General features: G+C 72.3%; 51 protein-coding genes and 1 pseudogene (1 of these 52 only partly in view). 18 read left to right on the top strand and 34 right to left on the bottom strand.

The window, feature by feature from the left end:
• Positions 1–43 precede the first annotated feature (43 nt).
• From ABZ924_RS06895 to dusB, 4 genes are all read right to left on the bottom strand, one after another.
• Positions 44–556 carry a group III truncated hemoglobin gene (locus ABZ924_RS06895; RefSeq protein ID WP_361905195.1) on the bottom strand — a complete coding sequence of 171 codons (513 nt, stop codon included), beginning with the start codon at positions 554–556 and terminating at the stop codon, positions 44–46.
• Positions 557–747: 191 nt separating this feature from the next.
• Positions 748–1,803: a helix-turn-helix domain-containing protein gene (locus ABZ924_RS06900; protein ID WP_361905198.1), complete on the bottom strand. Its 1,056-nt coding sequence runs from the start codon at positions 1,801–1,803 to the stop codon at positions 748–750.
• A 379-nt stretch (positions 1,804–2,182) separates the two neighbouring features.
• Positions 2,183–4,903, bottom strand: a complete 2,721-nt coding sequence (gene ppdK / locus ABZ924_RS06905) for a pyruvate, phosphate dikinase (RefSeq protein WP_361905200.1) — start codon at positions 4,901–4,903, stop codon at positions 2,183–2,185.
• Between the two features lie 376 nt (positions 4,904–5,279).
• Entirely contained in the window at positions 5,280–6,422 is a 1,143-nt protein-coding gene (gene dusB, locus ABZ924_RS06910) for a tRNA dihydrouridine synthase DusB (protein WP_361905202.1), read from the bottom strand.
• 64 nt (positions 6,423–6,486) lie between these two features.
• Here dusB and ABZ924_RS06915 point away from each other — a divergent pair, with 64 nt between their 5' ends.
• From ABZ924_RS06915 to ABZ924_RS06930, 4 genes are all read left to right on the top strand, one after another.
• A complete protein-coding gene (locus ABZ924_RS06915; protein ID WP_361905204.1) occupies positions 6,487–7,941 on the top strand; it encodes an MFS transporter in 1,455 nt (484 codons plus the stop codon).
• 97 nt (positions 7,942–8,038) lie between these two features.
• Positions 8,039–9,085: an aldo/keto reductase gene (locus ABZ924_RS06920; RefSeq protein ID WP_361905207.1), complete on the top strand. Its 1,047-nt coding sequence runs from the start codon at positions 8,039–8,041 to the stop codon at positions 9,083–9,085.
• 21 nt (positions 9,086–9,106) lie between these two features.
• Entirely contained in the window at positions 9,107–9,700 is a 594-nt protein-coding gene (locus ABZ924_RS06925) for a TetR family transcriptional regulator (RefSeq protein ID WP_361905209.1), read from the top strand.
• 210 nt (positions 9,701–9,910) lie between these two features.
• Positions 9,911–10,564, top strand: coding sequence for a VC0807 family protein (locus tag ABZ924_RS06930; RefSeq protein WP_361905212.1), 654 nt, complete (start codon positions 9,911–9,913; stop codon positions 10,562–10,564).
• Between the two features lie 79 nt (positions 10,565–10,643).
• Here the strand turns inward: ABZ924_RS06930 and ABZ924_RS06935 are convergent, their stop codons facing one another.
• Positions 10,644–12,026 carry a glycine--tRNA ligase gene (locus tag ABZ924_RS06935; protein WP_361905215.1) on the bottom strand — a complete coding sequence of 461 codons (1,383 nt, stop codon included), beginning with the start codon at positions 12,024–12,026 and terminating at the stop codon, positions 10,644–10,646.
• 156 nt (positions 12,027–12,182) lie between these two features.
• On the opposite strand from ABZ924_RS06935, the gene ABZ924_RS06940 reads away from it, so the two are divergent.
• The 4 genes from ABZ924_RS06940 to ABZ924_RS06955 are packed head-to-tail and all read left to right on the top strand — an operon-like array spanning position 12,183 to position 15,340.
• The gene (locus ABZ924_RS06940; RefSeq protein ID WP_361905218.1) at positions 12,183–13,175 is read left to right on the top strand and encodes a metal ABC transporter substrate-binding protein; all 993 of its coding nucleotides are present in this window, start codon (positions 12,183–12,185) and stop codon (positions 13,173–13,175) included.
• 23 nt (positions 13,176–13,198) lie between these two features.
• Entirely contained in the window at positions 13,199–13,990 is a 792-nt protein-coding gene (locus tag ABZ924_RS06945) for a metal ABC transporter ATP-binding protein (RefSeq protein WP_361905221.1), read from the top strand.
• Positions 13,990–14,859, top strand: coding sequence for a metal ABC transporter permease (locus tag ABZ924_RS06950; RefSeq protein WP_361905224.1), 870 nt, complete (start codon positions 13,990–13,992; stop codon positions 14,857–14,859). Before ABZ924_RS06945 ends, ABZ924_RS06950 begins: the two co-directional genes overlap by 1 nt.
• A gap of 49 nt (positions 14,860–14,908) precedes the next feature.
• A complete protein-coding gene (locus tag ABZ924_RS06955) occupies positions 14,909–15,340 on the top strand; it encodes a transcriptional repressor (protein ID WP_361905227.1) in 432 nt (143 codons plus the stop codon).
• Here ABZ924_RS06955 and ABZ924_RS06960 read toward each other — a convergent pair.
• The 6 genes from ABZ924_RS06960 to ABZ924_RS06985 all read right to left on the bottom strand — a co-directional run bounded on the left by ABZ924_RS06960 (position 15,337) and on the right by ABZ924_RS06985 (position 21,115).
• The gene (locus ABZ924_RS06960) at positions 15,337–15,651 is read right to left on the bottom strand and encodes a YcxB family protein (RefSeq protein ID WP_361905230.1); all 315 of its coding nucleotides are present in this window, start codon (positions 15,649–15,651) and stop codon (positions 15,337–15,339) included. The genes ABZ924_RS06955 and ABZ924_RS06960 overlap by 4 nt on opposite strands.
• 214 nt (positions 15,652–15,865) lie before the next feature.
• Entirely contained in the window at positions 15,866–16,423 is a 558-nt protein-coding gene (locus tag ABZ924_RS06965; RefSeq protein WP_361905231.1) for a hypothetical protein, read from the bottom strand.
• A gap of 199 nt (positions 16,424–16,622) precedes the next feature.
• Positions 16,623–17,450: an isoprenyl transferase gene (locus ABZ924_RS06970; RefSeq protein ID WP_361905233.1), complete on the bottom strand. Its 828-nt coding sequence runs from the start codon at positions 17,448–17,450 to the stop codon at positions 16,623–16,625.
• Between the two features lie 23 nt (positions 17,451–17,473).
• Positions 17,474–18,220 (bottom strand): DNA repair protein RecO, encoded by a 747-nt coding sequence (recO, locus tag ABZ924_RS06975; protein WP_361905235.1) that lies wholly within the window; start codon positions 18,218–18,220, stop codon positions 17,474–17,476.
• Positions 18,221–18,303: 83 nt separating this feature from the next.
• Positions 18,304–19,911 (bottom strand): nucleobase:cation symporter-2 family protein, encoded by a 1,608-nt coding sequence (locus tag ABZ924_RS06980; RefSeq protein ID WP_361905239.1) that lies wholly within the window; start codon positions 19,909–19,911, stop codon positions 18,304–18,306.
• Positions 19,912–20,419: 508 nt separating this feature from the next.
• On the bottom strand, positions 20,420–21,115 hold the full coding sequence (locus ABZ924_RS06985; RefSeq protein WP_361905242.1) for a TerB family tellurite resistance protein: 696 nt from the start codon (positions 21,113–21,115) through the stop codon (positions 20,420–20,422).
• A gap of 203 nt (positions 21,116–21,318) precedes the next feature.
• Between ABZ924_RS06985 and ABZ924_RS06990 the strand changes: the two genes are divergently transcribed.
• Positions 21,319–22,077 carry an SDR family NAD(P)-dependent oxidoreductase gene (locus ABZ924_RS06990; protein ID WP_361905245.1) on the top strand — a complete coding sequence of 253 codons (759 nt, stop codon included), beginning with the start codon at positions 21,319–21,321 and terminating at the stop codon, positions 22,075–22,077.
• A 94-nt stretch (positions 22,078–22,171) separates the two neighbouring features.
• Here the strand turns inward: ABZ924_RS06990 and leuA are convergent, their stop codons facing one another.
• Positions 22,172–23,935: a 2-isopropylmalate synthase gene (gene leuA / locus ABZ924_RS06995; protein WP_361905248.1), complete on the bottom strand. Its 1,764-nt coding sequence runs from the start codon at positions 23,933–23,935 to the stop codon at positions 22,172–22,174.
• A gap of 366 nt (positions 23,936–24,301) precedes the next feature.
• Here leuA and ABZ924_RS07000 point away from each other — a divergent pair, with 366 nt between their 5' ends.
• From ABZ924_RS07000 to ABZ924_RS07015, 4 genes are all read left to right on the top strand, one after another.
• A complete protein-coding gene (locus ABZ924_RS07000) occupies positions 24,302–25,396 on the top strand; it encodes a M4 family metallopeptidase (protein ID WP_361905251.1) in 1,095 nt (364 codons plus the stop codon).
• A 40-nt stretch (positions 25,397–25,436) separates the two neighbouring features.
• A complete protein-coding gene (locus tag ABZ924_RS07005) occupies positions 25,437–25,706 on the top strand; it encodes a protealysin inhibitor emfourin (RefSeq protein ID WP_361905254.1) in 270 nt (89 codons plus the stop codon).
• Between the two features lie 27 nt (positions 25,707–25,733).
• The gene (locus ABZ924_RS07010; protein WP_361905257.1) at positions 25,734–26,561 is read left to right on the top strand and encodes a GNAT family N-acetyltransferase; all 828 of its coding nucleotides are present in this window, start codon (positions 25,734–25,736) and stop codon (positions 26,559–26,561) included.
• Between the two features lie 118 nt (positions 26,562–26,679).
• Complete coding sequence (locus ABZ924_RS07015) at positions 26,680–27,390, top strand: class I SAM-dependent methyltransferase (RefSeq protein ID WP_361905260.1); 711 nt, start codon at positions 26,680–26,682, stop codon at positions 27,388–27,390.
• A gap of 29 nt (positions 27,391–27,419) precedes the next feature.
• Here ABZ924_RS07015 and era read toward each other — a convergent pair whose 3' ends face one another.
• The 3 genes from era to ABZ924_RS07030 all read right to left on the bottom strand — a co-directional run bounded on the left by era (position 27,420) and on the right by ABZ924_RS07030 (position 30,884).
• Positions 27,420–28,361: a GTPase Era gene (era, locus tag ABZ924_RS07020; RefSeq protein ID WP_361905263.1), complete on the bottom strand. Its 942-nt coding sequence runs from the start codon at positions 28,359–28,361 to the stop codon at positions 27,420–27,422.
• 44 nt (positions 28,362–28,405) lie between these two features.
• Positions 28,406–29,779: a beta-xylosidase gene (locus tag ABZ924_RS07025; protein ID WP_361905266.1), complete on the bottom strand. Its 1,374-nt coding sequence runs from the start codon at positions 29,777–29,779 to the stop codon at positions 28,406–28,408.
• Between the two features lie 100 nt (positions 29,780–29,879).
• Positions 29,880–30,884 carry a helix-turn-helix domain-containing protein gene (locus tag ABZ924_RS07030; protein WP_361905269.1) on the bottom strand — a complete coding sequence of 335 codons (1,005 nt, stop codon included), beginning with the start codon at positions 30,882–30,884 and terminating at the stop codon, positions 29,880–29,882.
• A 71-nt stretch (positions 30,885–30,955) separates the two neighbouring features.
• Here ABZ924_RS07030 and ABZ924_RS07035 point away from each other — a divergent pair, with 71 nt between their 5' ends.
• On the top strand, positions 30,956–32,311 hold the full coding sequence (locus ABZ924_RS07035; RefSeq protein ID WP_361905272.1) for an MFS transporter: 1,356 nt from the start codon (positions 30,956–30,958) through the stop codon (positions 32,309–32,311).
• A gap of 36 nt (positions 32,312–32,347) precedes the next feature.
• On the opposite strand, the gene ABZ924_RS07040 is transcribed toward ABZ924_RS07035, so the two are convergent.
• From ABZ924_RS07040 to hrcA, 12 genes are all read right to left on the bottom strand, one after another.
• On the bottom strand, positions 32,348–32,701 hold the full coding sequence (locus ABZ924_RS07040) for a cytidine deaminase (RefSeq protein ID WP_361905275.1): 354 nt from the start codon (positions 32,699–32,701) through the stop codon (positions 32,348–32,350).
• Between the two features lie 198 nt (positions 32,702–32,899).
• Complete coding sequence (locus ABZ924_RS07045) at positions 32,900–33,262, bottom strand: MmcQ/YjbR family DNA-binding protein (protein WP_361905278.1); 363 nt, start codon at positions 33,260–33,262, stop codon at positions 32,900–32,902.
• Entirely contained in the window at positions 33,259–34,563 is a 1,305-nt protein-coding gene (locus ABZ924_RS07050) for a hemolysin family protein (protein ID WP_361905281.1), read from the bottom strand. The genes ABZ924_RS07045 and ABZ924_RS07050 overlap by 4 nt, the downstream gene beginning before the upstream one ends.
• A complete protein-coding gene (gene ybeY / locus ABZ924_RS07055) occupies positions 34,560–35,057 on the bottom strand; it encodes an rRNA maturation RNase YbeY (protein ID WP_361905283.1) in 498 nt (165 codons plus the stop codon). The genes ABZ924_RS07050 and ybeY overlap by 4 nt, the downstream gene beginning before the upstream one ends.
• 13 nt (positions 35,058–35,070) lie before the next feature.
• Positions 35,071–36,126 (bottom strand): PhoH family protein, encoded by a 1,056-nt coding sequence (locus tag ABZ924_RS07060; RefSeq protein ID WP_361905286.1) that lies wholly within the window; start codon positions 36,124–36,126, stop codon positions 35,071–35,073.
• Between the two features lie 195 nt (positions 36,127–36,321).
• Positions 36,322–37,422, bottom strand: coding sequence for a PfkB family carbohydrate kinase (locus ABZ924_RS07065; protein WP_361905289.1), 1,101 nt, complete (start codon positions 37,420–37,422; stop codon positions 36,322–36,324).
• A gap of 208 nt (positions 37,423–37,630) precedes the next feature.
• The gene (locus ABZ924_RS07070) at positions 37,631–38,536 is read right to left on the bottom strand and encodes a ribonuclease Z (RefSeq protein ID WP_361905292.1); all 906 of its coding nucleotides are present in this window, start codon (positions 38,534–38,536) and stop codon (positions 37,631–37,633) included.
• Positions 38,537–38,538: 2 nt separating this feature from the next.
• Positions 38,539–38,898: a histidine triad nucleotide-binding protein gene (locus ABZ924_RS07075; protein ID WP_361905295.1), complete on the bottom strand. Its 360-nt coding sequence runs from the start codon at positions 38,896–38,898 to the stop codon at positions 38,539–38,541.
• Between the two features lie 119 nt (positions 38,899–39,017).
• Positions 39,018–39,761 (bottom strand): 16S rRNA (uracil(1498)-N(3))-methyltransferase, encoded by a 744-nt coding sequence (locus ABZ924_RS07080; protein WP_361905298.1) that lies wholly within the window; start codon positions 39,759–39,761, stop codon positions 39,018–39,020.
• Positions 39,758–40,849, bottom strand: a complete 1,092-nt coding sequence (locus ABZ924_RS07085) for a nitronate monooxygenase (RefSeq protein ID WP_361905301.1) — start codon at positions 40,847–40,849, stop codon at positions 39,758–39,760. The genes ABZ924_RS07080 and ABZ924_RS07085 overlap by 4 nt, the downstream gene beginning before the upstream one ends.
• Positions 40,850–40,996: 147 nt before the next feature.
• Positions 40,997–42,133 carry a molecular chaperone DnaJ gene (dnaJ, locus tag ABZ924_RS07090; RefSeq protein ID WP_361905304.1) on the bottom strand — a complete coding sequence of 379 codons (1,137 nt, stop codon included), beginning with the start codon at positions 42,131–42,133 and terminating at the stop codon, positions 40,997–40,999.
• Positions 42,134–43,150 (bottom strand): heat-inducible transcriptional repressor HrcA, encoded by a 1,017-nt coding sequence (gene hrcA / locus ABZ924_RS07095; protein ID WP_361905402.1) that lies wholly within the window; start codon positions 43,148–43,150, stop codon positions 42,134–42,136. It abuts the gene before it with no gap.
• A gap of 164 nt (positions 43,151–43,314) precedes the next feature.
• On the opposite strand from hrcA, the gene ABZ924_RS07100 reads away from it, so the two are divergent.
• Both ABZ924_RS07100 and ABZ924_RS07105 read left to right on the top strand, forming a co-directional pair.
• Positions 43,315–44,040, top strand: coding sequence for an MBL fold metallo-hydrolase (locus tag ABZ924_RS07100; protein WP_361905307.1), 726 nt, complete (start codon positions 43,315–43,317; stop codon positions 44,038–44,040).
• Between the two features lie 28 nt (positions 44,041–44,068).
• Entirely contained in the window at positions 44,069–44,872 is an 804-nt protein-coding gene (locus tag ABZ924_RS07105; protein ID WP_361905310.1) for a DUF3097 domain-containing protein, read from the top strand.
• 549 nt (positions 44,873–45,421) lie between these two features.
• Here ABZ924_RS07105 and hemW read toward each other — a convergent pair.
• From hemW to lepA, 3 genes are all read right to left on the bottom strand, one after another.
• Positions 45,422–46,654, bottom strand: coding sequence for a radical SAM family heme chaperone HemW (gene hemW / locus ABZ924_RS07110; protein ID WP_361905313.1), 1,233 nt, complete (start codon positions 46,652–46,654; stop codon positions 45,422–45,424).
• A 135-nt stretch (positions 46,655–46,789) separates the two neighbouring features.
• Positions 46,790–48,679 (bottom strand): AMP-dependent synthetase/ligase, encoded by a 1,890-nt coding sequence (locus ABZ924_RS07115; protein ID WP_361905316.1) that lies wholly within the window; start codon positions 48,677–48,679, stop codon positions 46,790–46,792.
• A gap of 254 nt (positions 48,680–48,933) precedes the next feature.
• Complete coding sequence (gene lepA, locus ABZ924_RS07120) at positions 48,934–50,799, bottom strand: translation elongation factor 4 (protein ID WP_361905319.1); 1,866 nt, start codon at positions 50,797–50,799, stop codon at positions 48,934–48,936.
• 223 nt (positions 50,800–51,022) lie between these two features.
• Here lepA and rpsT point away from each other — a divergent pair, with 223 nt between their 5' ends.
• On the top strand, positions 51,023–51,283 hold the full coding sequence (gene rpsT, locus ABZ924_RS07125; RefSeq protein WP_361905322.1) for a 30S ribosomal protein S20: 261 nt from the start codon (positions 51,023–51,025) through the stop codon (positions 51,281–51,283).
• Between the two features lie 696 nt (positions 51,284–51,979).
• Here the strand turns inward: rpsT and holA are convergent.
• Entirely contained in the window at positions 51,980–52,978 is a 999-nt protein-coding gene (gene holA, locus ABZ924_RS07130) for a DNA polymerase III subunit delta (RefSeq protein WP_361905325.1), read from the bottom strand.
• A gap of 61 nt (positions 52,979–53,039) precedes the next feature.
• On the opposite strand from holA, the gene ABZ924_RS07135 reads away from it, so the two are divergent.
• On the top strand, positions 53,040–53,282 hold the full coding sequence (locus ABZ924_RS07135) for a hypothetical protein (protein ID WP_361905328.1): 243 nt from the start codon (positions 53,040–53,042) through the stop codon (positions 53,280–53,282).
• 17 nt (positions 53,283–53,299) lie between these two features.
• Here the strand turns inward: ABZ924_RS07135 and ABZ924_RS07140 are convergent, their stop codons facing one another.
• From ABZ924_RS07140 to ABZ924_RS07150, 3 genes and pseudogenes are all read right to left on the bottom strand, one after another.
• Positions 53,300–54,181 (bottom strand): YceI family protein, encoded by an 882-nt coding sequence (locus tag ABZ924_RS07140; RefSeq protein ID WP_361905331.1) that lies wholly within the window; start codon positions 54,179–54,181, stop codon positions 53,300–53,302.
• Between the two features lie 136 nt (positions 54,182–54,317).
• Positions 54,318–56,684 (bottom strand): annotated as a pseudogene (locus ABZ924_RS07145) (ComEC/Rec2 family competence protein); the annotation flags it as partial.
• Positions 56,681–56,798 carry the end of a ComEA family DNA-binding protein gene (locus ABZ924_RS07150; RefSeq protein WP_361905333.1) on the bottom strand. It continues 509 nt past the right edge of the window, so only the last 118 of its 627 coding nucleotides appear in the window; its start codon lies beyond the right edge, outside the window; the stop codon is at positions 56,681–56,683. The pseudogene ABZ924_RS07145 and the gene ABZ924_RS07150, both read right to left, overlap by 4 nt.

A 56,798-nucleotide genomic window follows, 5' to 3' on the forward strand; every position in this document is an offset into this window, starting at 1 on the left:
CGGATTTCTTCGAGATTTTTTCGCCCGGCGACGGAGCCACAGGTCAGGCCGGCGTACGGAGCTCCAGCGCAGCCAGCGGGACGAAGCCCGTGCGGCCTGCGTGCGCGGCCTCGGCGAGGGCGTCCGGCCCCGCCAGCCGCCGCAGCAGCGCCAGGGCGATCTGCTCGCCCTGGGCCTTGGCCCGCTCGGTGGCGGGCCCGCGGTGCAGGCCGTCCAGGGCGGCGTGCCACAGCTGCACCCAGCGCCCGAAGTCCTCGGCGGTCATCGCCCGGGCCGAGTGGAGCGCGGCGTGCGGGGCGAAGGCGTCGCCGCCGTAGTCGGCGCTGCGGAAGAGGGCCCGCTCCCAGAAGTCCGCGATCCGGGGCAGGTGCGCCTCCAGGTCCGTGCCGGCGACCTCGGTGAAGAACGGGCCGATCCGCCGGTCGGCGAAGGCGGCCGCGTAGAAGCGGCGCAGCACGGTCTCGAGGTCGCCGCGGCCGCGGATGTCGCGGTCGCCGGCGGGCCGGTCGCCGGCGGACCGGTCGGCAGCGGAGTCGTCGGCAGCGAAGTGGTTCATCGGTACACCATTGTGGACCGCCCGCGGCCCGACCGGGGCGGAAAGTCCCGCGGTCCGTCACGTCGCGTGTCCGGGCGGCGGTCGGGCGCCTGCCGGGGGCCGGCCGCGAAGGGCTGCACCACTATCCGAACATTGGCCGAAAACACGCGGTCCCGGCCCCGGAAAACCGGGTGCCGGGACCACCGCTTCTGCTACGAGGCGACCGCGCCGCCCTTCAGGAGCGCGGCCCCGAGCGGCGTCACCGTGTGCAGCACGGCATTGCCGCGGCGCAGCGTGGTCACCAGGCCCGCCTCGCGCATTACGCAGGCGTGCTGGCTCGCCGAGGCAAGCGAGACCCCGGCCCTGCGGGCGAGCTCGCTGGTGGTGGCCCCGTCGCCGATGGCCCGCAGCACCACCGAGCGGGTGTGCCCGACGAGTTTTCCGAGGGTGCGCTGGCGCTGCTCTTCCAAGGGGCGAATCGATTCGCCGGCGGCCGCCGCCGAGGCCAGCTCCGCGGCGGCCGGATAGACCAGCACCGGGGGCAGCTCCGGGTCGTGCAGCGTCACGGCCGTGCGCCGGCAGAAGAACGAGGGCTGGAGCAGCAGCCCGCGCCCCCGCAGCCGTACGTCGCGATCCACGGGGTAGTCGCACTCCAGCACCGGGGCCCGCCAGCGCAGCATCGGCGGCAGCGAGGCCAGCAGTTCGTCCGCACCGCCGTCCAGCAGGGCGCGGCCGCGTGCGGCCCGCTCGGCCTCGATCTGGGCCTGGATGTGGGTCCAGTACGGGGCCACGGCCGCCCGGTGGTAGCCGTGCAGCTCGCCGATGAGCTTCGGCAGGTACGAGGTGCCGCCGTCCATGAACTCCCGCAGCCGCCTCGGGATCCCGCTGTCGCCGCCGCCGGTCCCGGCGCCCGCGGGCATGCCGAAGGCGGCTCCCACCCGCGCGCCCGCCCCCATCAGGGCCAGCTCGCGCCGGATCCGCTCGGCGTGCAGGCCGCGCAGCGCGTCGAGGCCCACGTCCCACCCGTACTGCCCCTCCACAGGGGTCAGGAAATCGGGGAAATAGCCGCGACTCGGTATGAGCGCTCCGAGCAAGCGTGTTTCACTATTCAACCTGCTCCGGGTTTCCGTACGCCATTCACCGAAGAGCCGGGCATCACGCCGGTCTCTTAAGCGGTGAAAACTCAGAACCGTTTCCCACAACGCATCGGGACGCCCTGCCATCCGTACGCGTGCCAGGTCCACTCCAGTGAAATGGATACGCAGCACCGAACCCCCACCTGTGCAACCGCAATCCCCCCGCCCCATGAGTATGCACGCCGTCACACGACGTCACCACGCCCTTTCGGCCACAGTTGAAACCCCTTTCGGCGGGGGCGTGACAACCGAAATGCTGTACTCCGCCAGGGACACTCCAGTGCGACCGAAACGCTCCGTGAAGGCCGTGGGGGGCTTTGCGGGGCCTGGCGGTCGGTCGCACCGGGAAGCGCCGACGTGCCTGGCAGATTGACAGCAGGCGGTGGACGGGTGGGGATCCGTCCACCGCCTGCTGGCGTAAAGAGTTGTTGAACAACAAAGAATTGCCCGCCTGCCCTCGGGGGTCAGGGAACCCGGGGGCAGGCGGACGTATCGAGGGGCCCGGGGCGGGTCAGCGGCTGTCGCTGCCCGTCGCCTCGGCGGCCGCACGGCCGGCCTCCAGGCGCGCCACCGGAATCCGGAACGGCGAGCAGGAGACGTAGTCGAGGCCGACCTCGTGGAAGAAGTGGACGGACTCGGGGTCGCCACCGTGCTCGCCGCAGACGCCGAGCTTGAGGTCGGGGCGGGTGGCCCGGCCCTGCTTGACCGCGTGGCGGACGAGCGAGCCGACGCCGTCCTTGTCGATGGTCTCGAACGGGGAGACCCCGAAGATGCCCTTCTCCAGGTAGGCGGTGAAGAAGCTGGCCTCGACGTCGTCGCGGGAGAAGCCCCACACGGTCTGGGTCAGGTCGTTCGTGCCGAAGGAGAAGAACTGCGCGGCCTCGGCGATCTGTGCGGCCGTCAGGGCGGCGCGCGGCAGCTCGATCATCGTGCCGATGGTCAGCTTGAGGTTGGTGCCGGTGGCGGCCTCGACCTCGGCGATGACCTGGTCGGCCTCCTCGCGGACGATCTCCAGCTCCTGGACGGTGCCGACGAGCGGGATCATGATCTCGGCGCGCGGGTCGCCCTTGGCGTTCTTGCGCTCGGCCGCGGCCTCGGCGATCGCCCGGACCTGCATGGCGAACAGGCCGGGGATGACCAGGCCGAGGCGGACGCCGCGCAGACCCAGCATCGGGTTCTGCTCGTGCAGCTTGTGCACCGCCTGCAGCAGGCGCAGGTCGTTCTCGTTGTGGTCCTTGCGGGCCTCGGCGAGGGCGACGCGCACCGACAGCTCGGTGATGTCGGGCAGGAACTCGTGCAGCGGCGGGTCGAGCAGGCGGACGGTGACGGGCAGGCCGTCCATCGCCTCGAACAGCTCGATGAAGTCCTTCTTCTGCAGCGGCAGCAGCTCGGTGAGGGCGTTCTCGCGCTCGGCCTCGGTGTCCGCGAGGATCAGGCGCTCGACCATCTCGCGGCGCTCGCCGAGGAACATGTGCTCGGTGCGGCACAGGCCGATGCCCTGGGCGCCGAAGCGGCGGGCGCGCAGGGCGTCCTCGGCGTTGTCGGCGTTGGCGCGCACCCGCAGGCGGCGGACGCGGTCGGCGTACGCCATGATCCGGTGGACGGCCTGGACCAGCTCGTCGGCGTCGTCGGCGCCGGCGTGCATGCGGCCCTCGAAGTACTCGACGACCGGGGACGGCACGACGGGTACCTCGCCGAGGTACACCTTGCCGGTGGAGCCGTCGATGGAGACGACGTCGCCCTCTTCGATGACCCGGTCGCCCACCGTCATGCGGCGGCGCTTGGTGTCGACGTCGAGCTCCTCGGCGCCGCAGACGCAGGTCTTGCCCATGCCGCGGGCGACGACGGCGGCGTGCGAGGTCTTGCCGCCGCGCGAGGTCAGGATGCCCTCGGAGGCGATCATGCCGTCCAGGTCGTCCGGGTTGGTCTCGCGGCGGATCAGGATGACCTTCTCGCCGGAGCGGGACCACTTGACGGCCGTGTAGGAGTCGAAGACGGCCTTGCCGACGGCCGCGCCCGGGGAGGCGGCGATACCGCGGCCGAGCAGCTCGGGCCCACCCTTGCCCGGGGCGGACTCGTCGAAGCGCGGGAACATCAGCTGCGCGAGCTGGGCGCCGTTGACGCGCTGGAGGGCCTCGGCCTCGTCGATCAGGCCCTGGTCGACGAGCTGGGTGGCGATGCGGAAGGCGGCGCCGGCGGTGCGCTTGCCGACACGGGTCTGGAGCATCCACAGCTGGCCGCGCTCGATCGTGAACTCGATGTCGCAGAGGTCCTTGTAGTGGGTCTCCAGCGTCTCCATGATCTGCATCAGCTGGTCGTAGGACTTCTTGTCCAGCTGCTCCAGGTCGGCGAGCGGGACGGTGTTGCGGATGCCCGCGACGACGTCCTCGCCCTGGGCGTTCTGCAGGTAGTCGCCGTAGACGCCCTGGTGGCCGCTGGCGGGGTCGCGGGTGAAGGCGACGCCGGTGCCGGAGTCGGGGCCGAGGTTGCCGAAGACCATCGAGCAGACGTTGACGGCGGTGCCCAGGTCGCCGGGGATGCGCTCCTGGCGGCGGTAGAGCTTGGCGCGGTCGGTGTTCCAGGAGTTGAAGACCGCCTCGACGGCGAGGTCGAGCTGCTCGCGGGCGTCCTGCGGGAACTCGCGGCCGGCTTCCTTCTGGACGATCTTCTTGTAGACCTTGACCAGCTTCTTGAGGTCGGCGGCGTCGAGGTCGGTGTCGACGGTGACCTTCTTGGCGGCCTTGGCCTGGTCGAGGGCGTCCTCGAAGAGCTCGCCCTCGACGCCGAGGACCGTCTTGCCGAACATCTGGATGAGGCGGCGGTACGAGTCCCAGGCGAAGCGCTCGTTGTCGGCCTGGGCGGCGAGCCCGACGACGGAGGCGTCGGAGAGGCCGATGTTGAGGACCGTGTCCATCATGCCGGGCATGGAGAACTTGGCGCCGGAGCGGACCGAGACCAGCAGCGGGTCGTCCGACTGGCCGAGCTTCTTGCCCATCTTCGCCTCGAGGGCGGCGAGGTGGGCGCTGACCTCGTCGCGCAGCGCGGCCGGGGCCTCACCGCTGTCGAGGTAGACCTTGCAGGCCTCGGTGGTGATGGTGAAGCCGGGAGGGACCGGCAGACCCAGGTTGGTCATCTCGGCGAGGTTGGCCCCCTTGCCGCCGAGAAGGTCCTTGAGGTCGCGGTTTCCCTCGGTGAAGTCGTAGACGAACTTCTGGTTCTTGTTTTCCGACACGGGTCTCGACTCCTCGAGGACTCGGTGGCTGCCCTGACGGCGAGGAACATACCCAGATCGAAGGCTTATGGGTACGTCCACTTGGTCGTCATGCGGCCGTAACCACCCGTGCGCCCCTGGATCGAAAGTAACCAGCGAGTAGCCGGAACCTACGAAGAGCGTTCACCTCCCGAAGGGAGAGGGCTCGGCTGAGGCTTGTTTGCGCTCGGATGAGCGATCATCGATACATTTGCGTTCAAGACTTGAACAAACAAAGGGTGGCACCCAGTGCCACCCTTTGGAAGTCATACCCGCGATTTTCGCGCTCATCTGAGCGCAACCCCACCCATGCGTGGCGTATGTCACGCCGCCGGCGGCATAGTTTGTCAGCTGTTTCTCAGCCTCCGGACGTGTCCAGCTCGGCCTCCTCGCCCACTCCGGCACAGTCGTACGGATCCTTCAGCCAGCCATCGGGGAGGACAACCCGGTTGTTTCCGGACGTCCGGCCGCGCGGGCCGTCCGCACCCTCGGGCCAGGGCTGGTCCAGGTCGAGCTCGCTCAGATGAGCGTCCAGCTCGGCCAGGGAGGAGGTGACCGCGAGCTTCTTGCGCATCTCGGACCCGACCGAGAAGCCCTTCAGGTACCACGCCACGTGCTTACGGAAGTCGATCACCCCGCGCGCCTCGTCGCCGATCCACTCGCCCAGCAGCTGGGCGTGCCGGTGCATGGTCGCCGCGACCTCGCGCAGCGAGGGCTTGTGGAAGTCCTCTGGCCGCCCTTCGAAGGCCGCCACGAGGTCGTTGAACAGCCACGGGCGCCCCAGGCAGCCGCGGCCGACGACCACGCCGTCGCAGCCGGTCTCGCGGACCATGCGCAGCGCGTCCTCGGCACACCAGATGTCGCCGTTGCCGAGCACGGGGATCTCCGGGACGTGCTCCTTGAGACGGGCGATGGCCTCCCAGTCGGCGGTGCCGCCGTAGTGCTGGGCGGTGGTGCGGCCGTGCAGGGCGATGGCGGTGACGCCCTCCTCGACGGCGATCCGGCCGGCGTCCAGGTAGGTCAGGTGGTCCTCGTCGATGCCCTTGCGCATCTTCATGGTCACGGGCAGGTCGCCGGCGCCGGCGACGGCCTCGCGCAGGATGGCGCGCAGCAGGTTCCGCTTGTAGGGCAGGGCGGAGCCGCCGCCCTTGCGGGTGACCTTGGGGACCGGGCAGCCGAAGTTGAGGTCGATGTGGTCGGCGCGGTCCTCCTCGACGATCATCCGGACCGCCTTGCCGACCGTCACCGGGTCGACTCCGTACAGCTGGATCGAGCGCGGCTTCTCGGTCGCGTCGAAGTGGATCAGCTGCATGGTCTTCTCGTTGCGCTCGACCAGCGCGCGGGTCGTGATCATCTCGCTCACGAACAGCCCCTTGCCGCCGCTGAACTCGCGGCAGAGGGTGCGGAACGGGGCGTTGGTGATGCCGGCCATGGGCGCGAGCACCACCGGGGGCTGCACGGTGTGCGGGCCGATCGCGAGCGGCGGGGGGAGCGTGGTCATCCCTCCATTGTGGCGGAGAGAAAATCGATCACACTTTTCTTTAGTTAGGCGTACTATCGTAAGTATGCAGGAGTCGACCCACCTCCGGAAGAAGCTGGTCCTGGCGATCTGCTGCATGAGCCTGCTCCTGGTCAGCCTCGACGTCACGGCCCTGAACGTCGCCCTGCCCTCGATGCGCCGCGAGCTCGGCGCCTCGGTCGCCGGCATGCAGTGGACGATCGACGCGTACACGCTGGTCCTGGCCTCGCTGCTGATGCTGGCGGGCTCCACGGGGGACCGGATCGGGCGCCGCCGCGTCTTCACCGCGGGGCTGGTGGTGTTCACGGCCGGCTCACTGCTGTGCTCGCTGGCGCCCGGCCTCGGATGGCTGGTCGCCTTCCGGGCGGTCCAGGCCGTGGGCGGCTCGATGCTGAACCCGGTCGCCATGTCGATCATCACCAACACCTTCACGGAGCCGCGCGAACGCGCCCGCGCCATCGGGGCCTGGAGCGCGGTGGCCGGCCTCTCCATGGCGGCGGGCCCGCTGATCGGCGGGCTGCTGGTGGACTCCGTGGGCTGGCGGGCCGTGTTCTGGGTGAACCTGCCCGTCGGGCTGCTGGCCCTGGCGCTCACCCTGCGGTACGTCCCCGAGTCGCGGGCCGAGCGGCCCCGCCGCCCGGATCCGGTGGGCCAGCTGCTGGTCATCGCCCTGCTCGGCGGCGTCACGTACGCCATCATCGAGGCGCCGGCCGCGGGTGCGGACTCCCCCGCCGTCCTCGGCTCCGCCTGCCTCGCGGCGGTCTCGCTGGCGGCGCTCGTGCCGTACGAGCTGCGCCGCACCGACCCGCTGATCGACCCGCGGTTCTTCCGCAGCGCCCCGTTCAGCGGGGCGACGGTGATCGCGGTCTGCGCGTTCGCCGCACTGTCCGGGTTCCTGTTCCTGAACACCCTGTACCTGCAGGACGTACGGGGCCTCGGCGCGCTGGGGGCCGGGCTCCACATGCTGCCCATGGCAGCGCTCGCCTTCCTGTGTGCGCCGCTCTCGGGCCGGCTGGTCGCCGCGCGGGGGCCGCGGCTGCCGCTGCTGCTGGCGGGGGCCGCGATGGCTGCGAGCGGGCTGCTGTTCGCCGCACTGTCGGCCGAGGCCTCGGACCCGCTGCTCTTCGCCGGCTACGCCCTGTTCGGACTGGGCTTCGGCCTGGTCAACGCGCCCATAACCAACACCGCGGTCTCCGGGATGCCCCGGTCCCAGGCGGGCGTGGCGGCGGCGGTCGCCTCCACCAGCCGGCAGACCGGCGGCACCTTGGGCGTCGCCGTGATCGGGGCGGTGCTGGCGGCGGGGACGGCGGGCGGTGCGGAGTTCACCGCGGCGGCCCGGCCCGCCTGGTGGATCATCACGGTCTGCGGGGGGCTCGTACTGGCCGTGGGTGCGGCGACCACCGGCCGGTGGGCCCGGGCCACGGCCGCACGGACGGCCCGACGGCTGGAGCCGGCCTCCCGCAAGCCTTCTCCGGCCGGGGCTCCGCCGCGCCGCGCCTGACGGGTCTGCGCGTCCACCACCACGCCCTCCCGTGATCGACTCATCCTGACGAGTGACAGATATTGAAATCTGTCACTCGTCATGCCATTCTCGTTGCATGACCAAGAACGAGAACACCCGCCGGAGCGCGACCCCCGCCCGGGCCGGACGCACCCTCGGCTCGACCGGTCCGACCGTTTTCCCGCTGGGCCTGGGCTGCATGGGCATGTCCGCCCTCTACGGGGAGGCCGACCGCAGCGAGTCGATCGCGACGATCCACGCCGCGCTGGACGCGGGGATCACGCTGCTGGACACCGGCGACTTCTACGGCATGGGCCACAACGAGCTCCTCATCAACGAAGCCCTGCGCACCGCGCCGGCCGCTGCCCGCGAACAGGCAGTGACCAGCGTGAAGTTCGGCGCCCTGCGGACGGTCGAGGGGGCCTTCACCGGTTACGACGGCCGCCCGGAGGCCGTGAAGAACTTCCTGGCCTACTCGCTCCAGCGGCTCGGCCGGGACCACATCGACATCTACCGGATCGCCCGCGTGGATCCGGCCGTGCCGATCGAGGAGACCGTGGGCGCCATCGCCGAGGCCGTCGAAGCCGGGCACGTGCGGCACATCGGCCTGTCCGAGGTGGGTGCGGACACCCTGCGCCGGGCCGCGGCCGTGGCCCCGATCGCGGACCTCCAGATCGAGTACTCGCTCATCTCCCGCGGCATCGAGGAGGAGATCCTGCCGACCGCCCGCGAGCTCGGCATCGGCATCACCGCGTACGGGGTGCTCTCCCGCGGCCTGATCAGCGGCCACTTCACCCGCGACCGGGAACTGGCTCCGGGCGACTTCCGCGGGATGAGCCCCCGCTTCCAGGGCGGGAACCTCGACCGGAACCTCGAGCTGGTCGAGGCGCTGCGCAAGGTCGCCGAGGGCAAGGGGATCAGCGTGGCGCAGACCGCCATCGCCTGGGTGCTCTCGCGCGGCGAGGACATCGTGCCGCTGGTGGGCGCCCGCCGCCGGGACCGGCTCGCCGAGGCACTCGGTGCCATGGAGGTGGAGCTGACCGCGGCAGACCTCTCGGCGATCGAGGAGGCGGTCCCGGCGGGGTCCGCGGCCGGGGAGCGCTACCCGGCGGCGCAGATGGACCACCTGGACAGCGAGCACTGAGCTGGCGGTACGGTCGTATCCATGTCACCCGCTGCCGCCGAGCCCCTGACCCCCGAGCGCATCCTCGAGACCACCGAGGAGGTGCTGCGGCGCTACGGCCCGACGAAGGCGACCGTCGTGGACGTGGCGCGCGCCCTGGGCGTCAGCCACGGCAGCGTGTACCGGCACTTCCCGTCGAAGGCGGCGCTGCGCGAGGCGGTCACGGACCGGTGGCTCGCCAAGAGCGTCGACCGCCTGGAGGGGATCACCTCGGCGCCCGCCGAGAGCGCCCCCTCCAAGCTGGAGGCGTGGCTCGAGGCGCTCTTCGACGCCAAGCGCCACAAGGCGGGCGACGACCCGGAGCTGTTCGCGACGTACACGGTGCTGCTCGCCGAGAACAGCGGGGTGGTCGACCACCACCTGAGCCAGCTGATCGCCCAGTTGGGCCGGATCATCGCCGAGGGGGTCGCGGCGGGCTCGCTCTCCGCGCCCGATGTGCCGGCCGCCGCCCGGGCGGTGTTCGATGCCACCGGCCGGTTCCACGATCCGCAGTACGCGGGCGAATGGCTCTCGCCCACGATCGGCGAGGAGTTCCACGCCGTGACGTCCCTGGTGATCCGGGGCCTGCGCGCCTGAACTGGCGTGCGTGGGCGCCCCGTTATGCGGAATGAGACACTCCGCACGGTTTGGCGATCATTTGAGCCGTGTCGGCTTGTACATGCCAGCAACAGTTCCTTACGGTCCCCTTACCGCACACTTTTCAGGCACGTTCCAGGGGGAACCTTGTCCACGGCAGCAGTACAGCCCTCACCTCCCGCGCGCTCCGGTGGAGCAGCCGCGGTCGGCTTGATCCTGACCATCGCGCTCAGCGTGGTCGCACCGATCATCACCTACAACACGCTCGTCGACGACCACGGTTGGAGCGAGGCCTCGGCGCTGCTGGTCAGCGGCGCCTGGCCGATCCTCGACAGCATCATCATGGTGGCCTGGCGGCGCAAGCTGGACGAGTTCGCCATCGTCACCCTGGTGTTCCTGGGGATCACCGCCGCCGTCTCCCTCATCGGCGCCAACTCCACCCGGGCCCTGCTGATCAAGGACTCGGCCGTCACGGGGCTGTTCGGGCTCCTGTGCCTGGCCACGCTGCTCGCGCCGCGTCCGCTGATGTTCTACTTCGGCCGCAAGTTCGGCACGGACGGCACCCCGGCGGGCGTGGCGTACTACAACGGCCTGTGGCAGTTCGAGGGCTTCCGCAAGGCCCAGCGCCACATCACCCTGGTCTGGGGCGTGGCCTACCTGATCGAGGCGGCGGTCCGGATCGCCCTGTCGTACGCCCTGGCCACCTCCACCATGGTGACCCTGAGCCCGTTCATGATCTACGGGACGCTCGGCGGCCTCGCCGTGTGGACCATGAGGTTCGTCAAGCGCACCAAGGCGGAGGGCGCCAAGCGGGCCGCCGCGGCGGCGGCCGCTGCCGAGCAGGCCGGCAGCTCCGCGGCCTGACCAGCCGCCCGCAGCACAGACAAGACCGGTGGCCCGGTGCGCGGATCGCGCACCGGGCCACCGGCCGTTCAAGCGGGACCTAGCAGCCGAGCAGGCGGCTGCCGAGGTAGGCCTGGATCTGGTCCAGGGAGACGCGCTCCTGCTTCATGGTGTCGCGCTCGCGCACGGTCACGGCGTTGTCGTCCAGGGTGTCGAAGTCGACGGTGACGCAGAACGGCGTACCGATCTCGTCCTGGCGGCGGTAGCGGCGGCCGATGGCGCCCGCGTCGTCGAACTCGATGTTCCAGTTCTTGCGCAGGTCGGCTGCGAGGCCCTTGGCCTTCGGCGACAGCTGCGCGTTGCGGGACAGCGGCAGGACGGCGACCTTGATCGGGGCCAGGCGCGGGTCGAGGCGCATCACGGTGCGCTTCTCCATGACGCCCTTGGCGTTCGGGGCCTCGTCCTCGTTGTACGCGTCGAGCATGAACGCGAGCATGGCGCGGTTGACGCCGGCCGCCGGCTCGATGACGTACGGGGTGTAGCGCTCACCGGCTTCCTGGTCGAAGAAGGTGAGGTCCTGGCCGGAGGCCGCGGAGTGGGCCTTCAGGTCGTAGTCCGTGCGGTTGGCGATGCCCTCGAGCTCGGAGAACTCGCTGCCGCCGAAGTTGAAGCGGTACTCGATGTCGGCGGTGCGCTTCGAGTAGTGGGACAGCTTCTCCTTCGGGTGGTCGTACCAGCGGATGTTCTCCTCGCGGATGCCCAGGTCGCGGTACCAGTTCCACCGCTCCTGCATCCAGTACTCCTGCCACTGGTCGTCCTCGCCCGGCTTGACGAAGAACTCCATCTCCATCTGCTCGAACTCGCGGGTGCGGAAGATGAAGTTGCCCGGCGTGATCTCGTTGCGGAAGGACTTGCCCATCTGGGCGATGCCGAACGGCGGCTTCTTGCGCGAGGAGGTCTGCACGAGGGCGAAGTTGGTGAAGATGCCCTGGGCGGTCTCGGGGCGCAGGTACGCCTTGGAGCCGGTGTCCTGGGTCGGGCCGAGGTGGGTCTCCAGCATGCCGGAGAACTGCTTCGGCTCGGTGAACTGGCCCTTCACACCGCAGTTGGGGCAGTTGACGTCGGCCAGGCCGTTCTCGGGGAGGCGGCCGTGCTTGGCCTCGTACGCCTCTTCGAGGTGGTCGGCGCGGTGGCGCTTGTGGCAGGAGGTGCACTCGGTCAGCGGGTCCGAGAAGGTCGCGACGTGGCCCGACGCCACCCAGACCTCGGGGGCCAGGATCACGGAGGAGTCGATGCCGACGATGTCCTCACGCCCGGTGACCATGGCCTTCCACCACTGGCGCTTGATGTTCTCCTTGAGCTCGACACCCAGCGGACCGTAGTCCCAGGCAGCCCTGGAGCCGCCGTAGATCTCACTGCAGGGGTAAACGAAGCCACGGCGCTTGCTCAGGCTGACGATGGTTTCGATCTTGTCGGCGGCCACGGTGCTCTCTTCATTACGAGGACGAACGGCGAATGCCTCAGGTTACCGGCGTCCGCACCCCCCCTTTCAACTCGGATACCCCTCCACGGCGCGGGCACCCCTGCCCTCCACCAGGCTTTTTGACAACGGTTTCCATATTTGATGAAAATGGATGTCATGAACGCACGCCGCCTCATACCCGCCGCCGCCCTCGCCGGGGCCGTCGCCCTCGGTTCCACCGCCCTCACCGCCTGCTCCGGGGCCTCCGGCGCAGGCGGCGGCAAGGACGGCAAGCTCGCCGTGACGGCGTCGTTCTACCCCCTGCAGTTCCTCGCCGAGCAGATCGGCGGGGACCACGTCAGCGTCTCCTCGCTCACCAAGCCCGGCGTCGAGCCGCACGACCTGGAGATCACCCCCAAGCAGACCGGCCGGCTCGGCCAGTCCGACGTGATCGTCTACCTCAAGGGCCTGCAGCCCGCCGTGGACAAGGCCGTCGAGCAGGCCGGCGTGAAGAACGTCGTCGACGCCGCCGCCCTGACCGCACTGGAGGCCCACGGCTCCGCCGGCCACGACCACGCCCACGAGGGCGCGGGCGAGCACGCCGAGGACCACGCGGGCGGCCACGACCACGACCACGGCGGCGAGGGCGGCAAGGACCCGCACGTCTGGCTCGACCCGGTGAAGTACGCCGAGATCGCCAAGGGCGTCGGCGCGGCCCTGGAGAAGGCCGACCCCGGCCACGCGGCGGACTACCGGAAGAACACCGACGAGCTGACCGGCAAACTCGGCGCCCTCGACGCGGAGTTCAAGGACGGCCTGGCGAACAGCGCCTCGAAGACCTTCATCACCACCCACTCCGCCTTCGGCTACCTCGCCGAGCGCTACGGCCTCGACCAGGAGGGCATCTCCGGCGTCGACCCCGAGTCCGAGCCGAGCCCGGCCCGAATGAAGGAGCTCCAGGAGCTGGCGAGGAAGGAGAATGTCTCCACCGTGTTCTTCGAGACCCTCGCCAGCGACAAGACGGCCAAGGCCCTCGCCGGCGACACGGGCCTGAAGACGGACGTCCTCGACCCGCTCGAGGGCATCACCGACACGTCCCAGGGCGCCGACTACTTCGAGGTCATGCGGTCCAACCTGAAGAACCTCCAGAAGGCGCTCGGCAGCAAGTGAAGGCAGTAACGGAGGCGCGTGCCATGCAGTCCCAGCCCGACCAGGCAACGGACCAGCCCGTCATATCCCTGCGCGGGGCCACCGCCTCGCTGGGCTCGCGCCCGGTGCTGCGCGGGGTCGACCTCACCGTCCGGCGCGGCGAGGTCGTCGCGCTGCTCGGGGCCAACGGCTCCGGCAAGTCCACCGCCGTGCGCGCCGTCGTCGGCCAGGTGCCGCTGTCCGGCGGCGAGCTGGCCCTGTTCGGCACCGACTTCAAGCGCTTCCGCGCCTGGTCGCGGATCGGGTACGTCCCGCAGCGCACGACCGCGGCCAGCGGCGTCCCCGCCACCGTCCGCGAGGTCGTCTCCTCCGGCCGGCTGGCCCGCACCCGCTTCGGGGTCCTGCGGGGGGCCGACAGGGCCGCCGTCGAGCGGGCCCTGGCCCTGGTCGGCATGGACGCGCACGCCGGTGCCTCCGTCAACGCGCTCTCGGGCGGACAGCACCAGCGCGTGCTGATCGCCCGGGCGCTCGCCGTCGAGCCCGAGCTGTTGATCATGGACGAGCCGATGGCCGGCGTCGACCTCGGCAACCAGGAGGTCCTGGCGAACGCCGTGCGCGAGCAGGTCGCCGCCGGCACGACCGTCCTGCTCGTCCTGCACGAGCTGGGCCCCCTGGAGCCGCTGATCGACCGGGCCGTGGTGCTGCGCGACGGCTGCGTCGTCCACGACGGGCCGCCGCCGGAGGCCGTGGGCCAGCACGCCCTGCCCGGCCACGACCACGTACACCCCCACGCGGCGCACGACGCCGAGCCCCTGCGGACGGGACTGCTGAGCTGATGGAATTCCTCGACTTCGCCTTCATGCAGCGGGCCCTGCTCGCGGCCGTCCTGGTCGGCATCACCGCGCCCGCGATCGGCACCTACCTCGTCCAGCGGCGCCAGGCCGTCATGGGCGACGGCATCGGCCACGTGGCCATGACCGGTGTGGCGCTCGGCTTCCTGCTGAACGCCAGCCCGGTGTGGATCGCCACCCTGGTCGCCGTCGTGGGCGCCGTCGGCATGGAGCTGATCCGCTCCCGCGGCCGCACCAGCGGCGACATCGCGCTCGCCATGCTCTTCTACGGGGGCCTCGCCGGCGGCGTGATGATCATCAACCTGGCTCCGGGCGGCTCCACGGCCAATCTGACCAGCTACCTCTTCGGCTCGATCACCACCGTCTCACCCGAGGACGTCACCGCGGTCGTGGTCCTCGCGGCCTTCGTCGTCGCCGTCACCGTGGGCCTGCGCCGCCAGCTGTTCGCCGTCTGCCAGGACGAGGAGTTCGCCCGCGTCACCGGGCTTCCTGTGCGCTTCCTGAACCTGCTGATCGCGGTCACCGCCGCCGTCACCGTCACCGTCGCGATGCGCATCGTCGGCCTGCTGCTGGTCAGCGCCATGATGGTGATCCCGGTCGCGGCCGCCCAGCGCGTCACCCGCGGATTCACCGCCACCCTGGCCGTCGCCATGGGCATCGGCGTGCTCGTCTCGCTCTCCGGCACGATCGCGACGTACTACATCGACGCGCCGTCCGGCGGCACCATCGTGCTGCTGGCCATCGGCGTCTTCATGGTGATGACCGCCCTGTCCGCGCCGCTGGCCCGGCGCCGGGCCTCGGCGGCCCGGGCCGCCGAAGAGGTCTGCACGCGCGACGACGTGAAGGTCCAGTAAGGGCGGCCGCCTGGCACAATTGGGCCGAGGCCGATACGAGGAGGAACCGGTGGCGACTGCGCCTGGCGAGACGAATACCGCGCCAGTACGAGGACGATCCACCCGGCAGCGGGCAGCGGTCGCGGCGGCGCTGGACGAGGTGGACGAGTTCCGCAGCGCCCAGGAGCTGCACGACATGCTCAAGCACCGCGGTGACTCCGTGGGCCTGACCACGGTCTACCGCACCCTCCAGTCCCTCGCCGACGCCGGGGAGGTGGACGTGCTGCGCACCAGCGACGGCGAGTCCGTCTACCGGCGCTGCTCCACCGGGGACCACCACCACCACCTGGTCTGCCGCGGCTGCGGCAAGGCCGTCGAGGTGGAGGGCCCGGCGGTGGAGAAGTGGGCGGAGGCGATCGCCGCAGAGCACGGCTTCGTGAACGTCGCCCACACGGTGGAGATCTTCGGCACCTGCGCCGACTGCGCCTCCGCCGCCTCCTAGAGCCGCCGCAGGTTCGCGTCCAGCGTCGCCCGCAGCCGGTCGAGGTCCTCGGGGACCAGGGCGCCCCTTTTGGGCAGCCAGCCCAGGTTCCCGTTGTCGAAGGCCCGGACGAACAGGTTCCGGGTCTCGGTCCAGCCGGTGCACTGGTCCCAGCGGGTGGCCTCCGCCGTCCCGTCCGGACGGTGGTTGCGCATCCCCAGCCCGCTGATCGCGCACCGGTACTCGGGGTACTCCGCAGCCCAGGCATACCACCGGCGCGCCGTCCGCCACTGGAGCAGCGACAGGGACAGAGCCCCGAGGGCCGCTGCCACCCCGGTCGAAAAGGTCAGGCCCCCGGGCTCACGTCCCGGCCGTGCTCGACCACGGTGTCCACGGCGCCTGCCAGCGGGAGCAGGACCAGCCAGAAAAGCAGCTGCAGACGACCCCTGGGCGTCCTCACGGCGCGCCACCGGAGCACTTCCCGCGCGTCGCCGCGCGCAGCCCCGTAGTACAGCTCCACCGTCCGGGGGCGCCGGCGATCTCCACTTAGATGCGCTCCAGGTTGGCGTCCAGGAGCGCGCGCAGCCGGTCGACGTCCTCGGGGTGCCGGACGCCGCGCTTGGGGAGGACCGTCATGGACGCCGCGCGCTTGGCGATGTCGAGCGTGACGAAGACGTCGTCCGTTTCGGCGTAGACGGGCTGTGCGGTCCAGTGCATGCGGGAGGAGTACCGCTGCGTGGTCACGCTGATCCCGGAGCCGTCGACGACGGTCCGGGTCTGCCCCGCCTTCGCCAGCATCCCGGCGAAGGCGCGCGCCTGGAGTCGGGGTCCGAAGATCGAGAGCCCGCACAGCAGCAGGCCCGCCCCGAGGAACATCACCGCCTTCGACCCGGCGGGCTGCCCGCTCAGCAGGGCACTGCCGCCCAACAGGGCCGAGAGGCCGCCGAGCAGCGGCATCAGCCACCGCTGCCGGCGCAGTGCGGGCGTCGCCCGGGTGCGGACCCGGATGGCCTGCGTGAGATCGGCTGTGGTGACCTCGTAGACGAGCTCGACGCCTTCCCCGGCCCCGGCCGCCGCAGCCGGCTCCACTTCATCCATGTGCATGACAGCGGAGCCTACAACCGCGGCAGGTTCCGGGCGATCATCGCCCGCAAGGCCTCCCGCTCGGCCGGGTTACGTATAGCGCGCTTGGGTAGCCAGCCGAGGTCACCGGTCGCCCGGTAGTACGCCTCGATGGGCCGCCCTGCATCCGCCGCCGCCCCGGCTTCCGTGTTCACGACACGGAAGCCCAAGGCGTACCCGGTCAGCCGGCGGAGCCGTCCGGTTCCACCTGGTTGGGGACGGCGCCGCCGAAGCGGCGGTCACGCTGGGCGAACTCCAGGCAGGCCTGCCACAGGTGGCGCCGGTCGAAGTCCGGCCAGAGCACGTCCTGGAAGACCATCTCGGCGTAGGCGCTCTGCCAGATCAGGTAGTTGGAGGTGCGCTGCTCGCCGCTGGGGCGCAGGAACAGGTCCACGTCCGGCATGTCCGGGTAGTACAGGTACTTCGCGAGGGTCTTCTCGGTGACCTTCGACGGGTCCAGCCGCCCGGCCTTGACGTCCTCGGCGAGCGCCTGGGCGGCGTCGGCGATCTCGGCGCGGCCGCCGTAGTTCATGCAGAAGTACAGCGTCAGCTTGTCGTTGCCCTTGGTCTGCTCCTGCGCGACCTGCAGCTCCTTGGCCACCGACTTCCACAGCTTGGGCATCCGGCCCACCCAGCGCACCCGGATGCCGAGCGAATCGAGCTGGTCGCGGGTCTTGCGGATGAAGTCGCGGTTGAAGTTCATCAGGAAGCGCACCTCGTCGGGCGAGCGCTTCCAGTTCTCGGTGGAGAAGGCGTAAAGAGAGATGTTCTTGACGCCCATCTCTATGGCGCCCTGGAGGACGTCGAGGACCCGCTCGGCGCCCACCTTGTGGCCCTCGGTGCGCGGCAGGCCGCGCTCCTTGGCCCAGCGGCCGTTGCCGTCCATCACGATGGCGACGTGCTCCGGGACCAGCTCACCCGGGATCTTCGGGGGCCGGGCACCGGAGGGGTGCGGCTCGGGAAGCGTGTACTCGCGGCGGGAGCGTCCCAGGAATCCGCGTACTGCCATGGCGCTTTGGTCTCCGATCTCGGTCACTTCTCTACGTAACGCAAGGAGCGCAGTCCGCGCTCCAGATGCCAGTGCAGATAGGCGGAAACGAGTCCGCTCCCCTCGCGCACGTACCGCGGTTCCGCCGCGTCGGCGGTTGCCCAGTCCCCCGTGAGCAGGGCGCTGAGCAGCCCGATGGCCTCAGCAGATGGTACGACGCTGCCGCCGACCCGGCAGTCCCCGCAGACGACCCCGCCCGCGGAGACCGAGAAGTGCCGGTTGGGGCCGTGGATGCCGCACTTCGCGCAGTCCTCGAAGCTGGGCGCGTAGCCGTTGACGGCGAGGGAGCGCAGCAGGAAGGCGTCGAGGATGAGGTTCGGGTCGTGCTCGCCGCGCGAGAGGGTGCGCAGGGCGCCGATGAGCAGCAGGTACTGCTGCACGGCGGGCTCGCCCTCGTTCTCGGTGAACCGCTCGGCGGTCTCCAGCATCGCGGTGCCGGCGGTGTAGCGGGCGTAGTCGGTGACGATGCCGTTGCCGTACGGGGCGATGATCTCGGTCTGGGTGCACAGCGGGAGGGTGCGGCCGACGAGCTCACTGCCGCGGGCGAAGAACTGCACGTCGGCGTGGGAGAAAGGTTCCAGCCGGGCGCCGAACTTCGACTTGGTGCGCCGCACCCCGCGGGCGACGGCCCGCACGCGTCCGTGGCCGCGGGTCAGCAGCGTGATGATGCGGTCCGCCTCGCCGAGCTTCTGGGTGCGCAGCACGATGCCGTCGTCGCGGAACAGACTCATGTGCCCATTGTCGCCTGTGCGGGCACAGCGACGGCCCTCCGTCCGGACACGTCCGGGCGGAGGGCCGTCACCCCTTGGGAGGATCAGGAGGCGGGTGCGGCGGCTTCGTCCGCGTCCGGCTTCTTCTCGGCGTCGGCGGCCCCGTCCGTGCCCGCGTCGGCGACGACGGCCACGGCGACGGTGCTGTCGACGGACTCGGCGGGATCGGCGGACTCATCGGTGTCGGCGGACTCAGCCGTGTCGGCTGACTCGGCGGATGCGGCCGGCTCGGCGCCGTCCTTCGGGGCTGCCGCCTGGGCGGGCAGCTCTGCCCGGGGGGCGGCGTTGTGCGCGTCGTCCCTGCCCAGGCCGTTGAAGATCAGGTTGAGCGCGATCGCGGCCGTGGCACCGAGCGTGACACCGCTGTTGAGCAGCGAGGACAGGTCGGCGTTCATGTGCTCCTTGAAGAACACCGGGACGGTGGCCGGGAGCAGCGCGAAGGCCAGGGAGACACCCACGATCAGGGCGTTCTTCTCCTCTTTCAGGTCGACCTTGCCCAGGGTCTGGATACCGGCCAGGGCCACCATCGCGAACATCACGGTCGCGGCGCCGCCGAGGACGGCGTGCGGCACGGAGGCGACGATCGCGGCGGCCTTGGGCAGCAGGCCGAGCAGGATCATGAAGGCGCCCGCGGCGACCACCACGAACCGGCTCTTGACCTTGGTCATCCGCACCAGGCCGACGTTCTCGGCGAAGGCCACGTACGGGAAGGAGTTGAGGACGCCGCCGAGGGCGGTGGCGGCGCCGTCGGCCCGCAGGGCGCGGGCGACGGTCTCGCTGTCGACCTCCTTGCCGACGATGTCGCCGACCGCGTAGGTGTCACCGGTGGTCTCGACCATGGTGATCAGCATGACGATCAGCATCAGGACGATCGGGAACCACTCGAACTTCGGCGCCCCGTAGTGGAAGGGCGTGGTGACGCCCACCCAGTCGGCCTTGCCGACGTCGCCGAACTTCGCGTCGCCGAGCAGGAAGGCGACGACGGTGCCGCCGACCAGGCCGAGCAGGATCGCGATGCTGGACAGGAACGGCCGGCCGAGCTTCATCAGGACCAGGATGAAGAGCATGGTGCCGCCGGCGTAGGCGAAGTTCTTCGGGTCGCCGAAGTCGGGGCTGCCGAGGCCGCCCGCGGCGTCGTTGAGGCCGACCGGGATGAGCACGATGCCGAGCACCGTGATCACCGAGCCGGTGACCACCGGCGGGAACAGCCGCATCACGGCCCGGAAGGCCTGCGGGGGCAGCCAGGCGAACGCGAAGGTCGCGATGCCGGCCGTGATGACGGCGCCGTAGATGACGAGGAGGGCGGCGGTCCCGCCGCCGGCTCCGAGGCCGATGGCGATCATCGGCGACACCGCGGTGAAGGTGACGCCCTGGATCAGGGGCAGGCGCGCGCCGATCCGGCCGATGCCCCAGGCCTGGATGATCGAGGCGATGCCGCAGGTGAAGAGGTCGGCGTTGATGAGGTAGACCAGCTGCTCCGTGGAGAGCTTGAGGGCTCCGCCCACGATGATCGGCACGATGACCGCGCCTGCGTAGAACGCCAATACGTGCTGGAAGCCGTAGAGGGCGAGTTTGGGAAGGGGGAGCACCTCGTCGACCGGGTGGGTGCTCTGCTCTCCGGTTTCGGGGAGCCGGGCGGCGACACGTGCCATCTCTGCCTTGCCCTTCAAGAGGTAGGTAATCGAGAGGAATTTCTGGTTATCCCCGGTCGAAGTGGGTCGCTATCCCGTTGGTTCGCCAGGGTTTCAGTTGCGTTCACGTGGAATCGAACCCCCGCTGTGTTACCGGCAGAGTTTCGTCGTGTGACCGGAATTGAACGCCTGTGGGAGAGCCCACAGATATCGGAGACTTCTACAAATTGTTGACCTTGAAGGGGTTCAACTTTGTGGGTTCAGCCAATGGCGGATCCCCCGCTCGGCGCGGTAAGGACTGAGACCTCCCAAGCCCTCTTCACCCCGTGCACGAATGCGAAGGCAGGTGCTCCGACGTGCACGTATGCACTTAGCGCCAGGCCTCGCGGCAAATACGAAAGGACCGCTCCGGGTGTCCACGTGGTGGAATCACCGATGCCGGAGCGGTCCTCGAATGGCGCGAATTCAGCGGCGCGAGGCCGGATCGTTACCTCATACCGGGCGGTTACTGCCGGGTTTCGGCCGGATTTCAGGGCGCGCTGACCGCCGACAGCAGCCGGCTCACCTCGTCGGAGCCGATTCTCAGGGCCGCGCCCACCGTGGCGAGCACCTCCCGCTCGGCCGGCGTGTAGGGGCCGTCCGCGAGGGCGATGCGGGCCCCCTGGAGCAGGATCGACTCCCGGCCGGGCCCGACCAGGTGCGGCGCCAGCGGTTCCAGCGCCTCGTGCAGCTCGATGGCGAGCGCCGCGCCGCAGCAGTCCGGGGCGTCGTAGAGCCCGAGCCGGCCCTCGTCACGGGCCAGGGCCTCCACGAGGGACTCCAGCTGCTCCTGCGTGCAGTCCTGGAAGCCCGCGGCCCGTACGGCCGACACGGCGGCGTCCAGCGCCCCGCGGGCACAGGTGCCGCCCGCCGCGAGCACGGCCAGGGCCACGGTGTGCACGGCGTCGCGCAGCAGCGCCGAGAAGCGGGTGGTGGTGAGGTGGTCGAGGACCTCGGTGTCGAAGCGCTCGCGGCAGCCCTGGCACTCCACGACGGGCCCGGCCTGCCCGCGCGGCAGCAGCGGGACCCCGAGGACGGTGAACCGGCGGCGTCCGGTGCGCCGGCGGTAGTTGCGGTCGCCGCCGCAGTCGGGGCAGAAGAACTCCCCGTCGCCCACGGTGCTCCACGTGGTGCGGATGCCCCAGACCGTCAGCTTCCGGCCGTCCCCACCCCGAACTGGCAGCACGTCGCACCTCCGTATCTCCCCCGCGGCCCTGCGGGCGCGGGCGGGAACCCCGGGCAGCGTAGCCCGGGTTGGCGTGATGTTAGCCACATCGGTGAGGCTTCGTCAGTCGTGTGACAAGACAACATGTGCCGCCGCGCGCAGTTGGCCGGTCTGCGCCCCCGCGCCTCCCCCGGCCGTGCGCCCGTTGTCCCTACGCTCGCCGCGTGAACGAGAAATCCTGTCTGGTCACCGGCGCCGCGAGCGGGATCGGCCGCGCCACCGCCGCCCTGCTGGCCCGCTCCGGCGCCCGCGTGACGGCGGCCGACATCAACGGCCCCGGGGTGCGTGCCGTGCGTACGGAACTGGCCGCGGAGGGGTTCGACATCGCCGTGGTCACCGGGGACGTCGCCGATCCCGAGGCCAACCGGGCGATGGTGCGGGCCGCGGTCGACGCGTACGGGCGGCTCGACGTCGCCGTGGCGAACGCCGGGGTGCTCCCCCTTTCGGACCTGCGGGAGACCACTGCCCAGGACTGGGACCGGGTCATGGCGATCGACGGCCGCGGGATGTTCCTGACCTGCAAGTACGCCATCGAGACGATGACCGCGCAGGAGGCTCCGGGCGGGGCGGTGGTGTGCGTGTCCTCGATCTCGGGCGTGGCCGGACAGGCCCGGCAGGCGGCCTACGGGCCGGCGAAGTTCGTGGCCTCGGGGCTGACCAAGCACCTCGCGGTGGAGTGGGCGGCGCGGGGCATCAGGGTCAACGCGGTGGCCCCGGGAACCATTCGTACGGAGCGGGTGCGGGCGCTGGCGGACGAGCCGGGCGGGCCGGAGTACCTCGAGGAGATGTCCGCCGCCCACCCGATGGGCCGGCTCGGCGAGCCGGAGGAGGTCGCGCGCGTCATCGCATTCCTGGCGTCCGACGCGGCTTCGTTCGTGACGGGCGTGGTGCTCCCGGTGGACGGCGGCTACCTCGCCCGTTGACGGCGGCCGGCCCGCGGCCGGGAACGCCTACGGCACCGCCCCGCCCCCTCCTGGCACGAGGGGACGGGGCGGCGCGTCGCGGGAGCCCGGCGGGTCAGCGGCCCGCGCGGTTCACCGCGGAGATGACCGCCTTCAGGGAGGCGCGGGTGGTGTTGGCGTCGATGCCGATGCCCCACAGGACGCGGCCGTCGATGGCGCACTCGATGTAGGAGGCGGCGACGGCGGAGGCGCCCTCGCTCATCGTGTGCTCGGTGTAGTCCAGCAGGCGGGCGTCGACGCCGATGCCGGCCAGCGCGTCGAAGAAGGCCGAGATCGGACCGTTGCCGGTGCCGTTCAGGACCGTCTCCACGCCGTCCACGACCGCCTCGACGGTCAGCGTGTCGGTGCCGTCCTTGTCGGTCGCCGTCGAACCGGAGCGCAGCTGGATGCGGCCCCACGGGTTCTCCGGGTTGGGCAGGTACTCGTCCGAGAAGATGTCCCAGATCGCCTTCGGCGTGACCTCGCCGCCCTCGGCGTCGGTCTTGGCCTGGATGATCCTGGAGAACTCGATCTGCATGCGGCGCGGCAGGTCCAGCTTGTGGTCGTTCTTCAGGACGTACGCGATGCCGCCCTTGCCGGACTGCGAGTTGACCCGGATGACCGCCTCGTAGGAGCGGCCGACGTCCTTGGGGTCGATCGGCAGGTACGGCACCGCCCACTCGATCTCGTCGACGGTCTTGCCCTGGGCGGCCGCGTCGGCCTCCATGGCGTCGAAGCCCTTCTTGATGGCGTCCTGGTGGGAGCCGGAGAAGGCCGTGTAGACCAGGTCGCCCGCGTACGGGTGGCGCGGGTGGACCGGCATCTGGTTGCAGTACTCGCTGGTGCGGCGGATCTCGTCGATCTGGGAGAAGTCGATCTGCGGGTCGATGCCCTGCGAGAACAGGTTCATGCCCAGCGTGATCAGGTCGACGTTGCCGGTGCGCTCGCCCTGCCCGAACAGGCAGCCCTCGATGCGGTCGGCGCCGGCCATCAGGGCCAGCTCGGCGGCGGCGACGGCGGTGCCGCGGTCGTTGTGCGGGTGCACGGAGATGCAGATGTGCTCGCGACGGGTCAGGTGGCGGGCCATCCACTCGAAGCGGTCCGCGTGCGTGGACGGCGTCGAGCGCTCCACGGTGGCGGGCAGGTTCAGGATGATCTCGCGGCCGGGGCCGGGCTGCCAGACGTCGCAGACGGCCTCGCAGACCTCCAGGGCGAAGTCCAGCTCGGTGTCGGTGAAGATCTCCGGGCTGTACTGGTAGCCGAAGACGGTCTCGGGGCCCAGCAGCTTCTCGGCGTACTCCATGACCAGGCGGGTGCCGTCGACGGCGATCTGCTTGATCTGCTCCTTGGAGCCGCGGAAGACCACCCTGCGGAAGGTCGGGGCGGTCGCGTTGTACAGGTGGACGGTGGCGCGCTTGGCGCCCACCAGCGACTCCACGGTCCGCTCGATCAGGTCCTCGCGGGCCTGGGTCAGCACGGAGATGGTGACGTCGTCCGGGATCGCGCCCTCTTCGATGATGGAGCGTACGAAGGCGTAGTCGGTCTCGCCGGAGGAGGGGAAGCCGACCTCGATCTCCTTGTAGCCCATGCGCACCAGCAGGTCGAACATCTCGCGCTTGCGGGCGGGGGTCATCGGGTCGATCAGCGACTGGTTGCCGTCGCGCAGGTCGGTGGAGAGCCAGCGGGGCGCCTTGGTGACGCGGGCGTCGGGCCAGGTACGGCCCGGCAGGTCGACCTGCTCGTAGAAGCCGTACTTGTGGATCGGCATGCCGGAGGGCTGCTGGGTGTGGGTCGCGTTGGTGATGGGCGTGGGGCGACCGACAAAAGGCTGCTGGCTCATGACGTTGGGCTCCTCGCGTGTCCGCGTGTAGTTCGCTGGGACGGCCGACTTCCGGTCGTAAAAACCGCAACACCAAACTCCGCGGGGAGGGGGTCGGCCTACGACTACAGACCCTCGCCGCGGCAGCTAAGGAGAAGCAGCCCGAAACGCATGATGGACCGAGCCTAGCCGAGCCGCGCCGTGACGCGAGGACCTGTTTCAGTATGCAAGACCCCCCTGTCCGTTTTGTACCGAATGTGAGCTACGTCTCCGCCGACCGCCCGAGGTCCGGTCGATCCGTCAATGCACCGCGACGGCTTTCAGACAACCGAATGAATCATGGTTGCAGGTAGTGACAGCGACATGACCCACTGCCACATTGCCGGGATGGATGCCTCCCACGCTTTCGCCTCCGCCCACGGCCTCGGCCGCACCCACCGCCACCCCGTCTTCTGCACCGTCGTGCCGCCGCACCTCCTCGACAAGGCCGCGCAGTCCCAGCGCGCCGGGCGCGCCGACGCCGCGCTGCGCACCCTCGAACACGACGCCGCCCTGCGCACCCGGCGCCGGATCACCGCGGTCCGCGCCGTGGCGCCGGCCGCGGTGGCGTCCGCCGACGACGACCCGCGCAGGACCGTCTACGACGCCCAGCACCGCACCCGGCTGCCCGGCAGGAAGGTCCGCGCGGAGGGCCAGGACCCGGTCAAGGACGCCACCGTGAACCGCGCGTACGCCGGCCTGGGCGCCACGTACGAGCTGTTCCTGAAGGCCTTCGGTCGGCGCTCGATCGACGGCGCCGGACTGGCCCTCGACGCGAGCGTCCACTACGGCCAGGACTACAACAACGCCTTCTGGGACGGCAGCCAGATGGTCTTCGGCGACGGGGACGGCGACCTGTTCGTCGATTTCACGGTGTCGGTGGACGTCATCGGGCACGAGCTGACGCACGGCGTCACCCAGTACACCGCCAACCTGGAGTACCACGGCCAGTCGGGCGCGCTGAACGAGTCGATGTCCGACGTCTTCGGCTCCCTGATCAAGCAGTACTCGCTGGACCAGACCGCCGAGGAGGCCGACTGGCTGATCGGCGCCGGACTGCTCGGCCCGGACGTCAGCGGGGTGGCCCTGCGCTCGATGAAGGCCCCGGGCACCGCGTACGACGACGACGAGCTCGGCAAGGACCCGCAGCCGGCCACGATGGACGGCTACGTGAAGACCTCCGGCGACAACGGCGGCGTGCACATCAACTCCGGCATCCCCAACCACGCCTTCTACCTGGCCGCCACCGAGCTCGGCGGCAAGGCCTGGGAGCGGGCCGGGCGGATCTGGTACGACACGCTGACCGGCGGGGAGCTGGCCTCCGACGCCACGTTCAAGGACTTCGCGCGCCTGTCCACGGCGGCGGCCGTCGCCCGCTTCGGCGAGGGCGGCGCGGAGCACCAGGCGCTGCAGAAGGCGTGGTCGACGGTCGGCCTGGGCTGAGCTGCCCCGTCCGGGACGGCGACCGGGGTAGAAAGGCGGCATGCGGATTCTGGTGGTGCGGACGGGCGGTTTCGCGGGCATCGAGCGCCGGGCCGAGGTGGACACCTCGGGCCGACCCGACGAGGACGAGTGGCGGGCCCTGGCCCAGCTGGCGCTGCGGCCCGCCGCGCCGCCCTCGGCCGCGGACCGGGTGCGCGACGGCTTCTCGTACCGGATCACGGTCGACGGGCGGACGGTGACCTGCCACGATCCGCACCTGTCCGACGCCCAGCGGGCCCTGATCTCCCGGGTCCTCAAAGAAGGTGCCTGAGCAGGGCGTCTTTGTTTGGATGGCGGGATGACACCCGCCTTCTTGTCCCGGCTCGAGCAGTACTACGACACCGTGCCGCGCGTGGGAGGTGCGCGGGCCGAGGACTTCGGCCCGCTGACCCTCTTCGTCCGGGAGGGCGCGGGCTGGCCGTACTACGCACGGCCCGCACTCGGCAGCTGCGGCGCCGGCCCGGCCGACGTGCAGCGCGTCCTGGCCCGCCAGAGGGAGCTGGACGTGCGCCGGGCCTTCGAATGGGTGGCCGAAACCAGTCCCTGGCTGCGGGGCCCCGTCGAGGCGGCCGGGCTGCGCGTCCACGCGCATCCGCTGATGGTGCTGGAGCCGTCCGCGCCGCGGCCTCCCGCGCACCCGGACGTCCGCCTCCTCGGCGCGGACGACCCGCTCCTGCGGGCCGCGGTGACGGTGCCGATGCTGGCCTTCGCCGACCCGGGAACCGCCGTCGGCGCGGCGGGGCCGGCCGAGCTGGCCGCGGCGGCGGCCGATCCCGCCGTCGAGGCCCGCCGGGGCGCTGTCGCCGAGATGCTGGCGTCCGGCCGCACCGCGATGGCGGTGGCGGTGCAGGACGGCGTGGTCCTGGCCGCGGGCCAGTACAACCCGGTCGGCGACGTCGCCGAGGTCGCCGGCGTCGGCACCCTCCCGGCCGCACGCCGCCGCGGCCTGGCCCTCGCCGTCACCTCGGCCCTGGTCGCCGACGCCCTCGCCCGCGGCGCCCGTACGGTCTTCCTCTCGGCCGGCGACGAGGCGGTGGCCCGGATCTACGCCCGGGCGGGCTTTCGCACCGTGGCCACGGCCCTCATCGCGGAAGCGGCGGCGGACGGGGGGACGGCCGGGGCGTAGCGGGGCACGGCTGCGTGCGGGGCTTGCCGAAACGGCAAAGGTCTTTGGCGGTGCTGCGGCGGGCGGCGCAGCATCGGGGACGTACGCAGCCCCCGACCGAGCACAGGAAGGGACCCCCGTGTCCGAGCACAGCCCCCGCCACCCGCATGCGCCCGCCCACGACCACTCCCACACCCACCACCACGGCGGGACCCCCGCCGAGACGCCCTCCGGTGACCGGGCGTTCTGGGACTCCCGCTACAGCGAGAGCGACCGCATCTGGAGCGGCAGGCCCAACGCGGACCTCGTCCGCGAGGTCGAGGGGCTCGCCCCCGGCCGCGCCCTCGACCTCGGCTGCGGCGAGGGCGCCGACGCCGTCTGGCTGGCCCGCCGGGGCTGGCAGGTCACCGGAACCGACATCTCGGGCGTGGCCCTGGAGCGGGCCGCCGCGCACGCCGCCGAGGCGGGCGTCGCCGACCGCATCGAGCTGCGGCAGCACGACCTCGCCGAGTCCTTCCCGCCCGGGGAGTTCGACCTCGTCTCGGCCTGCTTCCTGCACAACTACGGGGACTTCCCCCGCGCCCGGGTCCTGCGGACCGCCGCGGCGGCCGTGGCCCCCGGCGGGATCCTGCTGGTGGTCGGCCACGGCGGGTGGGCCACCTGGCAGCAGGAGGAGGGGCGCCCGGGGATCGACTTCCCGACCCCGGACGAGGTCCTCGCCCAGCTGGAGCTACCCGAGGGTGCCTGGGAGGTCCTGCGCGCGCAGGAGTACGTGCGTGAGCAGAACGGCCCCGACGGCCGGGCCGGGACCCGGGCCGACAACACCGTGAAGGTGCGCCGGCTCCCGTAGGGCGGGCCGGCCCTGCTGGCAGGCGGGTCCTAGAAGCCGAGCTTGCGCAGCTGCTTGGGGTCGCGCTGCCAGTCCTTGGCGACCTTCACGTGCAGGTCCAGGAAGACGGGGGTGCCGAGCAGCGCCTCGATGTGCTTGCGCGACTTCATCCCGACCTCCTTCAGGCGGGAGCCCTTCGGGCCGATGATGATGCCCTTCTGGCTCGGCCGCTCGATGTAGACGTTGGCGTGGATGTCGAGCAGCGGCCGGTCCGCCGGGCGGTTCTCCCGGGGGATCATCTCCTCCACCACGACGGCGATGGAGTGCGGGAGCTCGTCGCGCACGCCCTCCAGGGCGGCCTCGCGGATCAGCTCCGCGACCATCACCATCTCGGGCTCGTCGGTGAGGTCGCCCTCCGGGTACAGCGGCGGGCTCTCCGGCAGCATCGGCGCGATCAGGTCGGCCAGCAGCTGGACCTGGTTGTCGCCGACGGCGGAGACGGGGACGATCTCGGCCCACTCGATGCCGAGCTCGTCGCCGAGCTGCTGGATCGCGATGAGCTGCTCGGCGAGCTGCTTGGACTCGACCAGGTCGGTCTTGGTCACGATGGCGATCTTGGGGGTCTTCTTGATCCCCGCGAGCTCCTTGGCGATGAACTTGTCGCCGGGCCCGAGCTTCTGGTCGGCGGGCAGGCAGAAGCCGATGACGTCGACCTCGGCCCAGGTGGTGCGCACGACGTCGTTCAGCCGCTCGCCGAGGAGCGTGCGCGGCTTGTGCAGACCCGGGGTGTCGACCAGGACGAGCTGGGCGTCGGGGCGGTGCACGATGCCGCGGACGGTGTGGCGGGTGGTCTGCGGCCGGTTTGAGGTGATCGCGACCTTGGTGCCCACGAGTGCGTTGGTCAGGGTCGACTTCCCCGCGTTGGGGCGGCCGACGAAGCAGGCGAAGCCCGCACGGTGCGGGCCGGTGGACTCGGGGGAACGATCGCTCATACGGGCCATTCTCCCCGATGCCGCTCCCGGCGCCGACCAGGCGGTCACGAGAGGGTCAGGGTGAGGACCGCCGTGTACGCGCCCGGCGGGGTGTAGGGCGGGATGTGGAGGGTGACCTCGGCGTCGACCGTGAACCTGCCGCCGGCGGGCGGGGCACCGGCCTGCGCGCCGTCGGCCTGCGGGGCGCCGGCCGTGGTTGCGAGGACCGCGCCCTGCGGGCCGACCGTCCCGGCGCTGCCCGGGGTGCAGCGCCCGGGGCCGCCCGCCGCGGCCGTGCACCGCGGGGTCCAGCTCAGCGACGCTCCCGGGACGCGGACGCCGTCCGGGCCCGTGAGCTCGCTGACCCTGCCCGTCAGCGTCCATCCGGCCGCCGGTCCCCCGCGGGTGTCCTCGATCGTGACGGTGCCGATCCGGCCGGGCGCGGCGGCCCCGCTGCCGTACGCGACCCGGCCCAGGGTGATCGCCTCGCCCGCCTGGCTCATCGTCAGCCCGCCCGGACCCGGCTCGACCACCGCCGTCATCCGCTGCGTGCCGATCGGCGGCGGTACGGGGGCCGGGTCCAGGACCGTGTACGCCGCCGGGCCCGAGCCCTGCTGCGCCGACCAGGCCGTGCCCTCGTACGCGACGACCGCCGTGGTCTCCCGGTCGGTGACCGGGAGCTCCGCCCGGACCGCGCCCCGGACGTCCGCCGTGGCGCGCACCCGGTCCGCGGTCTCGGCGGCGCCCGCCCGGCCGGCCACCGTGACGGGCGCGCCCGGGGCGAAGCCGGCGCCGGTGACGGTGATCCGGGCGCCCGGCTTCCCGGCGGCGGTGGCGAGCGAGACCGACCGGAGGTTGGCCAGGGGCAGCGGGGTCGCGGTGAGCCGGGCGGAGACCGGGCTCCCGGTGGTGGTGCAGACGGTGTCGAACCCGGGCAGGCGCCTTGCGTGCAGGGTGTAGCCCGCCGGGGCGAGGGTGACCTCGCCGGGGGCGGTGGCGGTGAACGTGCCGGTCATGGTGAGGGCGGGCAGGGCCGCACCGGCCGGGACCGGGTCGTGGCGCCCGGCGCCGACCACGGTGACCGCGCCGGTCTGCGCGCCGCCCAGCAGTACGCGCCCGGTCGGGACCAGCGCGTCGGCCGGGAGCTCGGCCGACAGCGGGTTGACGGCAGGGGTGGCTGCCACCCGGTACGTCACGGTGACCGAGTCGCCGGCGCGGGGCCGCGGGTTGTCGACGGTGATCCGGGCCGTGGTCGGCCCGTCGGCGGGTGGGAGCCCGCTCTCCCGGGGCGGTAGGCAGTGCGTCGGGAACTCCACCCGGCCCGGCAGCGCTTCCCCCTCGGCAGCGGCAGGAGGGCCGAGCGCGCCCCCGGCGGCGGCCGCGAGCGCGGCCAGGCCGAAGGCCGCCGCCCCTCTCCTGCTGCCCGCCGCTCTTCGCACTGCCCGCCCCCAGGGTTCTTTCGTCGCGCCGAGGTGGGGCCATTCACGAGCGGGCCGCGGGAGAAGTCAATGCACGGCCCCCGCACCAACTGATGGCCCATCAGGAGATGGCAGGATCCGCCCCTCCGCCGGCCGCGGACCCCGCCCTGAACGTGCGCCGGTACGCCGTCGGGCTCACGCCCAGCGCGGCCTGCACGTGCTTGCGCAGCGACTGGGCCGTCCCGAACCCGGCCTCCCGCGCCACCTGTTCCATCGGCAGGTCCGTCTGCTCCAGCAGGCCCCGAGCCCGCTCCACCCGCTGCCGGAGGATCCACTCGCCGGGGCTGATCCCGGCCTCCTCCCGGAACCGGCGGGTGAAGGTCCGTACCGACATGGACTCCTGCTTCGCCAGATCGGCCAGCCGTACCGGCTCGTGCAGCCGGTCCAGCACCCAGGCGCGGGCCGCCCGGGTGCTGGCGAGCTGCGGCTGCGGCACGGGCCGCTCGATGAACTGGGCCTGCCCGCCGTCCCGGTGCGGCGGTACGACGGTCCGCCGGGCCACGTCGTTGGCGACGGCCGCACCGTGGTCGCGGCGCACGATGTGCAGGCACAGGTCGATGCCCGCGGCGACCCCGGCGGAGGTCAGCACGTCCCCGTCGTCCGTGTACAGCACGCCGGGGTCCACCCGTACGGCCGGGAAGAGGCGCTGGAAGTGCTCGGCGTGGGACCAGTGGGTGGTGGCGGGGCGGCCGTCGAGGCGGCCCGCGGCGGCGAGGACGTAACCGCCGGTGCAGATGGAGACGAGCCGGGTGCCGGGCCGGACACGGTCGAGGGCGCCGGCGAGCTCGTCGGTCAGCACGCCCTCCTCGTACACCGGCCCGAGCTCGTACGAGGCGGGCACGACCACGGTGTCGGCGGTGGCCAGCAGTTCGGGGCCGTGCTCGACGGTGATGGTGAAGTCGGCGTCGGTCTGTACGGGTCCGGGGGCGAGTGCGCAGGTCAGGATCTCGTACAGGGGCCGCCCGGCGGCATCCTTCGCACGGCCGAAGATCCGGTGCGGGATGCCGAGTTCGAAGGGCAGCAGGCCGGGGAGGGCGAGGACGACGACACGGTGCACGGCGGTCATGGCCCGATCGTATCGAAGGGTGTCGGTCAGGCCACTGTCCTGTGGAGCCCTTCCGGCCGGATCCTGACGGCGTGACGCAGACAGCCCCCTCCTCCACGCCCCCGGCCACCCCGCCCTCCGACCTCGCCTCCGACCTCCCCTCCGACCCTGCCTCCCCCACCGCCGCGCGCGGGCGCATCCACCGGGCCTGGTTCGTCGCGGCCGTCACCTTCGTGACGATCATCGGCGCCGCCGCCTTCGCCTCCCTGCCCGGCCTGCTCATCGAGCCGCTGCACGAGGAGTTCGACTGGTCGCGGGGCACGATCGGCTTCGCCGTCTCGGTCAACCTGGCCCTGTACGGGCTCACCGCGCCCTTCGCCGCGTCGCTGATGGACCGCTTCGGCATCCGCCGGGTGGTGGCGGTGGCCCTGCTGGTGATCTCCGCCGGCTCGGTCGCCACGGTGTGGATGACCGCCGCCTGGCAGCTGGTGCTGTTCTGGGGCGTGCTGGTGGGCCTCGGCAGCGGCTCCATGGCGCTGGCGTTCGCGGCGACCGTGACCAACCGCTGGTTCACCGCCCGGCGCGGCCTGGTCACCGGCATCCTGACCGCGGCCGGGGCCTCCGGCCAGCTGATCTTCCTGCCGCTGCTGTCCTGGCTGGTGGAGCACCACGGCTGGCGGCCGGCCGCGGTGACCGTATCGCTGGCGGCGCTGTCGGTGGTCCCGTTCGTGTGGCTGCTGCTGCGCGACCACCCGGCCGACGTGGGCCTCGCCCCGTACGGCGGCGCGTACACGGCGAAGCCGGCTCCGGTGCCGGGCGCGGCGCGGCGGGCGGTGGCGGTGCTGTTCCGGGCGGCGCGGACCGGCCCGTTCTGGCTGCTGGCGGGTACCTTCGCGATCTGCGGTGCCTCGACCAACGGCCTGGTCAAGACGCACTTCGTGCCCGCGGCCCACGACCACGGCATGCCGGTGACGGCGGCCGCCGGGCTGCTGGCGGTGATCGGTGTGTTCGACGTCGTCGGCACGATCGCGTCCGGCTGGTTCACCGACCGGTTCGAGGCGCGGCGGCTGCTGGCCGTCTACTACGCCCTGCGCGGGGTCTCGCTGCTCTTCCTGCCGATGCTGCTGGCTCCGTCCGTGCACCCGCCGATGGTGTTCTTCATCGTCTTCTACGGGCTGGACTGGGTCGCCACGGTCCCGCCGACGATCGCCCTGTGCCGCGAGCACTACGGGGACGACAGCGCGATCGTCTTCGGCTGGGTCCTGGCCTCGCACCAGGTGGGCGCCGCGGTGGTGGCGTTCCTGGGCGGCCTCGCGCGGGACGTCTTCGGCTCGTACGACCTCGTCTGGTACGCCTCGGGGGCGCTGTGCGCGATGGCCGCGCTGATGGCGATGGTGATCCGGCGCGGCCGGGCCGCTGCCGCAGCAGCGCACCCGGCGGCCGCGTAGCCCCGCCGGGTGCCGGCGGGGCGCTGGACGGCGGGGTCAGCCGGCCGGGGTGGCGGACTTCAGGGTGCCGTCCGGGCCGGCCAGCAGCACGGGGGTCTGGGGCCCGCCGAGGTCGCTGACGGCGGCCCGGTCGGCGTCGGCGACGGTCTCCGCCGCGCTGACCACGGCCGCGGCCTCCAGGGACTCGGCCCCGCTGGCCACCGCCATCGCGACCGCCGTCTGCAGCGCGCTCAGCTTGAGGGAGTCCAGCTCCACCGTGCCCGCCACGTACGTGCGGCCGGTCTCGTCCCGGACGGCCGCACCCTCGGGCACGCCGTTGCGGGCCCGGGCGCTGCGCGCCAGCGTGATGATCTTGCTGTCCTCGGGGCTGATCCCGGTGGTGTCGGTCATGGTCGAAAGCATAGGGAGCGCCCCGGTGCGGCCGTGCAACGGCCCCGCCGGGGCGCCCGTGCGCTCCATCCCCCCGCATCCCCCGATGATCATGGAGCGTTACACACCAACATAGGCCTGTAACCTGCAGAAACCTGGGATCCGAAGGTCACGTCATTCAGTGACCTTCGTCCCAGCCAGTGATCTGGACCGGGAGGCTCAGGGCCGGTCCAGCCGCAGCCGCTCGGCCCTCGGCAGGCCCGCGACCACCAGGTCGTAGCTGTCCTCGATCAGCTCGCGGACCATGGCGTCGGGCAGGGCGCCGGGCCCGCCCACGGTCACCGTGTTCCAGTGCCGCTTGTTCATGTGCCAGCCCGGCACGATCGCCTCGTGCTCCTCGCGCAGCCGCACGGCGAGCTCGGGGTCGCACTTGAGGTTCACCGTGAGCGGCTCGGCGTCCAGCGTCGACAGCGCGAACATCTTCCCCAGCACCTTGAAGACCGAGGTCTCGGCGTTGAACGGGAACTCCTCCACCGCCGCGTTGAAGTCCAGGCAGAAGGCGCGCAGCTCGGCCGGCGTCATTCGCCCTCCCCGCCCTCGGCCGGATCCGGGGCCACCGGCTCCACCAGCACCGTCACGATCTTGTTCCGGCGGCCCGCCGGGGACTCGGCCGTCAGCCGCAGCGGCCGCCCGTCGGGCAGTTCCACCACCGCCGAGGCGCCGGCGATCGGCACCCGCCCGAGTGCCTTGGCCAGCAGACCGCCGACCGTCTCCACGTCCTCGTCGTCGAAGGCCTCGACCTTGAACAGCTCGCCGAGGTCGGTGATGTCCAGGCGCGCCGTGACCCGGTAGCGGTCCTCGCCCAGCTCCTCCACCGGCGGCAGCTCCCGGTCGTACTCGTCGGTGATCTCGCCGACGATCTCCTCCAGGATGTCCTCGATCGTCACGATGCCCGCGGTGCCGCCGTACTCGTCGATGACGACGGCCACGTGGTTGCGCACCTGCTGCATCTCGCGCAGCAGGTCCCCCGCGTTCTTGGTGTCGGGCACGAACACGGCCGGGCGCATGGCGGTGGAGACCAGGTCGGACTCCGCCTCCCGGTTGATGTGCGTCTTGCGGACCAGGTCCTTGAGGTACACGATGCCGACGATGTCGTCCTCGTTCTCCCCGGTCACCGGGATGCGGGAGAAGCCCGAGCGCAGCGCCAGCGTGGTCGCCTGACGGATCGTCTTGTACCGCTCGATGCAGACCAGGTCGGTGCGCGGCACCATCACCTCGCGCACCAGCGTGTCGCCCAGCTCGAAGACCTGGTGCACCATCCGGCGCTCCTCGTCCTCGATCAGCGACTCCTTCTCGGCCAGGTCGACCATGGCGCGCAGCTCGGCCTCCGAGGCGAACGGCCCCTTGCGGAATCCCTTGCCGGGGGTCAGGGCGTTGCCGATGAGGATCAGCAGCTGCGGGACGGGCCCCATAACGCGGGCGAGCGGGACCAGGACGTACGCGGCGGCCGTCGCCGTGACGAGCGGGTGCTGGCGGCCGATGGTGCGCGGCGAGACGCCGACGGCGACGAAGGACACCAGGACCATCACCGCGATCGCGATGAGCAGCGCCTTCCAGTTCTCGCCGAACTCGTCGAGGCAGACGTACGTGACGAGGACGCCGGCCGCCATCTCGCAGGTGACCCGGACCAGCAACGCCACGTTCAGGTACCGGGTGGGGTCGGCGGCGACCTGCACGAGCTTCGCGCTGCCGCGCCGGCCCTCCCGTACGGCCTGCTCGGCGCGGAAGCCGGACACCCGGGCGATCCCCGACTCCGCGCACGCCGCGAACCAGGCGACGACGACCAGCAGGACCGCCCCGGTGATCAGCTGCGGAGCGGTCACGAGACGGTCGGGGCCGGGGACGGGCCGGTCAGGCCGCGCTCGGCGCGCCAGCCGTCCACGATCGCCGCCTGGAGGCCGAACATCTCGGCCTTCTCGTCCGGCTCCTCGTGGTCGTACCCGAGCAGGTGCAGCACCCCGTGGACGGTCAGGAGCTGGAGCTCCTCGTCCATGGAGTGCTGCGTCGCGGCCTCCTGGCCCTGCTTCTTCGCCACCTCGGGGCAGAGCACGATGTCGCCGAGGAGGCCCTGCGGGAGCTCCTCGTCGTCCTTCGCCGGCGGACGGAGCTCGTCCATCGGGAAGGACATGACGTCGGTCGGGCCGGGCAGGTCCATCCACTGGAGGTGGAGCTGCTCCATCGCGTCCTCGTCGACGACGATGACGGAGAGCTCGGACAGCGGGTGGATCCGCATCCGGGTGAGCGCGTAGCGGGCGATGTCGAGGATCGCCCGCTCGTCGACCTCGGTACCGGACTCGTTGTTGACGTCGATCGACATGGTGCGCTGGGTTCTACTTCCGCTGGTGTTCGTTCCGGGCGGGCCCGGGTGCCCGGCCTTCCCGGCTGTCGTCGTACTGCTCGTACGCATCGACGATACGGCCGACCAGCTTGTGCCGGACCACATCCTCGGACGTGAGCCGCGAGAAGTGGATGTCCGGGATGCCCTCCAGGATCGCCTGGACCTGGCGCAGACCCGACTTGGTGCCGCCGGGCAGGTCGACCTGGGTGATGTCACCGGTGATGACGATCTTCGAGTCGAAGCCGAGCCGGGTCAGGAACATCTTCATCTGCTCCGGGCTCGTGTTCTGCGCCTCGTCGAGCACCACGAAGGCGTCATTGAGGGTCCTGCCGCGCATGTACGCGAGCGGGGCGACCTCGATCGTGCCGTTGGCCATGAGGCGCGGGATGGAGTCCGGGTCCATCATGTCGTGCAGCGCGTCGTACAGCGGGCGCAGGTACGGGTCGATCTTGTCGAAGAGGGTGCCGGGCAGGAAGCCGAGCCGCTCGCCCGCCTCGACGGCCGGGCGGGTCAGGATGATCCGGCTGACCTGCTTGGACTGCAGGGCCTGGACCGCCTTGGCCATGGCCAGGTACGTCTTGCCGGTGCCGGCGGGGCCGATGCCGAACACGATCGTGTTCCGGTCGATCGCGTCGACGTACCGCTTCTGGTTGAGGGTCTTGGGGCGGATGGTGCGGCCGCGGTTGGAGAGGATGTTCTGCGTGAGCACCTCGGCAGGGGTCTCCTGCGGGCCGTTGCCGTTGTCGCTCGCCTTGAGCATGGCGATCGAGCGTTCCACTGCGTCCTCCGTCATCGGCTGCCCGGTGCGGAGCACGAGCATCATCTCGTCGAACAGGCGCTGGATCAGTGCGACTTCCGCCGCCTCGCCGATCGCGCTGACCTGGTTGCCCCGAACATGGATGTCGGCCTTCGGGAAGGCCTTCTCGATCACGCGCAGCAGGGCGTCACCGGAGCCGAGCACCGACACCATCGGATGCGTGGCCGGAACGGTGAAGTGGGCTCGCGCCTGCCCCGGCGCGGGGGTGTGGGCTGTGGATGTCTGAGTCATGGGCCGGCACTGTGGCCTGCACATACCTCCCGTTGAGGGGCCGCGCCGATCGACGACCTCCGGAGTACCAAGGGTACGTCGCCGCGGGGGCATCCCCGAGGGGTTTTCCGGCGGTATCGCGCGGCCCCGGCCGGGCCGGGAGCCCTCGCTGCGGAGGACCCGGCGCGGCCCGGTGCGGGGCGCGCGGTGCCGCGGCTACGCGGAGTGGCGGAAGCCGATCGTCGGGACGGCCCTGCGGCGCGGGCCCGGGGCCGTGCCGCGCGGGATCAGCTCGTCCAGGAAGGCGTACCGGTCGCGCAGGCCGTCGGGGGCCGTGCGCCACCAGTGGGCCACCTCGGGCCAGCCCGGCGCCGACAGGGAGCCGCCGAACTCCTGGACCGACAGGGCCGCCGTCAGGCCCGCGAAGGCCAGCCGGTCGGCCAGCGGCCAGCCGGCCAGGGAGCCGGTGACGAAGCCCGCGACGTAGACGTCCCCGGCGCCCGTGGGATCCAGGGCGTCCACGGCGATGCCCGGCACGTGCACGGTCTCGCCACTGCCCGAGTCCACCGCGTACGAGCCCTCCGAGCCCATGGTGACCACGGCGACGGGCACCCGCTCGGCCAGCAGCCGGGCCGCCGTTCTCGGACAGTCCGTCCGCGTGTACCGCATCGCCTCGCCCGCGTTCGGCAGGAAGGCCTCGCAGTGTTCCAGGTCCGCGAGGGACGACAGGTCCCACCGGCCGCTCTCGTCCCAGCCGACGTCCGCGAAGATCCGCGAGCCGCGGCGGGCGGCCTCGCCGATCCAGCCGTCCTCCCCGGCCGGCCCCAGCGAGGCCACGGCCGCCCGGGCGCGCGGCGGGCACTGCGGGAAGACGCCGGGACCGGCCGGGGGCGGGGCCTCGTGGCCGTGCGAGACCATGGTCCGCTCGCCCTCGTACGCCATCGAGACGGTGACCGGGCTGTGCCAGCCGGGCACGGTGCGCGACATGGACAGGTCGATGCCCTCGCCCTGCTCCAGCGCGTCCCAGCAGTACTCCCCGTAGTGGTCGTCGCCGAAGGCCGCGGCCAGGGAGGTGCGCAGGCCGAGCCTGGCCAGCGCGGTGGCCATGTTGGCCACGCCGCCGGGGCTGGAACCCATGCCGCGCGCCCAGGACTCGGTGCCGCGGACGGGGGCCGAGTCGAGGCCGGTGAAGATGATGTCGAGGAAGACCGTGCCGGTCAGGAAGACGTCGCACCCGGGTTCGTGGGGGTCGCGCAGCGGTCCGAGCGGGTCGACGGCTGCGGTGAGGCTGCTGGTGCGGATGTCCCGACTGGTCACGGTGTACTCCCCGGTCCGAGCGAAGGGTCGTTTCTGCGAGCGGCCTGCGAGTGGTCGTTCGACGGAAAGCCGACAGCCTTGCCCGTCCCCTCCAGTGCCGAAACCCAGTGTGGCGTACGTCACTGGCCCACGGCTCCCCTCCGGCACCATCCGGCGCCCCTCGCCCCCGGCCGCCTCCCGGGGCCGGGGGCCGCACGGGCCCTGGGAGTCAGCGGCGCTTGGGAACGGGGACGCGGGCCAGGTCCGCGGCGACGGTCAGCTCGCCCTCGAAGCCGGCCGCGCGGGCCTGGCGCTCGAACTCGTACGGGTCGCCGTAGCGCTGCGAGAAGTGCGTCAGCACGAGGTGGCGGACGCCCGCGTCGCGGGCCGTCCGGGCCGCCTGCCCGGCGGTCAGGTGCCCGTGGTCGGCGGCCAGCCGCTCGTCCTCGTCGAGGAAGGTCGACTCGATGACCAGCAGGTCGCACCCGTCGGCCAGGGCGGTCACGCCGTCGCACAGCCTGGTGTCCATGACGAAGGCGAAGCTCTGGCCGCGCCGGAGCTCGCTGACGTCGTCGAGGGTGACCCCGCCCAGCTGCCCCTCGCGCAGGATCCGGCCCACGTCGGGCCCCTTGATCCCGTGCCGGGCGAGCAGTTCGGGCACCATGCGGCGCCCGTCGGGCTCGGTGAGCCGGTAGCCGAAGGACTCCACCGGGTGGGAGAGCCTGCGGGCCTCCAGCGTGTACGAGGGCCCCTCGGCCAGCGCCCCGTCGCGGGCCACCGGCTCCTCGCGCAGCTGCACCGTCTCCCGGTAGGCGGTGGCGTAGCGCAGCCGGTCGAAGAACTTCTGCCCGGAGGCCGGGTAGTGCGCGGTGACGGGGTGCGGGACCTGGTCGAGGTTGATGCGCTGGATCACCCCGGCCAGTCCGAGGCTGTGGTCGCCGTGGAAGTGGGTGATGCAGATCCGGTTGATGTCGTGGGCGGCCACGCCCGCGCGGACCATCTGCCGCTGGGTGCCCTCGCCCGGGTCGAAGAGGATGCCCTCGCCGTCCCAGCGCAGGAGGTAGCCGTTGTGGTTGCGGTGGCGGGTGGGCACCTGGCTGGCGGTGCCCAGCACCACGAACTCGCGTACGGACACGGTTATCCCGGCGGCCACTGCAGGCCGCGCCCGCCGAGGACGTGCGCGTGCGCGTGGAAGACGGTCTGGCCGGCCCCTGCTCCGGTGTTGAAGACGATCCGGTAGCCGTGGTCGTCGACCTTCTCCTGGGCGGCGATCTCGCCGGCCTCGCGCAGCACGTCGGCGGTGACGTTCGGGTCGGCGGCCGCGAGGGAGGCGGCGTCGGGGTAGTGCACGCGGGGAATCACGAGCACGTGGGTGGGCGCCTGCGGGTTGATGTCCCGGAACGCGACGGTCGTCTCGGTCTCCCGGACCACCGTCGCCGGGACGGTGCCCGCGACGATCTTGCAGAACAGGCAGTCGGCCTGCGGTTCCCCGGCCATTGCTTCGCCTTCCGTGGGTGACGCGGGCGGTGCGCCGACGTCGACGTTGATCAGCTCCGGCATCGTATCCGGCGCCGCCCGGGCCGGGGCCTGCCTTTTCGCTCGGTGCGTGCGGCCCTTCAGGACCAGCGGCCGGTCCGGGCCAGCAGGACCGCCGTCGCCGCGGTCCCGGCGGTGGAGGTCCGCAGCACCGAGGAGCCCAGCCGGAAGGGGCGGGCGCCGGCCTCGGCGAAGAGCGCCAGCTCCTCCGGGGAGACGCCGCCCTCGGGTCCGACCACGAGGACGATGGAACCCTTCGCCGGGAGCTCCGCCGTGGCCAGGGCTCCGGAGGGGTGGGCCCGGTCCTCGTGCAGGACCACCGCGAGGTCCGCCCCGGCGAGCAGCGCCGCCACCTGCTTGGTGCTCATCGCCTCGGCCACCTCCGGGAAGCGGACGCGGCGCGACTGCTTGCCCGCCTCGCGGGCCGTACTGCGCCACTTGGCCAGCGACTTGGCGCCGCGGTCGCCGCGCCACTGGGTGATGCAGCGCGAGGCCTGCCAGGGCACGATCGCGTCCACGCCGGTCTCGGTCATGGTCTCCACGGCCAGCTCGCCGCGGTCGCCCTTCGGCAGGGCCTGGACCACGGTGATCCGCACCTCCGGCTCCGCCTCGTGGCCGGTCGCGGAGACCGCCACCGACAGCCGGTCCTTGCCCTCGGCCGCCTCCACGACGGCCTCGGCCCAGGCGCCGCGGCCGTCGGTGAGGACCAGCGCCTCGCCGGGGTTCAGCCGCTTCACGGAGACCGCGTGCCGGCCCTCCGGGCCGTCCAGGACGAACCGGGGCCCCGCGGGGACCTCCTCGACCACGAACACGGGGGCGGTCATGACGTACTCCTCTTCTGCATGTCGTTCAACGCGCTCTGCGCCTCGGCCAGTTCCGCCGCGAGCACCTCCACCAGCTCGCCCGCCGGCAGCGCCCGCGCCAGCCGGTGCCCCTGGCCGGCCCACAGGCCCATGCCCTGCGGGTCTCCGGCCGCGGCGGCCGCCTTGCGCAGGCCCGCGGTCATGTGGTGGATCTGCGGGTACGCGGCCGGGGCGTACGGGCCGTGCTCGCGCATGAACCGGTTCACCAGGCCCCGGGCCGGACGCCCGGAGAAGGCCCTGGTCAGCTCGGTGTGGCCGAACAGCGGGTCGGTGAGCGCCTTCTTGTGCAGCGGGTGCGCCCCCGACTCGGGGCAGGCGAGGAACGCGGTGCCTAGCTGGGCCGCCTCCGCGCCGGCGGCCAGCAGCGCCGCGATCTGCGAGCCGCGCATCAGCCCGCCCGCCGCGATGATCGGCAGGGCCACGGCCTCCCGTACCTGCGCGACGAGCGCGAGCAGCCCGACCCGGGCCGTGCCGTCGGCCTGCGGGTCGTCGCGGTGGGTGCCCTGGTGGCCGCCCGCCTCGACGCCCTGGACGCAGACCGCGTCGGCGCCGGCCGCCTGCACGGCGCGGGCCTCGTCGACCGAGGTGACGGTGACGACGCTGTACGTGCCGACCTTGCGCAGGGAGGCGAGGACCGCGGGGTCGGGGCAGCCGTAGGTGAAGGACACCACCGGGACCGGGTCCTCGAGCAGGATCGCGAGCTTGGCGTCGTAGCCGTCGTCGCTGGTGCCGAGGGTGTCCTCCTCGGCGAGGGAGACGTCGTACCAGCCGGCCTCGCCGGCCAGTTGGCCGCGGTACGCCTCGACGGCGGCCGGGTCGACGTAGCCGGTCTGCGGCATGAACAGGTTCACGCCGAACGGGCGGCGGGTGAGCGCGCGCAGCCGCTTGACCTCCTGGTACATGCCGTCGGCGGTCTTGTAGCCGCCGGCGAGGAAGCCCAGGGCGCCCGCCTCGCACACGGCGGCGGCCAGCGCCGGACAGGAGGCGCCGCCCGCCATGGGGGCCTGCACGATCGGGTACCGGGTCAGACCGTTCGCTGCCGAGGACATGCAGTGCATCGTGCCACGTCCCGCTCACCGCGCCGAATCACCGCATTCGCCTGGCATAGTCCGCTTCACCGCCCGGGCGCCGCCCGGACGCGCCGCGGGCCCGGCCCGGGAATTCCCGGACCGGGCCCGCAACAGCGGTCCTGCGGCTCAGCGGCCGTTGAACGCGTCCTTCAGGCGGCTGAACAGCCCCTGCTGGCCCGGCGCGAACTGGCCCATCGGCCGCTCCTCGCCGCGCAGCTTCGCCAGCTGGCGCAGCAGCTCCTCCTGCTGGGGGTCCAGCTTGGCCGGGGTCTGCACCTCGACGTGGACGATCAGGTCGCCGCGGCCGCCGCCGCGCAGGTGCGTCACGCCGCGCCCGTGCAGCGGGATCGCCTGGCCGGACTGGGTGCCGGGCCGGATGTCGATCTCCTCCATGCCGTCCAGCGTCTCCAGCGGGCACTTGGTGCCCAGGGCCGCCGCCGTCATGGGGATGGTGACCGTGCAGTGCAGGTCGTCCCCGCGCCGCTGGAAGGTCGGGTGCGGCAGCTCGTGGATCTCGACGTACAGGTCGCCGGCGGGGCCGCCGCCGGGGCCGACCTCGCCCTCGCCCGCGAGCTGGATGCGGGTGCCGTTCTCGACACCGGCCGGGATCTTGACCGTCAGGCTGCGGCGGGAGCGGACCCGGCCGTCGCCCGCGCACTCGGGGCACGGGGTCGGGACCACGGTGCCGAAGCCCTGGCACTGCGGGCAGGGGCGCGAGGTCATGACCTGGCCCAGGAAGGACCGGGTGACCTGCGAGACCTCACCGCGGCCGCGGCACATGTCGCACGTCTGCGCGGAGGTGCCGGGGGCGGCGCCCTCACCGGAGCAGGTGGTGCAGACGACGGCGGTGTCGACCTGGATGTCCTTGGTCGTGCCGAAGGCGGCCTCGTCCAGCTCCAGGTCGAGGCGGATCATGGCGTCCTGGCCCCGGCGGGTGCGCGAGCGCGGCCCGCGCTGCGCCGCCTGGCCGAAGAAGGCGTCCATGATGTCGGAGAAGTTGCCGAAGCCGCCGGCTCCGAAGCCGCCCGCGCCCGCGCCGCCCGAAGAGGACAGCGGGTCGCCGCCGAGGTCGTAGACCTGCTTCTTCTGCGGGTCCGACAGGACCTCGTAGGCCGCGTTGATCTCCTTGAAGCGCTCCTGCGTCTTCGGGTCCGGGTTCACGTCCGGGTGGAGTTCGCGCGCGAGACGGCGGAAGGCCTTCTTGATCTCGTCCTGCGATGCGTCGCGGCGCACGCCGAGGACGGCGTAGTAGTCCGTGGCCACTTACGACTCCGCCAGGATCTGTCCGACGTAACGTGCCACTGCGCGTACCGCTCCCATCGTTCCGGGGTAGTCCATGCGGGTCGGTCCGACCACGCCGAGTTTGGCGACAGTTTCGCCGCCCGAACCGTAGCCGACCGACACGACGGACGTGGAGTTCAGTCCCTCGTAGGCATTCTCGTGCCCGATCCGTACGGCCATGCCCGATTCATTGGCCTCGCCGAGCAGCTTGAGGAGCACGACCTGCTCCTCCAGCGCCTCGAGCACCGGCCTGATCGTCAGGGGAAAATCGTGTCCGGAGCGCGTCAGATTGGCGGTGCCGCCGATCATCAGGCGCTCCTCGGCCTCCTCGGCCAGGGTCTCCAGCAGCGTCGACAGCACGGTCGACACCGTCGGCCGGTCTTCGGGCTCGAAGGACTCCGGCAGGTCCTGCACCAGCTGCGGGACGTCGGTGAACCGGCGGCCCACCACACGGCTGTTGAGCCGCGCCCGCAGATCGGCCAGCGAGGTCTCGCCGAACGGCAGCTGGCAGTCGACGAGCCGCTGCTCGACCCGGCCCGTGTCCGTGATCAGCACGAGCATCAGGCGGGCGGGTGCCAGCGCGAGCAGCTCGACGTGCCGGACGGTGGAACGGGTCAGCGAGGGGTACTGGACGATCGCGACCTGCCGGGTCAGCTGCGCGAGCAGCCGCACCGTGCGGCCCACGACGTCGTCGAGGTCGACGGCCCCGTCGAGGAAGTTCTGGATGGCCCGGCGCTCGGGCGTCGACAGCGGCTTGACGCCGGCGAGCTTGTCGACGAAGAGCCGGTAGCCCTTGTCCGTGGGGATCCGGCCGGCGCTGGTGTGGGGCTGGGCGATGTAGCCCTCCTCCTCCAGCACCGCCATGTCGTTGCGCACGGTGGCCGGCGACACGCCGAGTCTGTGCCGCTCGGTCAGCGCCTTGGAGCCGACCGGCTCCTCCGTCCCGACATAGTCCTGGACGATGGCGCGCAGCACCTCGAGCCTGCGTTCGCTGAGCATCGCGTGCACACCTCCAGTGTGATGCGGGTCGTCGTGAGGGTCGTCCGTGGCGTCTGGCACTCGGCTCGCACGAGTGCCAGAGATCCCCCGGTCAGTGTACGGCCGGGTAGTACGCGGCTAGCAAGGGTGGCCCGCCAGGTGCCCCCGCCAGGTAGCGTCGCGGCATGGACGTACGTTGGGAAGAGGCCGGGTGGGAGCGGTTGACGCGGAGGACCGGCCGCAGACGCCTTCCGGTATGGGATTGCACGGTGGGACTGGTGGTAGGCGACGATTCCGTGCTTCTGGTCGACCCCGGTTCGAGCGTCCGCGAAGGGGCGCAGCTGAGGTCCGAGGCGGAGCGGCTGACCGGTCGGCGCGTGACCCATATCGCATTCACTCACGGCCATTTCGATCATGTCCTGGGCGGGGCCGCGTTCTCCGGGGCCGAGGTGTACGGGGCCGTCGGCCTCGACGCCGAGCTCCTCGCGGACCGCGACGGGCTGCGCAGCGACGCGGTCCGCCAAGGCCTGGATCCGGCGGAGGCCGCCGAGGCCGCCGACCTGCTGGTGCCGCCGCGGCACCTGGTGTCGGGCGAGTGGACGCTGGAGCTGGGCGGGGTGCAGGCCCTGCTGGCCAACGTGGGGCCCGGCCACACCGGGTACGACCTGGCCGTCTTCGTGCCGGGCGAGCGGGAGACGGTGTTCTGCGGGGACCTGGTGGAGGAGTCGGGCGAGCCCCAGGCGGGGCCCGACGCGGTGCCGGGGCAGTGGCCGGCGGCCCTGGACCGGCTGCTGGCGCTGGGCGGGGAGGACGCGCTGTACGTGCCGGGGCACGGGGCGGTGGTCGACGCGGCGTTCGTGCGTGCGCAACGCGACACACTGGCGGCGCGTTTCGGCGTGTCGGGCGCCTGAGCCCGCCGGCTCTCCTAGTGTCGGCCGGATGCGTGAGTACTCCCCCGACCTGACCCCGCCGTGGAAGCGCGCCAAGGCCGTGCCCGTGCCCGAGGTGCCGGCCGAACCCGACCTGGTGGTCGAGGTGGCGGGTACGGACTTCTGCGGGGCTGTGGTGGGCTGCGAGGCGGGCACGGTGACGCTGGAGGACCGCTTCGGCAAGCGGCGGGCCTTTCCGCTCCAGCCGGGCGGGTTCCTGCTGGAGGGGGCCGCGGTGACCCTCGTACGGCCCTCCCGGGCCCCTGCCGGGCCGCGGCGCACGGCGTCGGGCTCGATCGCCGTGCCGGGGGCCCGGGCGCGGGTGGCGCGGGCCGGGCGGATCTACGTGGAGGGGCGGCACGACGCCGAGCTGGTCGAGCGGGTGTGGGGCGACGACCTGCGGATCGAGGGGGTCGTGGTCGAGTACCTGGAGGGCGTCGACGACCTCCCCGCGGTGGTGGCGGCCTTCGCCCCCGGCCCGGACGCCCGCCTGGGCGTGTTGGTGGACCACCTGGTCCCCGGCTCGAAGGAGTCCCGCATCGCGGCGGAGGTCTCCTCGGAGCACGTGCTGGTGGTGGGCCACCCGTACGTGGACGTCTGGCAGGCCGTGAAGCCGGCCGCGCTCGGCATCCGGGCCTGGCCCGAGATCCCGCGCGGCCAGGACTGGAAGACGGGCGTCTGCCGGGCGCTGGGCTGGCCGCCGAACACGGGGGCCGCCTGGCAGCACATCCTGTCCCGCGTGACGTCGTACCGCGACCTGGAACCCCCGCTCCTGGGCGCGGTGGAACACCTGATCGACCACGTCACGGCCTGACCGCTGTTTCCGCTGCGCGACCGCTGCGCGGCCTGCCCGGCCGCCCTTGTTGCGCTGCGCGCAGCCGTTCCCCTCCCCGCCCCTTCCCGCTGTGCCGGATATGCGGCTCCGCCGCGTGGCGGGCTCCGCCCGGGCCCCGCCCGCGTCAATCGCCGGCGCGGCTCAAAGATCGGGGGCTCCGCCCCCGGACCCCCGCGCCTCGAACGCCGGCGAGGCTGGATTTTCGCCGGGCGGGGCTGGATGGTGCCGGCGGCGCTAGATGGTCCGATGGGCTGGATGGTCCGGCGGCGCTGGACGGTGCCGGTGGGGCTGGAATCGCCGCGCAGCGGCACAATCCAGCCCGCGCGGCGTTTGAGCGCACCGGGCGCGAAGCGCCCGGATCTTTCAGCCCCGCCGGCGCTTGAGGCGAACGGGGTCCGGGGCGGAGCCCGCCACGCGGCGGAGCCGCAGATCCGGCACAGCGGGAAGGGGCGGGGTGGGGAACCGCTCCGCGCAGCGGCAGACGGCAGACGACAGACGGCAGACGGCAGACGGCAGACGGCAGACGGGTCAGTCGACCAGGTCGCGGACCACCGCGTCGGCGAGGAGGCGGCCGCGGAGGGTGAGGACGGCGCGGCCGGCCGCGTAGGGGGCCGGCTCCAGCAGGCCGTCCTCCAGCGCGCGCCGCGACGCCGCCAGCCCGGCGGGGGCCAGCAGGGACAGCGGGCAGCCGGCCACCAGCCGCAGCTCCAGCAGGATCCGCTCGACCCGGCGGTCCTCCTCCGAGAGGAGTTCACGGCCGGCCCCGGGCGACCGCCCCTCGGCCAGCGCAGCCGCATACGCACCCGGGTGCTTCACGTTCCACCACCGCACGCCGCCCACGTGGCTGTGCGCACCCGGCCCGGCACCCCACCAGTCGGCCCCCCGCCAGTACAGCTCGTTGTGCAGGCACCGCCCGGCCTCCGAGGTGGCCCAGTTGGACACCTCGTACCAGCCGTAGCCCGCCCCGGCGAGCACCTCGTCCGCGATCAGGTAGCGGTCGGCGTGGACGTCGTCGTCGGTCATCGGGACCTCGCCGCGCCGGATCCGCCGCGCGAGCTGCGTGCCCTCCTCCACGATCAGCGCGTACGCGGAGATGTGGTCCGGCCCGGCGCCGAGCGCGGCGTCCAGCGAGGCGCGCCAGTCGTCGTCGGACTCTCCGGGGGTGCCGTAGATCAGGTCCAGGTTGACGTGCTCGAAGCCGGCCCGCCGGGCCTCGGCGACGCACGCCTCGGGGCGCCCGGGGGTGTGCGTGCGGTCCAGCACCTTCAGCACGTGCTGCTTGGCGCTCTGCATGCCGAAGGAGATCCGGTTGAAGCCGCCGGCGCGCAGCTCGGCCAGGTACGCGGGGTCGACGGACTCGGGATTGGCCTCGGTGGTGATCTCGGCGTCGTCCGCGAGCCCGAACTCCTCGCGGATCGCCGCGAGCATGCGGACCAGGTGCGCGGCGGGCAGCAGGGTCGGGGTGCCGCCGCCGACGAACACGGTGCGCACGGGGCGCGGGTCGTCGCCGAGGACCTTGCGGGCGAGGCGGACCTCGTCGATCAGGGTGTCGGCGTAGTTGTCCCGGGAGGCGAGCACGCCGCCGGTGCCGCGCAGCTCGGTCGCGGTGTAGGTGTTGAAGTCGCAGTACCCGCAGCGCGTGGCGCAGTACGGGACGTGCAGGTAGAACCCGAGGGGCCGGTCCCCCGCGCCCGCCAGGGCGTGCGACGGCAGGGCGCCGTCCTCGGGCATGGGGTCACCGTCGGGCAGGGCGGAAGGCATGACCCCATTGTCCCGCACGCGGGCGGGGGCCCGTCCGCCCCGGGCCCGCCCCGGCTCCGTCCGCCCGTCCGGCTGCCCGGGCCGGGCGGCGGCGCCGGGGGCCTCGGGGCCCGGGTACCGCCGCCGTTGGCGGCGTCATGCCTCGCGGGCGCCCTCGTACATCTCGTCGATCAGGTGCTTGAACTCACGCTCGACGACCGGCCGCTTCAGCTTCAGGCTCGGGGTGAGGTCGCCGTGCTCGACGTCGAGGTCGCGCGGCAGGATCCGGAACTTCTTGATGGTCTGCCAGCGCTGGAGGCCCTCGTTGAGGGTCTGTACGTACGTCTCGACGAGCCGGTTGGTCTCGGCGGCGGCGAGCACCTCGGCGTAGCTCTTGCCCTCGAGGCCGTGCTCGGCGGCCCAGCCGAGGATCGCGGGCTCGTCGAGCGCGATCAGGGCGGTGCAGAAGTTCCGGTCGGCGCCGTGCACGACGATGCTCGACACGAACGGACAGATCGCCTTGAACTGGCCCTCGATCTCGGCCGGGGCGACGTACTTGCCGCCGGAGGTCTTGATCAGGTCCTTCTTGCGGTCGGTGATGCGCAGGTAGCCGTCGGGCGAGAGCTCGCCGATGTCGCCGGTGTGCAGCCAGCCGTCCTCCTCCAGCACCTCGGCGGTCTTGTCGGGCTGGCCGTGGTAGCCCTGCATGATGCCGGGGCCGCGCAGCAGGATCTCGCCGTCGTCGGCGATGCGGACCTCGGTGCCGGGCAGCGGCTTGCCGACGGTGCCGGTGCGGTAGGCCTCGCCGGGGTTGACGAAGGACGCGGCGCTGGACTCGGTCAGGCCGTAGCCCTCGAGGATGTGGACGCCGGCGCCGGAGAAGAAGTAGCCGATCTCGGGGGCGAGGGCGGAGGCGCCGGAGACGGCGGCGCGCAGCCGGCCGCCGAAGGCGTCGCGGAGCTTGGAGTAGACGAGCGCGTCGGCGATCTTGTGCTTGGTGGCGAGGCCGAGGGGGACGCTGGGGCTGCCGGTGCGCCGGTAGTTGTCCTGGGTGGTCCGGGCGTACTCGCGGGCGACGCCCACCGACCACTTGAAGATCTTGTACTTGGCGCCCCCTCCGGCGCGAGCCTTGGCCGCGACGCCGTTGTAGACCTTCTCGAAGATGCGCGGGACGGCCGCCATGTAGGTGGGCTGGACCACCGGCAGGTTCTCGATGATCTTGTCAATGCGGCCGTCGACGGCGGTGACGTGCCCGACCTCGATCTGGCCGGAGGTGAGCACCTTGCCGAAGACGTGGGCGAGCGGCAGCCACAGGTACTGCACGTCGTCGCTGTGGATCATGCCGGTGGCCACGGTGGCCTTGGCCATGTACGACCAGTTGTCGTGCGGGAGGCGGACGCCCTTGGGGCGGCCGGTGGTGCCGGAGGTGTAGATCAGCGTGGCGAGCTGGTCGGAGCCGATGGAGCCGATGCGCTCCTTGACCGCCTCCGGGTGCTTGGCGAGGTACTCCTTGCCGCGCGCCTCGAGCTCGGCGAGGGAGAGCACCCAGCCCTCCGGGTCTCCCTCGGCCGCGACCGCGTCGGCGGCCTCCAGGACGACCACGTGGGCGAGCTCGGGCAGGTCGGCGCGGCGCTCGCGGGCCTTGGCCAGCTGGGCCGCGTCCTCGGCGATCAGCACGCGGCTGGCGGAGTCGGAGAGGATGAACGCCGACTCCTCGGCGTTGGTGCTGGGGTAGATGGTGGTCACGGCGCCGCCCGCGCACATCACGCCCAGGTCGGAGAGGATCCACTCGACGCGGGTGTTGGAGGCGAGCGCGACGCGCTGCTCGGGCTCCAGGCCGAGGTCGATCAGTCCGGCGGCGATGGCGAAGACCCGCTCGGCCGCCTGGCCCCAGCTCAGCGACTTCCAGTCGTCGGGTCCGCTGCCGGAGGCCGCGGGCACCGGGTACCGGTAGGCCTCGTTGTTCGGCGTGGCGGCGACACGCTCAAGGAAGAGGGCCGCCACGGTGGGCGGACGGTTCTCGATCAGGGTCTGTGTGTCGCTCACGGACGTCCTCCGGACCACGCGGCAGGGCCTGGCCGTCCCGTGGGGTGGACGGCGGCGGCTTCCAACAGGGCTTGCACCAGGGCTTGCAACAGGATTTGAAACTGGCGAGTAACCAAACGGGTAGTGATCAGGGTAGGGCGCCGCCGCCTGCCGCGTAAGGGCCCTTGAGCCGCCGATTCATAACGAAACAGGCCCCCGCGGCGCTCCGCGGGGGCCTGTTCCGCATGCCGTGCACGGCAGACGGCTACGGGCGGCTACTTCTTCTTGGCGCCCGACTCGTCACTCGACAGGACGGCGATGAAGGCGTCCTGCGGGACCTCCACCGAGCCGACCATCTTCATGCGCTTCTTGCCTTCCTTCTGCTTCTCCAGCAGCTTCCGCTTACGGGAGATGTCACCGCCGTAGCACTTGGCGAGGACGTCCTTGCGGATGGCGCGGATCGTCTCGCGGGCGATGACGCGGGAGCCGATCGCGGCCTGGACCGGCACCTCGAAGGCCTGCCGCGGGATCAGCTCGCGCAGCTTGGCCACCAGGCGCACGCCGTACGCGTAGGCGGCGTCCTTGTGGGTGATGGCGGAGAACGCGTCGACCTTGTCGCCGTGGAGCAGGATGTCCACCTTGACGAGGCTGGAGGACTGCTCGCCGGTGGGCTCGTAGTCCAGGGAGGCGTAGCCGCGGGTCTTGGACTTCAGCTGGTCGAAGAAGTCGAAGACGATCTCGGCGAGGGGCAGGGTGTAGCGGATCTCGACGCGGTCCTCGGAGAGGTAGTCCATGCCGAGCAGGGTGCCGCGGCGGTTCTGGCACAGCTCCATGATCGAGCCGATGAACTCGGTCGGGGCGAGGATCGTGGCGCGCACGACCGGCTCGAAGACGTCCGAGATCTTGCCCTCGGGGAACTCGCTCGGGTTGGTGACCGTGATCTCCTTGCCGTCCTCCAGGACGACCCGGTAGACCACGTTCGGCGCGGTCGCGATCAGGTCGAGGCCGAACTCGCGCTCGAGGCGCTCGCGGATCACGTCCAGGTGCAGCAGGCCGAGGAAGCCGACGCGGAAGCCGAAGCCGAGGGCGGCGGAGGTCTCCGGCTCGTAGACCAGGGCGGCGTCGTTGAGCTGGAGCTTGTCCAGGGCCTCGCGCAGCTCGGGGTAGTCGGAGCCGTCCAGCGGGTACAGGCCCGAGAACACCATCGGCTTGGGGTCCTTGTAGCCGCCCAGCGCCTCGGTGGCGCCGCCCGTCATCTGGGTGATGGTGTCGCCGACCTTGGACTGGCGGACGTCCTTCACACCGGTGATCAGGTAGCCCACCTCGCCGACCGAGAGGCCGTCGGCCGGCAGCATCTCGGGCGAGTTGCAGCCGATCTCGAGCAGCTCGTGGGTGGCGTTGGTGGACATCATGCGGATGCGCTCGCGCTTGTTGAGCGTGCCGTCGACCACACGGACGTACGTCACGACGCCGCGGTACGAGTCGTAGACGGAGTCGAAGATCATCGCGCGGGCGGGGGCGTCCTTGACGCCGACCGGCGCGGGGACGGTCTGCACCACGCGGTCGAGCAGGGCGTCCACGCCGATACCGGTCTTGGCGGAGACCCGCAGCACGTCGTCGGGCTCGCAGCCGACCAGGTTCGCCAGCTCCTCGGCGAACTTCTCCGGCTGGGCGGCCGGGAGGTCGATCTTGTTGAGGACCGGGACGATGGCGAGGTCGTTCTCCATCGCCAGGTAGAGGTTGGCGAGGGTCTGGGCCTCGATGCCCTGGGCGGCGTCCACCAGGAGGATCGTGCCCTCGCACGCCGCGAGGGAGCGGGAGACCTCGTAGGTGAAGTCGACGTGCCCGGGGGTGTCGATCATGTTGAGGATGTGCGTCTTGCCCATGCCGTCGCCCGAGGTGGGCGCCCAGGGCAGACGGACCGCCTGGGACTTGATCGTGATGCCGCGCTCACGCTCGATGTCCATGCGGTCCAGGTACTGGGCGCGCATCTGCCGCTGGTCGACGACGCCGGTGAGCTGGAGCATCCGGTCGGCAAGCGTCGACTTGCCGTGGTCGATGTGCGCGATGATGCAGAAGTTGCGGATCAGCGCCGGGTCGGTACGGCTCGGCTCGGGCACGTTGCTGGGGATGGCGGGCACGCAGTGTCCTGATTCTCGGGTCGCAGTCTGAAGCGTTGGCTGAGCGTCGGTCTGTGCGACAGGCGGATCTGTACGCAGACTCCCATGGTCCCATGGACGCAGGGATGCGCTCGGTTTGGGCCGGTCGAAGCGTGCCTGGTAGCCTGGGTGGCTGTGTCTCGCATGCCCTCTCAGCAGACGGGACACGTCCGGAAAAAAACTCTGAACCTGAAAAGGCTCTTTCGTGGCGAACATCAAGTCCCAGATCAAGCGGAACAAGACCAACGAGAAGGCTCGCCTTCGCAACAAGTCGGTCAAGTCCGAGCTGCGCACCTTCATCCGCAAGGCCAACGAGGCCATCCTCGCCGGCGACGCGGAGAAGGCCACCGCTGCGGTCCGCCTGGCTTCCAAGAAGCTGGACAAGGCCGTCTCGAAGGGTGTCATCCACAAGAACGCCGCCGCCAACAAGAAGTCGGCGCTGGCCTCCAAGGTTGCCTCCGTCTGAGGTTCCGCACTCGATGTGATCGCCGGGACGGACCCAGCGGGCCCTCTCATCCGCTCCTGACCGGCACCCCGCGCCGCACGCGGCCTGCGTTCGCCACGCGGGTGCGGCGCACACAGCAGTGACCGAAGGCCCCGGCCTCCGCCCTTCCCCAGGGCGGCGGCCGGGGCCTTCGTCATACCCCGAACGCCACTCCGTGCATGCGGCGCCCGGTGCACACCCGCACCCTGGGTGCCCGGTGCACACCCGCACCCTGGGTGCCCTGCGCACCAGGGGACCGCGCCCGAAGCGGGATTCCGCGCTGGGGATGGCTGCTCAGCGGCATCGGCCCGCCTGCTGATCGCCCTGGCCGTAGCCGTCGTCGGGATCACGCTCGGCGCACACGACGAGGGCGGAGTCGAGGTGTTCCTCCATGGCAGCACCGAGCCGCTCCCCGCGCCGGTCGGATCGCCGACCGGCCCGACTCCGACCGCCACCAGGACCGCGATCGCCCTCGACGCCCGCCGACAGACCGCGGTGGGCGGGCTGGCCCGGTGCATCGGGCAGCTGACCCTCAAGGACCTGAGCAGCGGGCAGCAGATCGGCCGGATCCGGCAGGGCGGGCAGGTCGTTCAGGAGCCCGCTGCCGATTCGGCCGGGTGGGGCAGGAGCGCCGGCGAGGCCGGGCCGCCGTGCGGGCCCGTCCGTCGGCGGTGGCGGTCAGTACGCGGGGCGGCGGGGGCGGGCTGCGCGGGCTACGGCCACGACGGCCTTCTCCAGGGCGTATTCGGGATCGTCGCCGCCGCCCTTGACGCCCGCGTCGGCCTCCGCGACCGCGCGCAGGGCGTCGGCGACGCCGTCCGCAGACCAGCCGCGCATCTGCTGGCGGACCCGGTCGATCTTCCACGGGGGCATGCCGAGGTCGCGGGCGAGGTCGCCGGGGCGCGCGCCGCGGGGTGCGGAGGCCAGCTTGCCGATCGCCCGGACCGCCTGGGCCAGGGCACTCGTGATCAGGACGGGGGCCACGCCGGTCGCCAGGGACCAGCGCAGGGCTTCGAGGGCCTCCGCCGCCCGGCCCTCGACGGCCCGGTCGGCGACGGTGAAGCTGGAGGCCTCGGCCCGGCCGGTGTAGTAACGGCCGACCACGGCCTCGTCGATGGTGCCCTCGACGTCCGCGCAGAGCTGCGCGGCCGCGCTGGCCAGCTCCCGCAGGTCGCTGCCGATCGCATCGACCAGCGCCTGGCAGGCCTCCGGGGTCGCGGAGCGGCCCAGCGTGCGGAACTCGCCCCGGACGAACGCCAGCCGGTCCGCGGCCTTCGTCATCTTCGGGCAGGCGATCTCCCGGGCCCCGGCCTTGCGGGCGGCGTCCAGCAGGCCCTTGCCCTTGGCGCCGCCCGCGTGGAGGAGCACGAGGACGACGTCCTCGTCGGGGGCCGCCAGGTACGCCTTGACGTCCTTGACGGTGTCCGCGGACAGGTCCTGCGCGTTGCGCACGACCAGCACCTTGCGCTCGGAGAACAGCGAGGGACTGGTCAGCTCGGCCAGGGTGCCGGGCTGGAGCTGCTCCGGGTTGAGGTCGCGCACATCGGTGTCGGGGTCGGCGGCGCGGGCGGCCGCCACCACCTCCCGAACGGCGCGGTCGAGCAGCAGGTCCTCCTGCCCCACCGCGAGGGTGAGCGGGGCGAGCGGATCGTCGGTGGTGTTCTTCCTGGTGGCCATCGCCCCCAGGATCCCACGCCGCACCGACAGTCCCCCGCGCCGCGTACCGGAGAATGGTCGGGTGAGCCTGCGACATGTACTGGTGCTGCCCGACCGCGACGCCGCCGAGGAGGTGGCCGGGGAGGTCGTCGACCGCTTCGGCCTGCCGGAGGAGCCGCAACTGGTCCGCGACGCCCTGGCCGGCGAGGACGACGCCGAGGACGCCCAGTGGCTGGTGGTCGTCGAGGACCCCGACCGGCAGCTCGACGCCGCGGAGCTGGACGGCCTCGCCGCCGCGTACGAAGGCTGGCTGGAGGCCCCGTAGGGCCTCCCGGGCCCGCCTCAGGCCTTGTGGACGATCTGCACGTCGAGGGTGACGTCCACGCTGGAGCCGATCGCCGCGACCCCGTTCGCCAGCAGGGACTGCCAGTTCAGGGTGAAATCCTCGCGGTGGAGTTCGGCGGAGGCCCGGCAGGCGGCGCGCGGCTCGCCCTCCAGCCCCGTGCCCAGGCCCAGGTACTCGGTGTCCAGGGTCACCGAGCGGCTGGTGCCGTGCAGCGTCAGGGCGCCCGCGACGGCCCAGCGGCTGCCGCTGCGGTGGATGAACCGCTCGCTGTAGAACTCCACGGTCGGGTAGCGGACCGCGTCCAGGAAGTCCGCCGAGCGCAGGTGGTCGTCCCGCATCCGCAGCCCGGTGTCGATGCTCGCCGCATCGATGATCACGTGCATGGAGGAGTCCTCCATGCGGTCGGCTATCCGCACCGCGCCGGCGAAGGTGTTGAACCGGCCGCGGATCCGGGCGAAGCCGATGTGCCGGGCCGTGAAGGCGATCGTCGAGTGCGCCGGGTCGAGCTCCCAGTGGCCGGGCTGCGGCAGCAGCGGCGGCTCCACCGCATCGAGGATGATCTCGGCGGTGCCGGGCTGCGCGGTGTCGCCCACGATCGTCGCCCCGTGGAAGGGAGCGAAGCCGTCGGCGGTGACGGTGAGCCGGTACTCCCCCTCCGGGACGGCTGCGGTGAAGCCGCCGTACGGGTCGGTCTCGCCGCTGACGACGCGCCGGCCGATCGGGTCGGTCACCTCGAACTTCGCCTGTCGGACGGGCTGGTGGACCGTGTCGAGGACCCGGCAGCTGAGCAGGCGCGCCGTATGAGGCAGTGTCAGGGTCGCGGATGTCTGCGAGCCGGCGCTTCCGGCCGTCTCCGTCCCCCGTCTGCGACCGAACATGGTTGATGCACCCCCGTGCTGAATGGACTTGTACCCCTGTGGCGAGAACGCATTCGATCATGCTGTCGGGTCGGGGGCAAACAGAGGGGCCCCGCCCCCTATGGGCGTGTCGCCGCCTTCGTCCCGACGGGAAGGCCCGCAGGCCCGGACCGCTTCCGCTGACCGCGATCGAGCCGTCGCTGTCGGTGCGCAGAACGGCCGCGCCGAGCGAGCGCAGCTGCGCGAGGGTGCCCGCGGCGGGGTGGCCGTAGCGGTTCCCCGCGCCGACCGGGACGATCGCCAGCCGGGGCCGGATCCGGGCCTGCAACGCAGGGTCCTGATGCGCCGAGCCGTGGTGGGCGACCTTGAGCACATCGACCGGGCCCAGGTCCGGATGGGCGCTCAACAGGGCCTGCTGGGACGGCGGTTCGAGGTCGCCGAGCAGCAGCAGGGTCAGACCGGCGGTGCGCACCAGCAGGGCCACGCTGGCATCGTTGGGCCCCTCGGGCCGCGGGCCGTCGGGCGGCGGCCACAGCACCTGCCACTCCAGCGGCCCGGTGCGGCGCCGCTCCCCCGCCGTGGCCGGTGCGACGGGCACCCCGGCCGCCGCCGCAGCCCGCCGGACCGACCGGGCCTGCCCGGCGGGCTCTTCCAGCGTGGTGGTCTGGATCACTCCGACGGCCCGGCCCCGCAGCACCCCGGACAGGCCGCCCACGTGGTCGGCATGGAAGTGGGTCAGCAGGAGCAGCGGCACCCGGCGCACCCCCAGGCTGCGCAGGCACGCGTCCACCGGGCCGGGCTCGGGCCCCGCATCCACCACCACGGCGGCGCCCGGCCCGGCGGCGAGCACGGCGGCATCGCCCTGGCCCACGGCGCACTGGACGTAGCTCCAGTCGGGCGGCGGCCAGCCGGTGAGCGTACGGGTGAGCTGCGGCGGCCGCAGCACCGCGAGGAGCAGCAGCACCACCAGCGCCGCACACACCCACGGCCGGTCCCGCAGCCGCGGGCCGAGGCAGACGGCGGCCACGGTGGCCGCGGCCAGCAGCAGCCCGCCGGTGAGCCCGCCGGGCCAGGCCACCTCCGCCCCCGGCAGCCGCGCCCCGCCCCGCGCCACGGCGGCGATCCACCCGGCCGGCACCGCCGCGCAGCGGGCGAGCAGTTCCGCCGCCGGCATGGACAGCGGGGCGGCCGCGAGGGCCGCGAAGCCGAGCACGGTCGCAGGACCCGCCGCGAGCTCGGCCAGCAGGTTGCAGGGCACCGCGACCAGGCCGACCCGGGCCGACAGCACCGCGACCACCGGCGCGCACACCGCCTGGGCAGCGGCGGCGGCCCCCAGCGCCTCGGCGAACCGCGGCCGCACACCCCGCCGCCGCAGGGCCTCGCCCCAGCGCGGGGCGAGCGTCAGCAAGGACCCCGTCGCCAGCACGGAGAGCAGGAACCCCGGGCTGCGGGCCAGCCACGGATCGTGGAGCACCAGCAGCAGCGCGGCGGCCGCCAGGGCGGGGAGCAGGGACCTGCGCCGGCCGGTGGCGAGGGCCAGCAGGCCGATCCCGCCGCAGGCCGCGGCCCGCAGCACGCTCGGGTCGGGCCGACAGACGACCACGAAGCCGACGGTCAGCGCCGCCCCGCCGAGAGCCGTCGCCCGCAGGGACAGCCCCAGGCGGGGCGCGAGCCCGCGCCGCTCGGCCTGCTGCGCGCGGGCCGGGGGCCCGATGAGCAGGAACAGCACCACGGTCAGGTTGGACCCGGAGACGGCCAGCAGATGCAGCAGGTCGGTGGCCCGGAACGCCGCGTCCAGGTCGGGCGGCACCCGGGAGGTGTCCCCGACCACCAGCGCCGGCAGCAGGGCCCGGGCGTCCTGAGCGAGGCCCTCGGTGGCCCGGCGCAGCCCGGCCCGCAGCCGCCCGGCGAGCCGCTGCACGGCATCCGGCCCACCGGTCACCCGCGGCGGGGCCTCCCCGGCGGGCCGCAGCAGCGCCACCGCCCGCTCCCCGGACCGGCCCGGAGCCAGCCGCGCCTCCACCGCCACCCGGGTGGAGGGCAGCAGCCCGGCCCACTGCGCGTCGGCGAGCACCCGCACCGGGGTGGCGACCCGCGTCTGCCCTCCGCCGGGCGGCCCCACCCGGGTCACCACCGCGTCCAGCACCACGGCGGGCGGCCCGCTGCCGCCGCGCGTGGCCCGCGCATCGGAGGCGACGGCGACCTCGGCGACGACCCGGGCGTGCTCCCGGGCCAGCGCCGCCACCGGCCCGGCGCGCTCCTCGGCCCGCGTCAGCCCCGCCACGGTGGCGGCGCCGGCCGCGCACAGCAGGGCCAGGGCCGCGGCCGTCCCGGCCCGCCACAGCCGCTCCGGCCGCCGGCATCCCGCCAGGAGCAGCAGGCCGGCGGCTGTGACGCCCAGCCCCGCCCCGGCGGCGGTCCACCCGGCCGGTGCGTCGAGCGCGGCGGCGGCCCCCGCCCAGGCGGCCAGCGCCGGCACCACCAGCCGCAGGTCCGCCGGCCCCCGCTCCTCGCCCCGGCTCACGGCCGCACCAGCTTGCGCAGGTCGGCGAAGCGCTGCTCGCCGATGCCGTCGACCTGCCGGAGCTCCTCCACCGACCGGAAGCCGCCGCGGGCGGTCCGGAAGTCCACGATGTGC

Origin of the sequence: Streptomyces sp. NPDC046876 (assembly GCF_040645035.1) — a bacterium.
Taxonomy (GTDB): Bacteria; Actinomycetota; Actinomycetes; order Streptomycetales; family Streptomycetaceae; genus Streptomyces.

Coding starts and splice junctions, on each gene's coding strand:
- recO (WP_361905235.1), bottom strand. CDS start 18,220: ATGAGTCTGTTCCGCGACGACGGCATCGTGCTGCGCACCCAGAAGCTC.
- ABZ924_RS07140 (WP_361905331.1), bottom strand. CDS start 54,181: ATGTTCGGTCGCAGACGGGGGACGGAGACGGCCGGAAGCGCCGGCTCG.
- ABZ924_RS06920 (WP_361905207.1), top strand. CDS start 8,039: ATGACCAAGAACGAGAACACCCGCCGGAGCGCGACCCCCGCCCGGGCC.
- ABZ924_RS07080 (WP_361905298.1), bottom strand. CDS start 39,761: ATGACCGCCCCCGTGTTCGTGGTCGAGGAGGTCCCCGCGGGGCCCCGG.
- ABZ924_RS07045 (WP_361905278.1), bottom strand. CDS start 33,262: ATGACGCCGGCCGAGCTGCGCGCCTTCTGCCTGGACTTCAACGCGGCG.
- era (WP_361905263.1), bottom strand. CDS start 28,361: ATGAGCGATCGTTCCCCCGAGTCCACCGGCCCGCACCGTGCGGGCTTC.
- ABZ924_RS07105 (WP_361905310.1), top strand. CDS start 44,069: ATGCGTGAGTACTCCCCCGACCTGACCCCGCCGTGGAAGCGCGCCAAG.
- ABZ924_RS07060 (WP_361905286.1), bottom strand. CDS start 36,126: ATGACTCAGACATCCACAGCCCACACCCCCGCGCCGGGGCAGGCGCGA.
- ABZ924_RS06925 (WP_361905209.1), top strand. CDS start 9,107: ATGTCACCCGCTGCCGCCGAGCCCCTGACCCCCGAGCGCATCCTCGAG.
- ABZ924_RS06950 (WP_361905224.1), top strand. CDS start 13,990: ATGGAATTCCTCGACTTCGCCTTCATGCAGCGGGCCCTGCTCGCGGCC.
- ABZ924_RS06915 (WP_361905204.1), top strand. CDS start 6,487: ATGCAGGAGTCGACCCACCTCCGGAAGAAGCTGGTCCTGGCGATCTGC.
- ABZ924_RS07005 (WP_361905254.1), top strand. CDS start 25,437: ATGCGGATTCTGGTGGTGCGGACGGGCGGTTTCGCGGGCATCGAGCGC.
- ABZ924_RS06945 (WP_361905221.1), top strand. CDS start 13,199: ATGCAGTCCCAGCCCGACCAGGCAACGGACCAGCCCGTCATATCCCTG.
- dusB (WP_361905202.1), bottom strand. CDS start 6,422: ATGACCACGCTCCCCCCGCCGCTCGCGATCGGCCCGCACACCGTGCAG.
- ybeY (WP_361905283.1), bottom strand. CDS start 35,057: ATGTCGATCGACGTCAACAACGAGTCCGGTACCGAGGTCGACGAGCGG.
- ABZ924_RS07075 (WP_361905295.1), bottom strand. CDS start 38,898: ATGGCCGGGGAACCGCAGGCCGACTGCCTGTTCTGCAAGATCGTCGCG.
- ABZ924_RS06940 (WP_361905218.1), top strand. CDS start 12,183: ATGAACGCACGCCGCCTCATACCCGCCGCCGCCCTCGCCGGGGCCGTC.
- ABZ924_RS07085 (WP_361905301.1), bottom strand. CDS start 40,849: ATGTCCTCGGCAGCGAACGGTCTGACCCGGTACCCGATCGTGCAGGCC.
- hemW (WP_361905313.1), bottom strand. CDS start 46,654: ATGCCTTCCGCCCTGCCCGACGGTGACCCCATGCCCGAGGACGGCGCC.
- ABZ924_RS06965 (WP_361905231.1), bottom strand. CDS start 16,423: ATGCACATGGATGAAGTGGAGCCGGCTGCGGCGGCCGGGGCCGGGGAA.
- ABZ924_RS07100 (WP_361905307.1), top strand. CDS start 43,315: ATGGACGTACGTTGGGAAGAGGCCGGGTGGGAGCGGTTGACGCGGAGG.
- ABZ924_RS06895 (WP_361905195.1), bottom strand. CDS start 556: ATGAACCACTTCGCTGCCGACGACTCCGCTGCCGACCGGTCCGCCGGC.
- leuA (WP_361905248.1), bottom strand. CDS start 23,935: ATGAGCCAGCAGCCTTTTGTCGGTCGCCCCACGCCCATCACCAACGCG.
- ABZ924_RS06970 (WP_361905233.1), bottom strand. CDS start 17,450: ATGGCAGTACGCGGATTCCTGGGACGCTCCCGCCGCGAGTACACGCTT.
- ABZ924_RS07010 (WP_361905257.1), top strand. CDS start 25,734: ATGACACCCGCCTTCTTGTCCCGGCTCGAGCAGTACTACGACACCGTG.
- ABZ924_RS07030 (WP_361905269.1), bottom strand. CDS start 30,884: ATGACCGCCGTGCACCGTGTCGTCGTCCTCGCCCTCCCCGGCCTGCTG.
- holA (WP_361905325.1), bottom strand. CDS start 52,978: ATGGCCACCAGGAAGAACACCACCGACGATCCGCTCGCCCCGCTCACC.
- ABZ924_RS06980 (WP_361905239.1), bottom strand. CDS start 19,911: ATGGCACGTGTCGCCGCCCGGCTCCCCGAAACCGGAGAGCAGAGCACC.
- ABZ924_RS07040 (WP_361905275.1), bottom strand. CDS start 32,701: ATGACCGACACCACCGGGATCAGCCCCGAGGACAGCAAGATCATCACG.
- ABZ924_RS07000 (WP_361905251.1), top strand. CDS start 24,302: ATGGATGCCTCCCACGCTTTCGCCTCCGCCCACGGCCTCGGCCGCACC.
- hrcA (WP_361905402.1), bottom strand. CDS start 43,150: ATGCTCAGCGAACGCAGGCTCGAGGTGCTGCGCGCCATCGTCCAGGAC.